Annotated in this window: 36 protein-coding genes (2 of these 36 cut by a window edge); 22 read left to right on the top strand and 14 right to left on the bottom strand. The window is 55.9% G+C overall.

The genetic code is table 11. The annotated features are described in order from the left end of the window. Positions 1–2,124 carry the 5' portion of a hypothetical protein gene (locus RIB44_18460; GenBank protein ID MEQ8618560.1) on the bottom strand. It extends 924 nt beyond the left edge of the window, so the window shows 2,124 of its 3,048 coding nt (coding positions 1–2,124); the start codon lies at positions 2,122–2,124; its stop codon lies beyond the left edge, outside the window. A 207-nt stretch (positions 2,125–2,331) separates the two neighbouring features. Between RIB44_18460 and RIB44_18465 the strand changes: the two genes are divergently transcribed. Together RIB44_18465 and RIB44_18470 are read left to right on the top strand one after the other, a co-directional pair. Further along, positions 2,332–3,552, top strand: coding sequence for a M20/M25/M40 family metallo-hydrolase (locus RIB44_18465; GenBank protein MEQ8618561.1), 1,221 nt, complete (start codon positions 2,332–2,334; stop codon positions 3,550–3,552). Positions 3,553–3,588: 36 nt separating this feature from the next. Continuing rightward, on the top strand, positions 3,589–3,870 hold the full coding sequence (locus RIB44_18470) for a (2Fe-2S)-binding protein (protein ID MEQ8618562.1): 282 nt from the start codon (positions 3,589–3,591) through the stop codon (positions 3,868–3,870). A 77-nt stretch (positions 3,871–3,947) separates the two neighbouring features. On the opposite strand, the gene RIB44_18475 is transcribed toward RIB44_18470, so the two are convergent. Then, on the bottom strand, positions 3,948–7,031 hold the full coding sequence (locus tag RIB44_18475; GenBank protein MEQ8618563.1) for an SdrD B-like domain-containing protein: 3,084 nt from the start codon (positions 7,029–7,031) through the stop codon (positions 3,948–3,950). Positions 7,032–7,326: 295 nt separating this feature from the next. After that, positions 7,327–9,252 carry a BBP7 family outer membrane beta-barrel protein gene (locus RIB44_18480; protein MEQ8618564.1) on the bottom strand — a complete coding sequence of 642 codons (1,926 nt, stop codon included), beginning with the start codon at positions 9,250–9,252 and terminating at the stop codon, positions 7,327–7,329. A 315-nt stretch (positions 9,253–9,567) separates the two neighbouring features. On the opposite strand from RIB44_18480, the gene RIB44_18485 reads away from it, so the two are divergent. Further along, positions 9,568–10,236, top strand: a complete 669-nt coding sequence (locus RIB44_18485) for a sigma-70 family RNA polymerase sigma factor (protein MEQ8618565.1) — start codon at positions 9,568–9,570, stop codon at positions 10,234–10,236. A gap of 15 nt (positions 10,237–10,251) precedes the next feature. Next, positions 10,252–11,937: a serine/threonine-protein kinase gene (locus tag RIB44_18490; GenBank protein ID MEQ8618566.1), complete on the top strand. Its 1,686-nt coding sequence runs from the start codon at positions 10,252–10,254 to the stop codon at positions 11,935–11,937. A 22-nt stretch (positions 11,938–11,959) separates the two neighbouring features. Here RIB44_18490 and RIB44_18495 read toward each other — a convergent pair whose 3' ends face one another. From RIB44_18495 to tadA, 3 genes are all read right to left on the bottom strand, one after another. Continuing rightward, the gene (locus RIB44_18495; protein MEQ8618567.1) at positions 11,960–12,244 is read right to left on the bottom strand and encodes a hypothetical protein; all 285 of its coding nucleotides are present in this window, start codon (positions 12,242–12,244) and stop codon (positions 11,960–11,962) included. A gap of 426 nt (positions 12,245–12,670) precedes the next feature. Continuing rightward, the gene (rfbB, locus tag RIB44_18500; GenBank protein ID MEQ8618568.1) at positions 12,671–13,738 is read right to left on the bottom strand and encodes a dTDP-glucose 4,6-dehydratase; all 1,068 of its coding nucleotides are present in this window, start codon (positions 13,736–13,738) and stop codon (positions 12,671–12,673) included. Between the two features lie 51 nt (positions 13,739–13,789). Next, positions 13,790–14,278: a tRNA adenosine(34) deaminase TadA gene (gene tadA, locus RIB44_18505; GenBank protein MEQ8618569.1), complete on the bottom strand. Its 489-nt coding sequence runs from the start codon at positions 14,276–14,278 to the stop codon at positions 13,790–13,792. A gap of 140 nt (positions 14,279–14,418) precedes the next feature. On the opposite strand from tadA, the gene RIB44_18510 reads away from it, so the two are divergent. Further along, positions 14,419–14,910, top strand: coding sequence for a VanZ family protein (locus RIB44_18510; protein ID MEQ8618570.1), 492 nt, complete (start codon positions 14,419–14,421; stop codon positions 14,908–14,910). A 21-nt stretch (positions 14,911–14,931) separates the two neighbouring features. On the opposite strand, the gene RIB44_18515 is transcribed toward RIB44_18510, so the two are convergent. The 3 genes from RIB44_18515 to RIB44_18525 all read right to left on the bottom strand — a co-directional run bounded on the left by RIB44_18515 (position 14,932) and on the right by RIB44_18525 (position 20,611). Next, positions 14,932–15,903, bottom strand: coding sequence for an SDR family oxidoreductase (locus RIB44_18515; protein MEQ8618571.1), 972 nt, complete (start codon positions 15,901–15,903; stop codon positions 14,932–14,934). 130 nt (positions 15,904–16,033) lie between these two features. After that, positions 16,034–19,651, bottom strand: a complete 3,618-nt coding sequence (gene dnaE, locus RIB44_18520) for a DNA polymerase III subunit alpha (GenBank protein MEQ8618572.1) — start codon at positions 19,649–19,651, stop codon at positions 16,034–16,036. A gap of 276 nt (positions 19,652–19,927) precedes the next feature. Continuing rightward, complete coding sequence (locus RIB44_18525) at positions 19,928–20,611, bottom strand: FHA domain-containing protein (GenBank protein MEQ8618573.1); 684 nt, start codon at positions 20,609–20,611, stop codon at positions 19,928–19,930. Between the two features lie 758 nt (positions 20,612–21,369). Here RIB44_18525 and RIB44_18530 point away from each other — a divergent pair. The 6 genes from RIB44_18530 to RIB44_18555 all read left to right on the top strand — a co-directional run bounded on the left by RIB44_18530 (position 21,370) and on the right by RIB44_18555 (position 26,982). Continuing rightward, the gene (locus tag RIB44_18530) at positions 21,370–22,020 is read left to right on the top strand and encodes a hypothetical protein (protein ID MEQ8618574.1); all 651 of its coding nucleotides are present in this window, start codon (positions 21,370–21,372) and stop codon (positions 22,018–22,020) included. 55 nt (positions 22,021–22,075) lie between these two features. After that, positions 22,076–23,245: a pilus assembly protein TadG-related protein gene (locus tag RIB44_18535; protein MEQ8618575.1), complete on the top strand. Its 1,170-nt coding sequence runs from the start codon at positions 22,076–22,078 to the stop codon at positions 23,243–23,245. A 65-nt stretch (positions 23,246–23,310) separates the two neighbouring features. Further along, the gene (locus RIB44_18540; GenBank protein ID MEQ8618576.1) at positions 23,311–23,775 is read left to right on the top strand and encodes a pilus assembly protein; all 465 of its coding nucleotides are present in this window, start codon (positions 23,311–23,313) and stop codon (positions 23,773–23,775) included. A 246-nt stretch (positions 23,776–24,021) separates the two neighbouring features. After that, positions 24,022–24,501, top strand: coding sequence for a pilus assembly protein (locus RIB44_18545; GenBank protein ID MEQ8618577.1), 480 nt, complete (start codon positions 24,022–24,024; stop codon positions 24,499–24,501). A gap of 189 nt (positions 24,502–24,690) precedes the next feature. Continuing rightward, positions 24,691–25,125, top strand: coding sequence for a pilus assembly protein (locus tag RIB44_18550; GenBank protein MEQ8618578.1), 435 nt, complete (start codon positions 24,691–24,693; stop codon positions 25,123–25,125). Positions 25,126–25,215: 90 nt separating this feature from the next. Further along, the gene (locus tag RIB44_18555) at positions 25,216–26,982 is read left to right on the top strand and encodes a pilus assembly protein TadG-related protein (protein ID MEQ8618579.1); all 1,767 of its coding nucleotides are present in this window, start codon (positions 25,216–25,218) and stop codon (positions 26,980–26,982) included. A 279-nt stretch (positions 26,983–27,261) separates the two neighbouring features. Here RIB44_18555 and RIB44_18560 read toward each other — a convergent pair whose 3' ends face one another. Then, positions 27,262–27,786, bottom strand: coding sequence for a hypothetical protein (locus tag RIB44_18560; GenBank protein ID MEQ8618580.1), 525 nt, complete (start codon positions 27,784–27,786; stop codon positions 27,262–27,264). Positions 27,787–27,914: 128 nt separating this feature from the next. Between RIB44_18560 and RIB44_18565 the strand changes: the two genes are divergently transcribed. Together RIB44_18565 and RIB44_18570 are read left to right on the top strand one after the other, a co-directional pair. Then, positions 27,915–30,440, top strand: a complete 2,526-nt coding sequence (locus tag RIB44_18565; GenBank protein MEQ8618581.1) for a DEAD/DEAH box helicase — start codon at positions 27,915–27,917, stop codon at positions 30,438–30,440. A 36-nt stretch (positions 30,441–30,476) separates the two neighbouring features. Continuing rightward, positions 30,477–31,364, top strand: coding sequence for a ribonuclease H-like domain-containing protein (locus RIB44_18570; GenBank protein MEQ8618582.1), 888 nt, complete (start codon positions 30,477–30,479; stop codon positions 31,362–31,364). Between the two features lie 12 nt (positions 31,365–31,376). Here the strand turns inward: RIB44_18570 and RIB44_18575 are convergent, their stop codons facing one another. Further along, positions 31,377–32,087: a hypothetical protein gene (locus tag RIB44_18575; GenBank protein MEQ8618583.1), complete on the bottom strand. Its 711-nt coding sequence runs from the start codon at positions 32,085–32,087 to the stop codon at positions 31,377–31,379. A gap of 801 nt (positions 32,088–32,888) precedes the next feature. Here RIB44_18575 and RIB44_18580 point away from each other — a divergent pair. Together RIB44_18580 and RIB44_18585 are read left to right on the top strand one after the other, a co-directional pair. After that, the gene (locus tag RIB44_18580; GenBank protein MEQ8618584.1) at positions 32,889–33,296 is read left to right on the top strand and encodes a hypothetical protein; all 408 of its coding nucleotides are present in this window, start codon (positions 32,889–32,891) and stop codon (positions 33,294–33,296) included. Positions 33,297–33,483: 187 nt separating this feature from the next. Then, on the top strand, positions 33,484–33,825 hold the full coding sequence (locus RIB44_18585) for a hypothetical protein (protein ID MEQ8618585.1): 342 nt from the start codon (positions 33,484–33,486) through the stop codon (positions 33,823–33,825). 32 nt (positions 33,826–33,857) lie between these two features. Here RIB44_18585 and RIB44_18590 read toward each other — a convergent pair whose 3' ends face one another. Next, positions 33,858–34,229: a response regulator gene (locus tag RIB44_18590; GenBank protein MEQ8618586.1), complete on the bottom strand. Its 372-nt coding sequence runs from the start codon at positions 34,227–34,229 to the stop codon at positions 33,858–33,860. A gap of 149 nt (positions 34,230–34,378) precedes the next feature. On the opposite strand from RIB44_18590, the gene RIB44_18595 reads away from it, so the two are divergent. Both RIB44_18595 and RIB44_18600 read left to right on the top strand, forming a co-directional pair. Further along, positions 34,379–35,767 carry an aspartate aminotransferase family protein gene (locus tag RIB44_18595; GenBank protein ID MEQ8618587.1) on the top strand — a complete coding sequence of 463 codons (1,389 nt, stop codon included), beginning with the start codon at positions 34,379–34,381 and terminating at the stop codon, positions 35,765–35,767. Between the two features lie 166 nt (positions 35,768–35,933). Continuing rightward, positions 35,934–36,386: a ferritin-like domain-containing protein gene (locus RIB44_18600; protein ID MEQ8618588.1), complete on the top strand. Its 453-nt coding sequence runs from the start codon at positions 35,934–35,936 to the stop codon at positions 36,384–36,386. Between the two features lie 50 nt (positions 36,387–36,436). Here the strand turns inward: RIB44_18600 and RIB44_18605 are convergent, their stop codons facing one another. Then, on the bottom strand, positions 36,437–37,609 hold the full coding sequence (locus tag RIB44_18605; protein ID MEQ8618589.1) for an N-acetyltransferase: 1,173 nt from the start codon (positions 37,607–37,609) through the stop codon (positions 36,437–36,439). Positions 37,610–37,816: 207 nt separating this feature from the next. Here RIB44_18605 and RIB44_18610 point away from each other — a divergent pair, with 207 nt between their 5' ends. Both RIB44_18610 and RIB44_18615 read left to right on the top strand, forming a co-directional pair. Next, positions 37,817–38,827 (top strand): NAD-dependent epimerase/dehydratase family protein, encoded by a 1,011-nt coding sequence (locus tag RIB44_18610; protein MEQ8618590.1) that lies wholly within the window; start codon positions 37,817–37,819, stop codon positions 38,825–38,827. Between the two features lie 93 nt (positions 38,828–38,920). Then, positions 38,921–40,225: an ATP-dependent 6-phosphofructokinase gene (locus tag RIB44_18615; GenBank protein MEQ8618591.1), complete on the top strand. Its 1,305-nt coding sequence runs from the start codon at positions 38,921–38,923 to the stop codon at positions 40,223–40,225. A 33-nt stretch (positions 40,226–40,258) separates the two neighbouring features. On the opposite strand, the gene RIB44_18620 is transcribed toward RIB44_18615, so the two are convergent. Next, a complete protein-coding gene (locus RIB44_18620) occupies positions 40,259–41,608 on the bottom strand; it encodes a PQQ-binding-like beta-propeller repeat protein (GenBank protein MEQ8618592.1) in 1,350 nt (449 codons plus the stop codon). A 716-nt stretch (positions 41,609–42,324) separates the two neighbouring features. On the opposite strand from RIB44_18620, the gene RIB44_18625 reads away from it, so the two are divergent. From RIB44_18625 to RIB44_18635, 3 genes are all read left to right on the top strand, one after another. Then, positions 42,325–48,033 carry a protein kinase gene (locus RIB44_18625; protein ID MEQ8618593.1) on the top strand — a complete coding sequence of 1,903 codons (5,709 nt, stop codon included), beginning with the start codon at positions 42,325–42,327 and terminating at the stop codon, positions 48,031–48,033. An 87-nt stretch (positions 48,034–48,120) separates the two neighbouring features. Beyond that, on the top strand, positions 48,121–56,016 hold the full coding sequence (locus RIB44_18630) for a hypothetical protein (GenBank protein ID MEQ8618594.1): 7,896 nt from the start codon (positions 48,121–48,123) through the stop codon (positions 56,014–56,016). Positions 56,017–56,151: 135 nt separating this feature from the next. Then, positions 56,152–57,671: the 5' portion of an HlyD family efflux transporter periplasmic adaptor subunit gene (locus RIB44_18635; protein MEQ8618595.1), read on the top strand. 466 nt of this gene lie beyond the right edge of the window; the window shows 1,520 of its 1,986 coding nt (coding positions 1–1,520); it begins with the start codon at positions 56,152–56,154; its stop codon lies beyond the right edge, outside the window.

The raw sequence follows: 57,671 nt of genomic DNA on the forward strand, positions 1-57,671 counted from the left end.
CGGACCTAACAGCGGCACGGGTTCAAAGCTGCTGTCGACACCCACCAGACGATTTCTGCCACTGGCAGTGGCTTCGGTGGGAGCCGTCTTCAGTCCTTCGCGAGTGATGACGATTTCCTTCTCGGCCTCGAATTTCATATTTCCGGAATTGCGAACCCGGGCCGGCCAAGTGTCAGAGTAGGTGTTGGAGCGAACCTTACCGTCAGCTTCGAGAGCGATCCGCCAAGCGTTAGGGTCAGGCATCAGCCGAACGCTAACGTTGGTGGTCGTTTTCGCACGCCCGCGAATATCAGCTCCCGCTACCCGATCGCGCACGGGAGAGACAACCGGCTCCGTCTGGGGCGTCAATCGATTCAACAAGTCGCCGGTGACAGCCATCCGCAAGTTCGGACTACGGTAAACTTGATCAAGATGCTTTGCTAGTTTGCGAAGTTCAGGCGCTCGCGACCATCGCATGCGTTGGCGGAATTCGGCGATCGCCCGGGCGTAGCGCATCGTTGGCTCGGTTTCGTAGCTCTCAATCACATCAGCCAGCCTCGATAGCCGAACCGGTCCAGCGGTCCACTTCTCCAGTTCGTTCTGTATTGCGACGAATGGTTCTTGGCTGAGAAAGCTCTTCTGCTGCGATGAAAGCCGTGTGTCCGTCATGCGGGCAAGTACGTTCTGAGCGAGTTCTCTCTGCGAGGCACGAATCGTTGGCGACTGATACCCTTCCGCATCCTGCGAGGTGGCCAGTTGCGCAACGTCGTCCATTCGCAAATACTCACGCCACTGAGCCCCAGCCTCGTTACCTGCGAGCAGCGCAGCAATCTCGTGTAGGACGGGGGTAATTTGGCCACGATCAATGGGATAGCTCTCGCGTTCAGCTTCGGCTGCTAGTGCTTCGTCGAGCATCGCCTGCCAAATAGGTAACCTACGTTGGAGACTGGCAGTCGTACGCAGCAGCGCGGTCCGAGCATCAAGTTCGGTCGTTTCTAGGCCTTGCTGGCGACCCTTCACGGCCAATTCGGAGAGTTCGCCTAGTCTTTCTTGAACGTCTGACCCCGCGGGTAGCGAAGTTAGAGGCTCAAGCCGCATGAGCGTCTGCTCTGCCCAGTCATGAGTCAGCGGAAGTTTTGAGAGCTCAGTTAGGTCTTTGATAAGCGTATTGGGTCGCGAATAGAGAGCCGGCTGAGCAGGCGTTACTTTCGTGGGAACCTCTTCGATCTCTTCTTGCGGTTCGACGTGTTCTGACTCGACCTGGTTTGGGACAAGAGCCAATCGCGGCTCCGTAATCGCTGGGCTCATCAACGGTAGGTTGTCGACAGGTCGAGGGCTAACAAGGATCGAACGCTCAGGTGGAAGCATCGCCAAACGGTCGTTCGCGCTTTCAACACGCACGAGTGGTTGCGACGGTTTCCGAGCTTCCGCTTCGACCCGCTCGCGTCGTTGTTGGGCCGTCTCCAGAAGCGACTCGTAGGCACCTTGCATTTGCAGCAAAGTATTGAGACTAAACTCCTGAAGGTGCACAGGGGCGGCAACCACTCCTTCGGAAAGGGCCGTAGTAATCGGCCTCAGGCTGAGCGGTGCTGAGCGAGTTTCGGAGAGTTCGTCGACAACCGTGTAGTCCTCGAACGATTCATCACCGTAGTCGTCATAGTCGCCATTGCTGAGAATCGGGTTCACCACCGGGGCCACGAGCGACGCGTCGGGCTGGTTATGACGGGCTCCCTGCCTAACAACCGGAGGTAGTGGCGGAGGAAGCGTTGACGCGGGTTCTTCGATGGCGTCAGTCGAGGTGACGGACTCCTCAGGCTTACTTTCGGCGCGATTTTCGGTTGCAAGTTCGGATTCTGAAGAAGCTTGCGTAAGCGCGTTTTGGCGTAGCTGTTCTCGATAGTTACGCCAAATGCGAGGTGCAGCCAGTGTAATAATCAGCAAACAGACCAACGCGATAATCGGTGGCCAGATGGTTCTTCTGCGTTTCCATTGCATCGCTGAAAACTCTCCAAAATCCTCGGGACGATATCCACGGGAACAACGCTTCGGTGACGGACTGGTGCCTGGGGCGAAGCGACCAGAGGAATCAGGCTGCCGGTACAATCGCTGCACGGCATAAGCGCACTTATCGATATGATCGGCCATTCGAGAGCGATAGCTTGCGTACTGGTTGCCGCAATCGGGATAGTCTGTGCGAAAACTCCTTCGAGACAGCAGATCGAGCCATAGACGAGCAGAATTGCTAGCACTTTCCTGCGGGATGACCCGTTGACGACTGATTGCAAGGCTGTGCTGCGAGAGTTAGGCTGCTAGCATCACCACTCCCATACCATTTCTGTATGTCTGTTCGCTATGTCCAAAGGTTCTCTGCCAACCAAAGAGTTCTCGTCCGTTTCGACGAAGGATAAATCGCTAGAGCGGCGAGCTTCGAACCTCTTGATGCGACTGCTCGCGTTGAAGGGGCCCAGTGGTGATGAACGCGCCGTTGTGAAGTTCATTAGCAAAGAGTTACAGAAGGCGGGAGTGCCTGCTGCCGCGCTGACGCTTGACGATGCGCATCATCGTTCGGCGATGGGGGGCCATACGGGAAACCTCGTGTTGAAGTTGCCAGGCACGATACGCGGACCTCGCAGGATGCTCACAGCTCACATGGATACGGTGCCGATTTGCCAAGGTGCTCGACCCGTACGCGAAGGTCGCCGGATTGACTCCGCAGATGAGCATACCGGTTTGGGTGGAGACGACCGTACTGGTTGTGGCGTCCTTCTGACAACGGCTTTGGAAATCTTCCGCCGAGGTCTGCCGCATCCTCCGCTGACTTTTCTTTGGACTGTTCAAGAGGAAGTCGGTTTGCATGGTGCACGCAATGCGAAACTCTCGTTGTTAGGACGCCCCAAGCTAGCTTTCAATTTCGATGGAAGTCACGTGAACCGCCTAATCGTCGGAGCGACTGGCGGGTATCGGATGAAGATCATTATCAAGGGCGTCGCCAGCCACGCGGGGGGACATCCTGAGCGGGGCGTGAGCGCTATCTCGATCGCTTCATTGGCGATTTCTGACCTTGTCGAGAAAGGTTGGCACGGGCTGATAGCGAAGGGCCGTAACCAAGGCACCAGTAACGTTGGCGTCATCAGCGGCGGGCAAGCCACCAACGTGGTGACCGACCATGTCGAACTCCGCGCCGAAGCTCGCAGCCACGATCCGAAATTCCGTTTGAAGATCGTTAACGAAATCGAGAAAGCCTTTCACCGAGCAGCAAAGAAAGTGAAGAACATCGATAAGCAAGCAGGCAGCGTGATGATCGACGGGCAACTCGATTACGAATCGTTTCGCTTGCAGGAGACAGAGCCCTGTGTGCAAGCCGCCCGCGAGGCGGTGGGGGCGGAGTCCTTAGAAGCTGACTTCGCAATTGCCAACGGCGGGCTTGACGCGAATTGGCTGTCAGCCCGTGGTATCCCCACTGTTTCCCTTGGCTGTGGTCAGAATGAGATCCACACCGTCGACGAGTGGGTCAACCTTGACGAATATATGCACGCGGTGCGAGTCGCCTTGCGTTTAGCGACCGCGACGTAGCCCCAGAATTCCGCTGTACGAGCTGGAGGGTCTATCATGCAACCCAGCGACGAACTCTGCCTCTGCTTTCACGTCACGCGACGGAAAGTCGAGAATTACATTCGTCTCGAGAAGCCGCGACGCGTGGGCCAACTGGCCGATTGCTACGGAGCCGGCACCGGCTGCGGTTGGTGCCGTCCGTTTTTGGAGCGACTTTTCGAGGCGGCTCAAGCAGGGAATGCTCAGGAAGTGGAACTTCCCTCGCCTGAGCAATATGCATCGGAACGAAGCGATTACGTGAGCGACGGACGCGGCACGCCTCCACCGGTAGCGGGTTAGTCTCGATTCGCTCCGCGAATCGTGCCTGCCATTTCGCTACCTCGATTCACGGAGTAAATCTGTTGGGTATTACGCGTTTACCAAGTCGAGTTGACGAGATAGTCCTGCTTGGAACCGTTGCCGTTGGCAAGCTCTCCAAAGTTATAATCAAAGCCATCCGCTCCAGCGACCAGTTGGATGCCGCCAAAGCCGCTGCTGATGACGTCGCCGTCGCTATCAAATTGATCCAAGGCGGCAAGTCCCTGTGGTGCGGATCCCGAGGGGTCGCCATTATTGCCGACCGTTTCTTGGCCATCTCTATATCGAGTCGGTTGTTGCTCGGTAATGTTGTATTGGCCCGGCTGCAAGTCAGTGAACATATACATGCCGCCGGCATCGGTGACGGTTTCGCGTCGGACTGGATTTCCTTGGAAATCGTTACCCGTGAGAATCACGGTCACTCCCGCGATGGGACGCTCGTTCGATTCGAAGATGCCGTTATCGTTGCGATCGACGTACACCTTACCACTGATGCTGGCCGGTTCGGCCACGACGACGGTCTCTTCCGTATCGACATTATTTGCGTAGGTGGTTTCCTCTTCATTGCCACTGACTTCCGCTCGGTTGAGCAAAGTGCCGACGAATGCTTGGTCCACGACCACTTGCACTTCTACGGTGCGCGATTCGCCGCTCGCTAAGTCACCGATCTGGAAGGTGACGTCGCGACCATCGCGAGAGTTTGCCACTGAGGCACCCTGGAACTCAATGCCGGTCTCAGGGAGCGTATCAACGATCGTCACGCCGGTGGCTTCAGAAGGGCCGTTGTTGCGGATTTCTAGGGTGTAGGTAAAGCCTTCCCCGGGGCTGACCGGATCTTCACTGTCGGTCTTGACGATTTGCAGATCGATGACCGGATCGACGACCGTTGGCTCGTCATCTTCGTTATTGTTGTAGTTGGATTCCTCTTCGTTGCCACTGACTTCTGCGACGTTTAGAAGCGTTCCGACGAAGCCTTCGTCAACACGGACCGTGATGTTGATCGTGCGCGAAGCTCCTGCCGCTAGGTTGCCGACGTTAAATCGGACCACACCGCCGGAGTTGCTCACCGGCGTCTGGGAAGCGGAGACGAATTGCACTTCATCAGGCAATGTGTCAACCACTTGCACGCCGGTGGCATCCGAAGGTCCGTTGTTGGTGGCCCGGAGAATGTAATCGAACTCTTGTCCAGGCTTGACCGGGTCGTCACTGTCGGTCTTCTCGATCGTGAGATCGATGATCGGATCGACCGAGTTGGTCACCTTGTCGGAGTTGTTGCTCAGGTCGATTTCGTTGGGTGCGATCACCGTAGCGGTGTTTATAATCATCCCGGTGGCATCCGAGTCGATGTCGACGGTGACCGTGATCGTCACGGTTTCACCGGGAGCAATGTCTCCCAGGTTCGAAGTCAACTCACCATTGGAATGATTGACTTGAGCTCCGTTGGAACTGCTGGCTGAAACAAACTGCGTATTCGCGGCGAGTGTATCTTCGAGACGAGCATCAAAGGCAGTTGAGGGTCCGTTGTTGAAGATGTCGATCGTGTAGACCAAACGATCCTCGGGGTTCACACGATTGCCGTCACCGGCGTCAATGTCCTTGTCGAGCTCGAGATCGAACCCGTAGAAGCCAAAGTCGACAGTAAGGTTGGTGTTCGGATCGTTGTCCCCATCGTTGGTTGGCTCTGCTTCGCCGGTGAGCATGATCGCCTTACTCACGACGCCGGCACCAACGACACGCGTACCGTTGTCGTCCTCGTTGATATTGTCGTCGGGATCGGAAGCGGGGTCGTTACCAGTGCTGCTGACAAGCCCAGCCAGCGGCAAACCTTCATTGAAGTTGTCTTCATCGACCTGAACAACGTACTTGCCCGGGAAGAGGTCGGCGAACTTGTACCGTCCCGTCACATCGGTCACATCACTGCCCAGGAAGGCATCAACGCCCGCGGTGTACTCGTTGTTGCCGTCGGTGTCCTCATAGAGGTTTACTTGAACGCCAGCGATGCCCTGCTCGCCGGGGTCGAACTGGCCGTTGTTGTTCTCATCTGCCCAAACGTGATCGCCGAGGCAAAGTTCCGGCTCGACAACGAAGTCAAGCTGCTTGGTGGTCCTTCCTACGAGACCAATCAGCGAGACTTGACCATCCACGGCCGAAACACCTTCGAAGGTGACTTCGATCGCCCCGACGTTGGTGAAGTCTGCCCCGTTTCCTGCGCGGCTGTCTGGCGTATCCTCAAAGCCGAAAACCAAGTACTGCGTTGCTCTCCCGCCCTGTGTCTCGGGGACAACCGTTGTGAACTCACTCCAGTTGTTAGCGTCGGTGTAGATCTTCATCTTCACGACCGAGTTCGGATGGTCTGCACCGACGGTCAGCGCGATGCCCGTCATGCGACTGCCGTCGCCTTCGGTCAAATCGACGCCACCAAGACCTGTGGCATTGACGCCCGAGGCACTGTTGTCGAATCCGTCCCACACAATTTTTGCGTCGCCAGTGACGGTCGTGTCACTAGCGAGTCGGATGAGCCCATCGCCGGAAGTCAGTGACACGGCAGAGAAACGATCCGTCCCCTCAGTGAGTGTCACATAGAGATCGCGTTCACCGCCAAGGACGGTGCTATCCGCCATGCGCGAGGGGTCGCTCGAAGGCAACGGCGGCGAGGCCGAGACGCGCTGTTCGGATTCGAACGAGTCGATCGCTGGTCCTTCGGCAAACTCCGCTTCCTGGTCCGTGATCACGACTTCGCGGACGTCCTCACCCTCTTGAAAGTGCATCCCTTCAGGTGGAGTGATTTTGACGAAATAACGACCGGGGCCGAGACTTTCAAAGCGGTACTGGCCGTTGCTGTCGGTCGTGATGGTGGAGCCAATGCGCGTGTCGTCGCCGCTGCCGGCACCATCGAACTGTCCGTTGCCGCCATCCCGATAGAGGGCCGCGGAAGCGCCAGAAACCACCAAGTCGTTTGTAGGGTCGTTGTCGCCCGCCAGGTTTGCGTAGAGCGTCCCGACGATGTCTGCCATATCGGCGGCTAGCAGCTCACGCGATTCTAGGGTTTCGAATCCTAGTTTCGTTGTGGCTGAAGGATCCGACTTGCGATTGCGGAAGAAGCTGGGAAAGGAAACGCTCGACTTCGATGCTTTGGGCGCCATTTACGCACCTCGCAGACAGGGAAAAGACCATGGTGATAGAACACGCCGTAGCCCTGATATCGGTTGCGAGGCCGAATGGAGTTCGGTCTGAATCGTCAGGCCGAAAGGTTTTGCCCAAATAGAAGAAGTGCTAGCACCACCGTACCACCACGCTCCGCGTGGTTTGGAACTTAGGTTTCGCTTCTTTAGCTAGCAAGGCTTGGGCTAATGAGAAGAATTGTCATAAGTTTTTACTCACTCAAGCGAGTGATAGAACGTTGGTTTGCTTTTCCAAGCGGAGCGTGGAGGTACGATGCTACCAGCGGTATTCCGCACCAAAGTCAAGTCCTTGAGCCCACATTCCTGTCTCAATCATGCGGAATTCCGGTGCGATGCCTGTTTCGTTACCGTCGAAGCGTGGGACCTTGTTGGGGTCGATCTGTAGCGTAATTTGGTCGCCCGGTCGAACAACGTTGCTCCAGTACAGGAAGGTATAGCCCGCGGAAAGGCGTAGCCGATCGGTAAACATGTAGCCCAGCTTAATCCCGAGTTCAGGCATGACGCTGAATTGATCCCGTTCGTACACGCCGATGTTACCGGGAACGTTTGGTGTCGTACTTCCAGCTGGAAGAGCAAGTAGTCCGCCGGGAACGGTCTCGGGGGCTCCGCCGTCAGGAGTGCGCGTTGTACTGCCGTTGATTCGGACAGTTTGCTCGGTGTTGCCGAGCGCAATTTTCGAGAGGAGATCAAGCGACCAACGTTGCCGTTCCCACTGCCAGCGAAAGCCGACCTCAGCGCCTGTGAACTGGTTGGTGGTGTCGAACATGTCGTTGACAATGAAAGCGTCAGGAGCAGTACCTCGCTCGATCAGATCTTCTCGAATCCAAAGTTGCTCATCAAGATCGGCCCAGCGTATGCCCCAGAGGAAATCGGTGCGGCGCACCCCTGGCAACCAACCCGCCCCGCCGCCGACGCCGCTGCCACAGCCCGTGCAACTATCGCACCCCCCCACGCAATCGCCACAGCCAATGTCGCAGGATTCTCGGCAGCAGAGTCCGTGCATAAAACGAATTCCGGCAGTCGAAAAATCACTACGGGATCGGACCGTGACGTTACCATCAAGGTCTTCTGTATCCACTTCTTGGACGGCTCGACCGATATTCAGATCTTCAGGATCAATCACCCCATCCCCATCTCGATCCAAGATGGCAACTGCGATAAAGGGACGCCCAATCACCGTATCGGGAACGACACCGTCAAGTTGACCCGCGGAGAATTGTTCCGAGATTTGCTCTAGGTCAAGATAGTCGCCTTCGATGCCCCAGTTGCCGTAGTCGTCGAACCAATATCCAAGCGTGATACGGTATCCATCGCGACCTTCTTCAAGAATTCGATTGCCGCCGTAGATAAAATCAGTTCCCGGGTCCTGAAATTCCACGTCGTCCCCAACGCCAGGATTAACGATGGGCATCGTATCTTGAATCACCAGTGGTGGCGTATTCATACCTTCAAGCCACCACTGCAGGTATTCACCGCGAGCGTAGAAGATCGGTCGCGAGCCAAACCCGCAACCAGGCTTCGAGCAGACGGGGTCGCCACAGCCCACGCAACCGCCCATCGGTAAGCCAAAGTCGAGGCCGTCCGAGGGACCATCTAAGTACAGTGCGTCCGACTGTGGTACCATTGCTTGTTCGTACTGAGCAAGTTGCAATGCGTTGTCGATCTCATCGGCACCGCTGCCGCTTTGGGGCAAAATGAGTTGACTGGCGAGCAAGGTTGTCCCTGTATCACGGCGCACGGTGACGGTTTCACCGAGATAGGGGTCAAGATCAACACTCTCGCTTGACTCCACGTAGCGTTTCACCTTGCCGTAGCGATCAAGCAATGCGTAGGGCGGGCTTCCGTCGCTTGTGTCTGGATTGTTCACAAGCTTGCCACGCCAAGGAGCGGTTCGCGCTGCGATACTCTGTTTTCCATTGAGTGTGGCCGAAGTGCGTTTTCTCTTCGAGGAAAGCGGATCGCTGGGGGCTTTATCGGCGAAGATCGAATCGATGAATTTCCCTGCGGCTTGGTCCGTTTCGCCGCTGCGAAGTGCCTCGCCACGGAGCCGACGACGGTCAGCCCGTCTTTGCATCGCATTGCGGTCGGAAGATGAGGTCTGGGCACTGACTTCAGTGACTTCAACGGCAAGGAGCAAAACTGCGAAGGCAGTTAAAAACCGACGACAAGAGAGCTTACTCATAGTGTTCATCCAATGTTTTCCGGGAAGACGCTTTGGACCCCAATCCCGCGTAAGGTCTTAGCGCTCATGGACTCATCTCATGTGCATATCGCGATCCGGTTTTTGGTGCTTTCGCGGTATGCGGCGGGACAATTAGCAAATGACGCGATGTTTGGGCAAGGTCATTTTTTCCGGATACCCGACGGAAGCACGCGGTTGGAACATTGCTATCAGACAAGAGTCAGTGGATAATGCACGCTGTTATGCTTCTCACGGCAGCATAGGGGCACGTCCAGAAAAGTAGGCAGACAATGCCGCCAAGCGACAACAAGAGCCATGTGGCCAGAATCTGACAAGACGGAAAAGCTACTGAGCAACGCCCGTGGTGGCGACGCAGTAGCTGTGAATCAATTGCTGGAGCGCCACCGCAATGCGGTGCGCAGAATGATCGACCTGCGGATGGATCAGGTCCTCAAGCGACGTGTCGATGCTAGCGATATCGTGCAAGAGGTCATGATCGACGCGAATCGTCGGCTGCAAGACTACCTTGCCAATCCGGTGATGCCCTTTCATTTATGGCTCCGCCAGATGGCGAAAGACCGACTGATCGACGCCCATCGCCGTCATCGCCAGACCGCCCGACGCAGTATGGATCGCGAGCAACCGCTTGTCTCAGCGGCAGGGAACGAATCCTCGGTCGATCTCATCGGGCAGCTCAGCGATCAGGAACTCACTCCCGCGGCTGCTGCAACTTGGCATGAGCTGCAAGCGCGTTTCGAAGATGCGTGTCGCCGACTGGATGACATGGATCAAGAGATTGTCTTCATGCGGCACTTCGAGCACATGTCCAACAGCGACGCCGCCGAAGCGCTAAAGCTTACGCCCCAGGCTACTAGCATGCGTTACTTACGTGCCATGCGACGGTTGAGAAAACTCATGGAGGGAGACGATCCAGATCGAACCGATACCAACCTTGCCGGGGACGAGGAGTCTCAAGAGTCGTAGGCGGCGTCATCTCCCATGCAAGAAACCACTGAACGCGACGAGCGCCTGGCGGCGATTCTGCAAGAAGTAACCGACGCCAATTCCGCAGATCGTCCGCATCTCGATGATCTTATTCGCGAGCACCCCGACTTAGCGGAAGACCTACGCGAGTTGTGGGGGGCCGTGATGGTGGTGGATGCGGTGGCAGCCAATAGCAGCCAAGTCGGGAAGCCGGACTTACCGGAGACCGTCAACTTGGCTTCCCTGGGTGAAGACTCAGCCAGCGGTGGCGCCCATCCCCCCAAGCGGTTAGGAGATTTCGAACTGCTCGAGGAAATCGGTCGCGGTGGCATGGGCGTGGTCTACAGGGCTCAGCAGGTGAGCCTGGACCGTGAGGTTGCGGTGAAAGTCATGTTGGGTGGAGCTTCTGCTTCAGCCGACGATCAGGCAAGATTTCGGTCTGAAGCCGAAGCTGTCGCTCGCCTTGATCATCCACGGATTGTCCCGATCTACGAAACGGGTACCGAATCGGGCTGGCGCTACTTCGGCATGAAGCTGATTACCGGAGATACGTTAGCGCAACGAATCGCGGCCGGACCGATGCCGCAACGCGAGGCAGCGCGACTGGTGATGCAGGTGGCACGTGCGATCCACTACGCCCACACGCGCGGTGTCGTGCATCGCGACCTCAAACCGGCCAACATCTTGATAAACACTGAGGGGACGCCAAATGTCTCTGACTTCGGGCTCGCCAAACGAAGTCAAACCGACCATACCTTGACAACGACCGGAGCCATCCTGGGCACACCCTCTTACATGGCTCCCGAACAAGCCGCCGGCGGTCGAGGTACGGTAGGCCCCGCCTGTGACATTTACAGTCTTGGTACCATTCTCTATGCGTTGCTGACAGGTCGCCCTCCTTTTCAGGGGTCAACACCCGTCGATACGGTCCTGATGGTTCTGGAGCAAGATCCCTTACCGCCGCGGCTTCTCAATAAGAAAGTCGATCGCGATCTGGAGATGATCGTGTTGCACTGCCTTCAGAAGCCACCCGAGTTGCGTTACGCAACGGCGCACGAGATGGCCGAGGACTTAAACGCCTACCTGGCTGGAGAACCGATCGCAGCACGAAGTGGGCAACTGACGCAGGTCGTCGCTCGACTTTTCGGCGAGACACACCATGCCACGGTGTTGGAAAATTGGGGGCTTCTGTGGATGTGGCATGCCGCGGTTTTGGTGGTGCTGTGCGCGGTGACCAACTGGCTCCACCTAAAGCGATTCGACTGGCCTCAGATGCAAACCACTTGGCCTTACGTGGCATTGTGGGGCGGAGGGTTGGCTATCTGGGCTCCGATCTTCTGGGCAGTCCGAAGTCGAGCTGGACCAGTGACTGCCGTTGAACGTCAAATCGCCCATGTCTGGGGTGGCAGTATTATTGCTGTGATTCTGTTGTTCGTGATCGAGTCGCTGCTAGAAATGCCAGTGTTGACGCTTTCACCCATCTTGGGATTGATCAGCGGCATGGTGTTTGTCATCAAGGCAGGAATTCTGGCCGGCAGCTTCTATGTCAACGGAGCAGCTTTATTTCTCTGCGCGCTAACGATGGCATGGATGCAACGAGTTGGCTGGCCCTACGGAACAACCGTCTTCGGCTTGGTGGTGGCGGCTTGCTTCCTAGTTCCCGGTTGGAAATATTTCCGCCAGAGTCGCCGGGCAACCTAAACCATAGCAAGCTAAGAGAGCTTTATCGCAGGCGGTAGTAGCCACCGTAGTTCATGAATCTACCGGAGAGATTCTGATAGGTCGCTGCGTGACCAGTCGGCATGATGTCCGAAGCACCACGCAGTTCGTAGGGTGCCCTCGCAGCCGTCGCTTGGACTTGCTGATTCCGTTGAGCAGTACGTCTCTGCTGTGCCTGTTGCTGTTGCTGCTCGAGCTGTGGCCTGACCTGCGTGTGGTAATTCGGAACGGCTCCTGTTGGTAGGCCGCCGATATTCAGGTAAGGCGAGAGATTTGAACTCTGAGTCACATTCGAAAACGGCTTCGAACGTTGACTGCCTAAGGGAGAGGTAGCGAAAATATCTCGACTCGAGTTACGTAGATTTACGGGAAGGGCATTATTGAAGATATTTTGGGTTTGGCGTCTTGTCGTGAAGCGATTCACTGAGGCCGTGTTTTTATAGAAGTCCGACGTTGGAGAACTAAAGAGATTTCTCTGGGCAGAAGCCTCAGTCTGCATAGCCCCAAGAATAAGAGCCATAGCGAGAATGGCGATTGATGTGCGTTTGATGCTCATGATCCGTGTTCCTCGTGGGAAAACCCTATGCGATCTCAATAGTTGCCATGAAAGTTACAACAACAAAGGTCAGTCTCCATTTTATCAACCCCGACCAAAAGGGCCAAAGATTTCGGTGGGCAGGCGAGGATTCCCCGCTTCGATTAACCCTCACAGCCCTCATGATCGGGTCGTAGAGGCCTTTTGTAGCGATTCCCTGGCCGTAGCGATCCACTGGGGATTATCCCCGTACCACTCGACAGTTCTTGCAATCCCCTCATCGAATGATGTCCTCGGTTCCCATTGCAACTCCTCTGCCGGTGCACCGACGGCATACCGCTGGTCATGACCGGGGCGATCTTCGATGTGCTGAATCAGGTCACGAGTTGAAGAACCCGTTGAGCGGGCTTGGTCAGTCACTTCGCAAATGGTGTTCACGACTTCGAGATTTGTTCGGCTCCGCCCGCTCCCTAGGAGATAACGTCTCCCCACGATTCCATTTCGAACGACCGCACGAATTCCTCGGCAGCAATCTTCCACGTGAAGCCAGTCGCGCTCGTGGAGACCGTTGCCATAAACCGTGAGCGGTATGCTTCGGAACGCAGAGAGAATCATCTTTGGGATGAGTTTCTCAGGTAGCTGACGAGGGCCGTAGTTGTTCGTCGAGTTAATGATATTAATTGGCAGTCCGTAGGTGCGGGCAAACGATTGGGCTAGATGTTCAGCAGCGGCCTTCGAAGCGGAGTACGGTGAACTGGGCCGGAGCGGACTTTCCGCGGTGAAATACTCTGCAGGTTGTGCGGAGCCGAATACTTCATCAGTGGAAATGAGCACAAAACGAAAATCACGACGGCGATCATTCGGAAGCGTTTGCCAGTAATTCTTGGCGGCATCCAACATCACGCATGTTCCCAACACGTTGGTCTGCGCGAACAACGGTGGCTCTACAATAGAGCGGTCAACGTGAGATTCCGCCGCGAGATGAATGATTGTGCGTGGCAGCTGCTCGTGGAGCGTTGCTGCCACCTGCTGCGGATCTGCCACATCGCCCTGAACAAACGTGTAACGAGGATCCTCCTCGAGCCCTTCCACGGAGGCTTCTAGTCCCGCATAAGTCAGCTTGTCGTAATTGACGACAAGGTCAGACTCTTCGTTTAGCCACTGACGAACAAGCTCACTGCCGATGAACCCTGCTCCACCGGTGATGAGTACGCAATCTGAGTCGTTAGTCGCAGCAATTTCTGGCATCCTTGCATGATAGTCACTGCAAGACGTTCGCGTAAGAAACTGACAGGCTCTTCAGTTCTTGCGGCGTTGACGAAAAAAACTGCTGAGGATCTCACCGCAGGGTTCCGCCATCACGCCTGAGATGATTTCAGTCTGGTGATTCAGTCGCGAATCGGAGAGTACCTCGTAGAGGCTCTCGACGGCACCCGCCTTGGGGTCGAGTGCTCCGAAGACGAGCTTCGGAATGCGTGCTTGCACGATCGCTCCAGCACACATCGGGCACGGCTCCAGCGTAACGTAGAGGGTACAGTCGGTAAGCCGCCAACTTCCCAAGGACTCAGACGCTTGGGTGATGGCGATCATCTCAGCGTGGGCCGTCGGATCGCGCAACGTTTCACGTTGGTTGTGGGCTGCTGCGATAACCTTTCCAGCGGAAACAATCACCGCCCCGACAGGCACCTCCTCATGGTTGAGGGCTTCTTCAGCCATACCATAAGCCTGCTGCATATACCGCAGGTGCTCTAGCTCGTCGGACGGCGTTTCAGTTGGGGGAGGATTCATACATTCCAAGGAAGAGTCGAGTGAACCATGAGCCTGCTGGGATCGTAGGGACAATGCTTACTCAGCCAATCTCATCATATTTACACAGCACGTGTCTTGTGCGCGGGTAGAATTGAAGACTATCGGAAGATGAACTGCCCATGCAACCACCCTCCCCCCTCACCGGCTCCTCCGCAACTACGGTTATGTCACCGTTGGATCGTTTACCTTCAGAGCGTCTTAAGCGATTGGCGCTTCGTGCGCGGACGTTGGCGGTGGTCTATTTGGTGGCGATTTTCACAGCGACGCACATCCCGTTGGATGTTAACTTGCCCTCCAACTCTCTTGGCCTGATGGACCATGCGGACAAGTTCGTCCACTTGGGGCTCTATGCGCTGCTAACGTTGGTTGTGCTTGTTGGGTGGGAACTCACTATCCGAACACCACTGCAGGCGAAGCACTATTTTGCGGTCTGGCTCGTCGGTACCGTTTATGGAATGGTCGACGAAGCGACCCAAATCCCCGTCGGTCGCACGGGGGATATGCACGACTGGCTAGCCGATGTTGTGGGGATCATTCTCGGGCTCGTTGCCTTTCGGATGTGCCGCGGGCTGATGTACCAATGGCTAAGCCGCGAGCGGCAGCGAGCCTAGATGATGTAGCCGGCAGCGAGCCTAAATAAAGTTCGGTGTTGGTGGGCGATAATCCGAAAGGTCAATCGACCGGAACCATTCGATCGTCTTCGCCAGCCCGTCTTTGAGTGCAACCTGGGGTTCCCAGTCGAGCTTTTTTTTCGCCAGCGTAATGTCGGGTCGCCGGCGTGTCGGGTCGTCCGAAGGGAGCGGCATTTCGACCAACTTTGACTTGGAGCCGGTCAACTCGATCGTAAGCTCTGCCAAGTCGCGAATCGTGAACTCGCCCGGGTTGCCAATGTTTACCGGCCCGATGAAATCGTCCGGCCCGTTCATCATGCGGACGATCCCTTCGATTAGATCGTCGCGGTAGCAGAACGAGCGCGTCTGGCTGCCATCGCCAAAAATCGTGATATCCTCGTTATTCAGAGCCTGACGAATGAAGTTTGAAACAACGCGCCCATCGTAGGGGTGCATTCGCGGTCCATACGTGTTGAAGATCCGCACGATCCGCACGTTGACGCCGTTGTGGCGATGGTAATCGCAATAAAGAGTCTCCGCCGCTCGCTTTCCTTCGTCGTAACAAGCACGTGTGCCAACGGGGTTCACGCACCCCCGGTAGCTCTCGACTTGCGGATGAACTTCGGGGTCGCCATAGACTTCGCTCGTCGAAGCTTGCAGCACCTTCGCGTTGCAACGCTTGGCGAGGCCGAGCGTGTGAATCGCGCCGAGGACCGACGTCTTCATCGTCTTAATCGGATTGTACTGATAATGCCCGGGAGCCGCTGGACAGGCGAAGTTGTAGATCTCGTCCACTTCCAAGAAAATCGGCTGCGTGATGTCGTGCCGGATCAGCTCGAAATTATGGCTATCCAGCAGATGGTCGACGTTCGACTTCTGACTCGTGAAGAAATTGTCGAGACACAACACGTCGTGCCCTTCGGCAACGAGCCGCTCGCAAAGATGCGAGCCCAAAAACCCGGCGCCGCCGGTGACAAGAATGCGTTTAATCAGTGACATAGAATTTTCAAAGAAAGTTAGCCGCCGACATTGGTCGGCGCGTGTTTTGTGTGTCAGCCGAGCGTCGACCAAGGTCGGCGACTAACAGCGGTAAAGGTTCTCCATCATAGTTGGAAGAACCTCATCAGCCACGCCCATTTTGCCGATTCTTTCGGCCACCATTGCGTTGGCTCATCTGGGGCCGGGAAGTCTGCAGGTGCAGGTTGCCCTCGCCCAGCAGATTATCAACCCGGCTGCGGCATTCGGCGGTCAGATCAACGCCGCCCCACTGGCTATCGAGCCAAACTTGGCCGCCGCCGGCCAAGTCGAGTCGCAGTTTGAGTTTCTTCCGTCCGGGATACCCGCGGAGGATCTCACGGAGCTGTTTGAGTGAATCCTGGCCGTGCTTAGCCTCTTCGACGCGAATCACCACCCCGCTGCTGTATCGCTCAGGTAACTCGGCAATCGGGATCAACTCGTCGACGATCAGGTTCACCTCTTCTGCCCCCGGGCGTCGATCGACCTTACCTTTGATCGCCAGGATCGCGTCGCCCGCGACATGCTCGCCGTATTCGGCAAATTGCTCTGGCCACATGATGCAGCGGGTAATGCCATCGAGGTCTTCGAGATCCCACATGGCGTACTTCGTGTGAACCTGACCAGGGCGGGGATTCTTCGTGTGCGACATTTTGATCGCCGCGAGCATGCCTCCCATCAAGACCTCATCCCGGTGTTGCAGCGACACAAGCGACTTGCTGGTGTGCGTGCAGAAAGCTCGAAGAGTCTGCTCGTATTCCGCCAGCGGATGACTGCTGAGATAGAACCCCAGCACTTCTTTCTCCAGCACTAACTGTTCCTTCTCTGGCCAAGCGGTGATGGCTGGAAGGTCCAGCGCGGCGTCGGAGGTGGTTTCCTCCTCTTCCACTTCGTCGAAAAGCCCCTTCTGCCCACTCTTGCGATTAGCAGCGGCTGCTTGACCGGCTTGCATCGCTCGATCAAGAGCGGCTAGGTACTGTGCCCGGTGGCCGCCCAGCTCGTCGAACGCGCCGCTTTTGACTAGCGCTTCAATCGCCGCTCGATTGCAATCGGTCGCGTCAAGTCGTTCGCAGAAATCGAAAATGCTCTTGTAGGGTCCGTTCGCCTCACGCTCCGCCTGAATCGATTCTGCCGCCGAGCCTCCACATGCTTTTACGGCACTGAGCCCGAAGTGGATCTTCTCGCCTTCGACTTTGAACTCGGGCTCTCCGTGATTGACGTTCGGCGCGACAACATCGATCTCCATCCGGCGGCAGTCTTCCAGATGCTCAACAAGTGAGTCCTTACTCTTGAAGTTCCGCCCGGGGATGTCGCAGGAAAGCAGCGCGGCCATGAACTCGACCGGAAAGTGTGCCTTCAAGTAGGCCGTTTGGTAGGCGATCAGTGCGTAGGCGGTCGAATGGCTCTTGTTGAAGCCGTAACCGGCGAACTTTTCGATCATCTCGAACAGCTCAACGGCTTTTTTCTTGTCGAGCCCCTGATCGCTTGCCCCTTGAATGAACTCCTCTCGGTACTTGGCGATCATCGGCAGCTTTTTCTTGCTGATCGCTTTGATGCACGTGTACGCGTTGGAAAGTTGGATGCCGCCCAGACGGTTGAGAATCCGCATGACCTGCTCTTGATAGACCATCACGCCGTGGGTCTCAGTGAGGACTTCCTCCATCACCGGATGAGGATACTCGGCCTCCTTACGGCCATGCTTCACTTCGATGTACTGATCGACCATGCCGCCTTCAAGCGGCCCCGGCCGGTAGAGGGCGGCGGTGGCGATGATGTCGCGGAAGTGGTCAGGCTTCATCCGTTGCAGCAAATCGCGAATACCGCCCGATTCGAGCTGGAAGATGCCTTTCGTCTCCCCACGGCAAAGGACCGCGAAGCTTTCCTTGTCGTCCAAAGGGAACTCATGCGGATCGATTCGCTTACCTTGCGACTGCTCAATCAAATCGACCGTGCGGGCGAGGATCGTCAGGTTGCGGAGGCCCAGAAAATCCATTTTCAACAGGCCCGCGTCCTCAACATCTTTCATCGCCCATTGGGTGATGATTTCTGTCTTGCCTTTAACGCGTTGGAGTGGGACGTACTCATCGACGGGCTTCTCGGAGATCACCACTGCCGCGGCGTGCGTGCCAACGTTGCGCGCGAGACCTTCAATCTTGCGAGCGAGGTCCAGTAGTTCGCGAATCTCCGGATCGGCTTCGTACGTCTTCTTCAGCTCGTCGGAGGTTTCGAGCGCCTCGTCGAGCGAGATTCCCAGTTTATCGGGCACCATGCCGACGATTTGATCGACACGGTAGATGGGGATGCTCATCGTCCGGCCCACGTCACGGATGGCCGCCCGCGCGGCAAGCGTTCCGAATGTGCCGATTTGAGCGACGTTGGCCTCGCCGTACTTGTCCTTCACGTACTGAATGACTTCGCCGCGACGTTCCTTACAGAAGTCGATATCGATATCGGGCGCTTCGAGGCGATTCTCGTCGAGGAACCGTTCGAACAGCAGGTCGTACTCCAGCGGGCAGACGTGGCTCATCTTGAGGGCGTAGCAGACGAGCGAACCCACACCGGAGCCACGGGCCGTACAGGGAATGTCTTCTTCGACGGCAAAACGCACAAAGTCCCAGACGATCAAGAAGTAGTCCGGGAAGCCGAGCTTGTTGATGACGCCCAGTTCGCGATCAAGCCGGTCGTGAACCTCCTGGGATAGCTGCTCAGTGCCCGGATCGTCATTCGTCCAACGATGTGGCACCTTGGCGTAGCGTTCTTTCAGACCTTCGAGACAAAGCTCATAGAGATACTCTTTCGAGCTTTTCTCGGTGTTGTCAGGATTGGGGGGCGGTTGGAACGTCGGGAAATGCCGTTTGCCTAGCTCTAGGTCGATGTCCACCGAATTGGCAATTTCTTGCGAGCGACCGAGGGCTTCCTCCATGTCGGGCAGCGCTTCGAACATCTGTTCCGCACTGCGAAGGAAAAACTGATCCCCCTCCATCTTCATGCGGTTCGTGTCGGTGCGGAATTTACCAGTATTGATGCAGAGCAGCACGTCCTGAGCTTCGGCATCCTCCTGATTCACGTAATGCGCATCACTGGTCGCGACCAACGGCAGGCCCATCCGATTGGCGACGATCACTGCGGCCTCTTTGGCAAGGCGTTGGATCTCGACGCCGTTGTCCTGCACTTCGATAAAGTAGCGGTCGCCGAAGACTTCATGGAACCAAGTAGCGATCTCGGTCGCATTGACGATCTGTTCTTCCAACGGCGGCTCGCTGCCATTGAGCAGCGCCCGCGAGAATTCACCGGAGACGCACCCTGAGAGGCAGATAATCCCTTCGTTGTATTGCTCCAGCAGCTCGCGATCGATCCGCGGCTTGTGATAGAACCCTTCCAGATAGGCGCTGCTGGCCATTTTCACGAGGTTGCGAAAGCCTGTGGCGTTCTTGGCGAGCAACGTGAGGTGGTAACTGGCCGCCTTGCTCGAAGCCGCACCACTGTGGTCCAGCCGGCTGCCGGGAGCAACGTAGGCCTCGTACCCGAGGACCGGATTGATCCCCGCGTCCTTGGCGGCCTGGTAAAACTGCAGCGAGCCGTAGAGATTCCCGTGGTCGGTGAGCGCCAGCGCATTCATCCCCAGCTCTTTGGCCCGGCCGACAAGCCCCTTAATCGGGCTAGCCCCATCAAGCAGGCTATAGTGGCTGTGACAGTGAAGATGAACGAATGAAGGAGCAGACGGCATAGTGGGCAGTAGGCAGTGGGCAGTGGGCAGTCACTTGTGCTGACCGTGATTGTACCGACTGCTCTGCGAGACTGTTACCGGCCTACTACATTTTGAACCGCCAAGGACGCCAAGAGCGCTAAGGAATGACCGGATAACGGGATGGGCGAGATCGACGGGATGAAGAAAACGATTTGCGATGCAAACGCGAGGATTTCAATCGAGTTTGCAGTAAGACAGAAGAAAACTTCTAAGCTTATCTCGTTGATCCTGAAAATCCTGTTATCCTGTCCAAACTTAAGCACCGCCCGGCTCGCCAATCGACCGCAGGTACTCGGCCAACTGTGATTGCATTTCCAGCAAGTCCTGCCAGTAGACCAGCGGAATTTCGACGCGGCTGGATTCCTCTTCCACAACGGCATTTTGCAAGAGCTGCCGGGCGCGGAGGTGCAGATACTCCAGCAACTCAGAAACTTGAGCTGCTTGCCCCGGGCTGAGGTTCTCCGGCAGATCGGGTGGGCCGGGGATGTGGAGCGTGCTTTGCAGGTCTTCCGAAGCGCCAAGCTTAAACTCGAAGCTGAGCGACTGCGAATCGTTCGCACGCTTAGCAATTTCGTCCGCGGCCAGCTCGTTGGTGTCGCCCAGGCCTTCACGCAGTTCCTCTAAGCGAGCGGCGATCTGTTCGCGGGTGCCGAACAGGACGACCGAACGCCCCAAGGTGATGACATCGCCATAGCGAAGGATCCTGAGATGCGTATCCTCGCCATTAACGCGGGTGCCGTTGGTGCTTTCCAGATCGGTGAGGACCAGCTTGTCGCGGTCCTCCTGAATCTTCAGATGGAAGCGGCTGATCCGCTCGTCGTGCAACTGGACGGTGTTCCCTTCTTCACGACCGATCGTGATAGGGGTTTCCAGGTCCGAGTAAACGTCGCCTCGATCCGCCCCATCGAGAACACGTAACGTGATTCCGCCGTCAGCCACTTTGTTTCGGTCGCCTCTCGCTCGCAGGAAGTCTTGCCTAACTGTCCCGAATTTGCCCTCGCCCTACAGCGCTTATAACACGCCCTGGGGCTGGGAGCAAGTAAAGTTGCGGCTTCGCGAATCCTCAGACTTCCCTTATCAACCACTGATGAGCATGGTTAGACACAGATCCCGATTTCCAGGGTCCGATCTTCCGAGGTTGATCCAAAAACCGTTACTCAGATGGCACTGTAGAAAACATTCTTCGATTGTTCCTTTTCATATCAGGCGCCCAAAAACGACGTGGAACAACCACATCGGCGTTGCACCTGTGACTCAATCGAAAGCCACGAGTTGCCAATAGACAACACAAACAATGACGGACATTGATATTCATGCCTATTTCGAGTTTCTTCGCTTGTTTTGCGACTCGTTAAGTTTTCGTGAACTATGTTTTTACTAGGAGCGAAGTCAGCGATAGGCAGGCCCGCTTCACCACTTTTCTTATGCAGCATTGCCCCTAGCTGCAACCATATAGGCGTCGATGGGCAGCCCGGCTGTCCCCCAAACTCATCTTCCAAGTTTCGTAAGAAGTAGAGCGAGTGTTCCCTGAGCGGTTCGTGCGTTCTCACAAATGAAGGCTTTCAACAAGAAAGCTGCTTCCCCAGGTCGAGCTTTGGCTCGGCTGGCGTCGGAGTGAAGGCTGCTGCGCATCGGCGAAGTGATACGTCACAACAGCCACTACTTTTCAAAGCAAACTCTTTTCTGGAGCCTCAAAAATGATACTTCAAAAATTCAAAACAATTGCCGTCGCCTGGTCAGTTGCTGTCGTAGTCTTTATTGGATTAACGGCACAGACCCAAGCCCTTGAAGTGGTCGCTATTGAAGAACACTGGGAACTCAAAGTCGGCCAGCCTGATGGCGGCGTCAGTGGTCCACAAGTGACGATGATTATGTCGCCTACGAATGACATCGATCACGACTTTTTCGTCTATACGCTGAACTATCGCAGCGACCCCGACTTTACTGCGGGTGGCATGCAGGTGCAGCGTTGGTACGGAGAAGACTTTGAGGATAGCCGCAATGGCTCTCCCAACGGAATGCTTCACTATACCGATGAGACGGTCACTTGGGTTCAGCGATTGGAACTCGATACCGCCAACAATAGCCTGACGTTTGATGTTAATAACGGAACTTCGGAATCCTGGGGTGCGTTCGGCAACCAAGGCTACATGCGATTCACGATCAATTCGACGCTCGCGAACCTCAACAACTATCGTCCCGCAGTTTCCATTACCGGCTCAGGTGTCAACTTCGGGGGCAATCGCGTCAAGTCACTCATCCTCACCAAAATTCGATGGTGGGATGCCGAGGGGAACATGTACGAGATGGAAGCTCCGATCGACGTCGATGCAGACATTGATCCTTAAGCCTGAGGAGTGTTTCACTTTCCATTAAGCAAACCTTCCATCAGTGAGTTTTCAAATGAACACTGGCAAGCCAAGCTTTCTTCGAACTAGCAGGGGGCAACGCAAGGGCGCGATTACCGTCCTCGCAGCGCTAATGACCGTTTGCATGTTGGCAATGGTCGCCTTCACGGTTGACGTGGGCTATATCCTTTCTAGCGAACAGGAATTACAACGCACCGCAGATTCTGCAGCGCTGGCCGCTTGCTGGGAGTATGCTAAGAATCGAGCGCACGACAACAATCAGTACGATTCGATCAATGCGGGACGCCTTGTAGCCGCCCAGTATGCGGGCTTGAATCGAATCGGCGGTGCTGCAACGCAGATTGATCCGAACCTCAGCAACAGTACGTCTGGAGACATCACTTACGGTCGAATCGATGATCTCTACACTGCTGATCCGACGGTCGATACGTATAGCACGAAGGACTTCAATGCAGTCACAGTAAGGATTCGGAAGAACGAGAACATCAACGGCAAAGTCCCCTTGTTCTTTGCTAAGATCTTCGGCCTCTCTGGTCAGGAGATTCGCGGTGAAGCCACAGCTGCCTATACCGCAGGCATTTCCGGGCTTTCCGTGCCTGGGCATGGCGGCAATATCGACCTGCTTCCCTTCGCGCTCGATGAAGACACCTGGAACGATTTGCTGGCCGGCTATGCTCCCGATAATTGGGCATGGGATGCCGAAACAGGTGCGATCTCCAGCGGTTCTGATGGCATTCTCGAAGTGAACCTGTATCCGCAAGGGACGGGTTCACCTGGCAATCGAGGTACCGTAGATATCGGCGGCAGTAACAACAGCACCAACGACATCGCCCGACAGATTCTCTACGGAGTTTCTCCAACCGATATGGCCCACCACAATGGTGTGCTAGAGTTTGATGCCAACGGAGAACTGGAGCTCAATGGTGACACCGGCATTAGTGCGGGTGTCAAAGACGAATTGAAGGCCATCAAAGGCCAGCCACGTATCATCCCCATTTTCTCTCGCGTTCACGGACCGGGCAACAACGCTCAGTACACCATCGTCAAGTGGGCCGGCATCCGTATCTTGGACGTCAAGCTTACCGGTCCGATGAACAAGAAAAGAGTGATTGTCCAACCTGCCCCTATGGTTGTTGAAGGAGTCATTCCTGGTAAGGACGACGAGAGCGACTACGTCTACTCGCCAGTCGTCCTCGTGAACTAGAGTGGGTCACCCACCTAGTTGAGGGCACACCGATTGAACATTACTACCGAATTGGGGTTATTGAAATGAGATTTCTCACTAATCGACGCACTCGTGACGCCTCAGGGAGGATCCAACGATCTTCGCTTCGTGGCTATCGAGCAGCGGAACGACGGGGAGCTTCCGTGGTTGAATTCGCCTTGGTCGCTCCCATCTTCTTCATGCTCGTTTTGGGCATGATCGAAGTAGGACGGGCGCTCATGGTCCAACAGGTGATTACCAATGCCTCACGCGTGGGAGCTAGGAAGGCCATCACGCTGTCAGGGACCCAGTCGAACACGATCACCAGGGTTGAAGATTATGCCACTAACACCGGCGTTCCGGGCGTCACAGTGACCGTCAGCCCAGACCCTGCCGCCACGGACCCTGGCGACGAGATTACCGTTCACGTATCGGTCGACTTTGCGAACGTCAGTTGGATGCCTTCGCCTTGGTTTATGGGAGGAGTGTCTTTACAGGCGTCTTCCGTGATGCGTAAAGAAGGCTTCTGAATGTCGTCAGAAGACTGAAGCAGAAATGTGAAAAACCGCAAGAATTATCAGACGCCTCGACATTTCATGACCTAAGTTTGAATAGAAGCTAATCACTTTCTTTTCACAAATCACTTTTCAACTCCCTAGCGATACGCTTCCCCAGCATTGAAGTGAAACGACGTATCGTAACTTTTGCACAACTCCTCTCCCTAAGGTCACTCTACAGGGGCACGACTGTAGAGCGCGCTGCAAGCGACCGTTGCCATGCTATGCTCTCGAAAAACTGATCGTTCGCCCAATCGCCGTGGAACCACGGTGGTAGAAGCAGCCTTCGTGTTGCCAGTCCTCTTCTTTTTAGTCTTTGCGATCATCGAGTTCGGTCACGCTCAGATGGTGGCCAATCTGATGCAAAGCGCTGCCCGGAGCGGAGCCCGTTTGGGTTCCACCGAAGGTATCTCTTCTGCTCAAGTGAATCAGCGTGTGATCGACACCATCGGTTCGGCTGTCGATACCTCGTCGCTGAACATTTTCGTTAACGATGCCAGCAGCATGGATAACCCAACTGCAGGTGAGCAGACCGTCGAGCAAATCGAGTCCATGCCTGCCTTAGAAGTTCAGGATGCCGAGCCACGTCAGTTGTTCGTCGTGAGGGCAACGATTCCCTACAACGACATCGCCCTGGTTCCCATGCCTTTCATGAACGGAGTGATCCTCGGTGGGCAATCGTTTATGAGGCACGAGTAAATCGTTTTTCTTAGGGAACGCCCTCCGTGACGTTCCACCGAAGCACCTAACACTTTCCGCTTACCTATCCAAACACCTAACCGCCACGTTCCCCAAAGTTGGAGAAACACCATGACGCTACTAAGAGACAGAAAGAAGAGGCACACGTGCCGACCATCGTCACGGCGGTGTCCGGCAAGGTTGGGAGCCGTGGCGGTCGAATTCGCCGTCGTTGCCCCCGTGCTGTTGGCGATCGTTGTCGGGCTGATCGAGCTCAGCCGCGTCTACAACGCCCAGAACTTATTGCAGACCGCAGCTCGCGAGGGAGCCCGTTTTGCATCGATGGATCGGGCCGGCATGCTCAGCGATGGCGAAACGGCCAACGCGAAGCTAGAGAACGACGTGAAGAACTACTTGGCTTCAACGGGAATGGATCGCGATTCGATTGATGTTCAAATCCTCGACCACGACAACCCTGATCAAACCTTCAACCTCGACGATCCAGCGAACGACCTCAAGTTGTTCGACGTGACCATCGAAGCCCCGTACTCCTCGGTGAGTTATACGCCAGTTCCGGAGAACAACGACTATACCCTAACCGCTTCGATCACCTTCCGTAATGGAAGACTGACGTATTCGGATTAGCAGAAAGTCGAGATTCGGACCGCGAATCACAATCAAAACTCCAGGACTTCGCAAAACTCAGAGTTCTCCCCCTCGCCGTTGGAGGCACTTATGAATACTCAATCGAAACTACCCCTCGTTTATGGACGCCGACCTGACGACCGTCGGGGTATCGCGGTGGTGCTGACCGGCTTCTGCCTTTGCGTGGTGTTTGCGTTTGTCGCCATGTCGGTCGATACGGGCCGTATGGTTTTGACGGAAACCAACATGCAGAATGGAGTTGACGCTGCAGCGCTGGCTGCGGCACAAGAGATCACCGCCGCGGTTCATGCCGCCGGTGCAAACAACAGCTCGGTGAATCTCGATGCGAACTCCATTGCCGCTGCTGCAGCTCGCAGCATGGCTGAACAAGTCGCCGCTGCTAACGGCGTTTACATCGATCCGGCAACCGACGTCCGCTTCGGGAAGCGTTCCTACAACGAGGCGAACGGCACCTGGCCGATCGTCTGGGACGAGTCGCCTTACAACGTCGTGCAGGTCGTCGCCCGCAGAACCAACGAAGACACCACTGCCCCCGATGGCCAACTGCCCCTGGCCTTCGGTTGGGCAGTGGGTCGCTCGAAGGTGCCCATCCAAGCCTCAGCGACGGCGTTTGTTGAAGCTCGTGACATCGTGACCGTTCTCGACTTCTCAGCTTCGATGAACGACGACAGTTCACTGAAAAGCATCAACTCGCTCGGCCAATCACAGGTCGAAGATTCGCTCGACGCAATGTGGGATTCGCTCGTGGATGCCGATCTGCATTGGCCTGATACGGGGAATCCGAAGATCTTGTCCGCCTACGGGAGAATCAATTCCTACGAAGGCGTTTACTACAGCAGCAGTGACACCAACACGATTTTTAACTACTTGAATCTGGGCGACCGCAACTCAGATGGAACCCCGAAATACCCGTTCCCTCAGTCAGGCCGCTACAGCGACGGTACGCCTCGTCCGCAACCTAGCGCCAGCTACAGCGACGCTCTCTGGAAAGATTACATCTATCACACACGCCGCATGAGCGGACCGTACCGCAAAAAGTACGGGTACCGCACAATGATGGATTACTTGCAGGAGCGACGCTACAGCCGAACTAGCAGCGAAGACATGTGGCGGATGCCTCACTATCCGTTCAATGCGATTAAGAATGGTGCTTCCTTGTTCTGCGACTTCCTCACGGACCTCGACTTCGGTGACCAGCTTGGTTTGGTGAGCTACGGTGCCTGGGCAGTCAAGGAATGGAGTCACTACGACGGGGAGGTGGACGTCGACATCAGTGAAGATCCCATCACGAATGATTACGCCACGATCGACCTTATCCAGCGTCGTCACCAGGCGGGTGACTACGATGGCTGGACGGGCATGGGTGACGGAATCCTCAAGGCGCACGAGCTATTGATCGGTAGTCCTAGCGACCCCGATGATGACGGCCACGTTCGCTATGGTGCTCGTCCCACGATGCTAATCATGACTGATGGTCAAACCAACCAAGGCCCGTCGGGGTGGAGCATGCCGCAAAGCTTCCAATGGGCTGACTGGACCGACTACGATGGCGACGGTACGGCCGACTACTCCACGAGCAACTGGAAGAAGCAGTATGCCTTCTGGGAAGCCACCGAAGCTGCCAAGCGAGGGATCACCTTGCACACCATGGCGGTGGGTGCGGGAGCGGATCGCGACCTCATGCGGGCCATCGCCTTTGCCGGTGGCGGCCAGTACATCGACGTCCCAGGCGGTACGACCGTCGCAGCGATGGAGGAGGATCTGCTAGATGCCTTCCGCCAAATCGCGGCGAAGGTTCCACCACCGAAGTTGGTATTCGAGTTAACCGCTGAATAGAGGCTGTTGGCGGCGGGGTTGAAGGTGGAATGCGTGGCAGCCCTCCCACCGTCCACTTTCATCCCCCCGCCTTCCGCCTGTTACCAAACTAAAGGAACCTACCTCTGCCCCAGATAGCTGGTGGCGTTGAAACGCGGTTGCCGTGTCCTGGGCCGCGCGGAGGCGCTACCAGCTATCGTACGGTAGAGGCTCTAGGGATTCAGGCTGTAGGCTTTAGGGCACCATTGGAGAGCGGTTTCTTATGCCAACCCTAAAGCCTAATTCCTGCAGCCTAAACGCCTAGTCTTCATACGCTGCGGAGTCGAACCGGCGACGTCGACCGTACCCACGTCGCCGACGGTGCGAACGCGTGACGTACTCGCCTTCGACAAAGTAATATCCGCCAAGCATCTTATAGAAGAACAGTATGAGCAGCGTCCCGGCGATACCCACAAGCATGCCCATCGGACTGATCGGGATGACGCGTTCACCTCCGCGGAAGTAACTGGCAACGCCGCAACCCAGGATCGTTCCGCCGACACCCATCAGCACCGTAGCAATCGCCCCGCCCGGGTCACGCCCTGGCATGATGCCCTTGGCCAATAAACCGACGACGGTTCCAAAGCCAATCCAGACTAGCACATCGTTGACGATTTGCTGAGCGGAATCATCAAGGACAATACCTTGGGAGGTGTTGAATTCTTGTAAGGCGAGTAGTGCGGAGCACATGATCAGAGCATCCTCAGGAACGCGGGTGGTTGAGCGACGGAGCGTAGTAAACACCGCCGACGAGCCATAGGGCAGCGTTAATACGGTTGCTAGCACTCTCCGATCGTTTGACAAATCGGCGCTAGAAGAACCTTGCCTTGTCGGCTCGGATGGCCGAACTCTATACTAAACACACGTCAACTACAGCTCAGGCGTTCAGTCAGGGGCCAAGGAGAGCCACAAGCATGGATGTGCAAGCACTCATTCAGCGAATCCAAACAAGGCGTGACTATGCCGGACAACTCGAACATCTCGAAGTCCTTCCCGAAAGGCCGGGGCAGTTCGCCAGCCCGGACCAGCCGCTTCCAGAAGCCATTGAGCGAGTCCTCAACAAGCGTGGGATCGAGCAACTCTATTCGCATCAGACCGCAGCCTTAGAAGCCGCCCGTGCGCGCGAAGATTGGGTCACTGTCACGGGCACGGCAAGTGGAAAAACGCTTTGCTATCAGTTGCCGATCTTTGAATCGATCCTCTCTGGTGACGCTCGCGCGTTGTGTTTGTATCCCACGAAGGCGCTCGCTCAGGATCAACTGAAAGGCATCTTGGAACTGGTGGCTGACGACGATCAATTAGCCTCTGCCGTCAGACCAGGCGTGTTCGATGGCGATACCCCGATCGCCCAGCGGAAGCGGATTCGCAATGAAGCTTCACTCGTCCTCTCCAACCCCGACATGCTGCACGCGGCCATCTTGCCCTACCATCCCAAGTGGGCGGAGTTCTTCAGCACGCTTCAGTTCGTGGTGATCGACGAAGTCCACACCTACCGTGGGATCCTTGGGGCCCATGTGTCAGCCGTTCTGCGGAGGCTTATGCGCATCTGCAAGCATTACGGCAGCGACCCGACGTTCCTGGCAACCAGCGCCACCATTGCCAATCCGGGTGAGCTAGCTGGAAAGCTCTTGGATCGCGAGGTGAAGGTCATCGACGAAGACGGCTCTCCGCGAGGACGGAAGTACTTCGCACTCTGGAATCCAGCGCCATTGGGAGAAGATTCCCTCGCACGGCGCAGCGCTGCCGACGATGCCGTTACTTGGATGACCGAGGCGATTGACGCTGAGGGACAGGCACTCGCCTTCACGCGAACGCGGCAAGCGGCAGAACTAGTCCAGCGGTACGCACGCGAGCGCCTCACCGATCAGCAATCACCCCACGCCCAGAAAGTGCGCGCTTATCGCGGCGGTTATCTTCCGAATGAACGCCGGCAGATCGAACATGATTTGTTCTCCGGCACGCTGCGCGGCGTCGCGACGACGAACGCCCTGGAACTCGGCATCGACATCGGCTCGTTAGACGTTGCGCTGATGGTCAACTATCCGGGGACGATCGCCAGTTGCTGGCAGCAAGCTGGTCGCAGCGGCAGGACCACAGAAGAGAGTCTTGCCGTATTGCTTGCAGGAAACGACCCGGTCGACCAGTACCTGTTGCGACACCCTGAGTACTTCTTCGCCCAATCACCTGAGCATGCCGTCGTTGATGCGAACAATCCCTATGTCCTGGCCCGTCACCTCCCTTGTGCGGCCTTCGAATTGCCGCTCACCGAAGAAGACTTCACCTCGTTTGGTCCCTTGTCAGAGCCGATCGTTGACGTTCTTTGCGAGGAAGAAAAACTGGCCGAAGTTCGGGGGCAGTTTTATCATCCGGGGGGCTCGAATCCGGCTGTAGCCGTGTCGCTTCGCAACATGAGCGACAACATGGTGAACATCGTTCTCATTGGCGGGAGCGACTACAAAAAGCAACCAGGCCCAACGATTGATAACCTGGGTCGTCACGAAGCAGGCATGCAGCCGCATCGCACGTCGGAGAAGCCCCACGCCGGCTTGGCCGCCACCAGGCATGGCGAAACCAGTCACGTCGTGCTTGCCAATGTCGACTCGATCAGTGCGCCCGAGTTGGTCTACCCCGAGGCCATTTACTTGCACAACGGGCAAACACATTTGGTCCGCGAACTCGACTTGCAAGGAAAAATCGCTTACGTCGAACGACGCGAGACGGACTACTACACGCAAGCCGTGCTTGAGCAGAACGTTGTGATCGTCGAAACGCGCGAACTCGTAACTGACGAGAGCCGGGTCGTCCCGACCCCGGACGAAGTCGAGCAGAAAGCCACCGTCGGCTACGGCGATGTCGACGTGACTTGGCAAACCGTTGCTTTCAAGAAGATCAAATTCGGAACGAAAGAAAACATCGGCATGGGTCCGGTCGATATTCCATCACAGCAGCTTTCGACGACCGCGTTGTGGCTCGCGCCTGACGATTCCGTGCGGGCAGAACTCAAGGCGGCTGGCCTCAAGCCGAACGAAGGCCTAGTCGGATTGCGAAACCTGGCTGTCGTGACGCTCCCGATGATCGCCATGTGCGACGCCCGCGATATCGGTGGCGTAGTCGAAAGCCAAAACCTAGGTCGCCCGACGATGATTCTCTACGATCGTTATCCAGGTGGGCTTGGCTATTGCGAACAAGGACGCCGTCACCTCGATCAGCTTCTCTCCCTATGCCAGCAGCTAGTCTCCGAGTGCCCGTGCGAGGCAGGTTGCCCCAGTTGCGTCGGGCTGGCCGACCAGGGCAGCGGCGTCCACAGCGACCCCGATCTGAAGCGTGGCCACCCCATGCCGAACAAGCAGGCGACCATGAAATTATTGGAATTGCTTTGTGCTGAACAAACGTGTGAAATGATCGGAGAAGCTGACATCCCCTCAACGATCAGCGTTTAGCCGCTGAGCTTGCTCCGCGTCTGTTAGAAGTCCTTGATGAACGATTCGTTGCGCCTTCGACTGGAAGCACTTAACCGCGGACCGCTGCCTGCTCCGAAGGTGACGGCTTCCGTGGCGAAACCGCGAGCGCCATTAAAAGCCTCATCGAAAGCCTCATCGAAAGCTTCGCCGAAAGCGAAGCGCAGATCGGCCACTCAGCGAGCGACTCGTCCAGGGCAAGTACCACCTCTTCCCGGCTTGGTCCGTCGAGGGGAAGCGGTTTCCAACGAATGCGGCGAGCATCTTCTCATTCAGATTCCTTTAGAGACACTTTGGCCCGGCGGTGAGCAACTCGTCCGTCGGCGAGCAGCCCACCTTTCTGATGGTGGAACTGAAGAGGCATTCGCTGCGGGCTTTCCCAGCAACCAGTTGCTGCTCGACCTAGAAACCTGCGGGCTTTCCGGCTGCCCACTGTTCCTGGTAGGTCTGTTACGCGAAGTAGAAGGACAGTTGGCGGTTGAACTGCTCTTGGCGCGCGACTATTCGGAAGAAGCCGCGGTGCTGAAGAGTCTCTGGCAACGGATCACTCCCGAGACAGTCCTGGCAACGTACAACGGCAAGAGTTTCGACTGGCCGATGGTGCAAGATCGGACGATTCGCCATCGCCTATTCATTGGCGAGCAACCCCCGCGGCCAGTTCACGTTGATTTCCTCCATTTGGCCCGCCGTCGCTGGCGCGGGCAGTTTGCTGATTGCAAACTTCAAACGCTAGAACGAAACGTTTGCGGACGGCTGCGGACGGATGATATTCCTGGCAGCCAAATCCCGGCGGCTTATGAGCAGTATGTCCGCACAGGATTCGAGCGCGAGATGGATTCGATCTTACTGCACAACGCCATCGACTTGGTTACGCTCTTGGACTTAGGAATGCGACTTGTCGCTTAGCCAAAAAGGCGTTTATTCCAGATTGTCCAACGCATCCGGGCCAGGAGTTCTGCTAGGCTCTTTTGAAGTCGCAGGTCGACTCTGTTGGGTAAGGCCAGAGACCTCAAGAACGATCTGCCAGCCACCTTCGATGCGGCGAAACTGAACTTGCTCAGTCGCATCCCCTGAAACGATCGTCCCTTTGGCGGTGTCTTCACTCGACTCGTCAATGGTAAGCTCACCGTCGAGAACCTGCAGCGGAGCTTTCCCGGGATTCAGCTTCGCCAATAACGACAGCATTGCCGAGGTGAAGCCGTGGATGTCATTGATCCGCTTTCCAAGTTGTCTCATTGCCACCGTGTCGGAAAGTGTCTGGGCAGTAAATGGAGGAAGGTTATTAAGCACCTTTGCGTCGATTTTGTAGCGATCGAAGATCTCGTTCATGGCGGTGATGGCCGCCTGGGTTCCTTCTCCGCGTTTGTCGCCACGAAACATCGCGTAATCAGCCGCGACCCGGTTGAGGTGCCCCCGATAAAGGAGAAGTCCACCTAGCTGTTGCTGTGTTTCCACCGTCATGCAGTCGAGAGCGGCTTCGAAGTCGTCCTGGCTAGCTGCGATGGTCATGGCATCGTAGCAATCCTGTGGTGATTCGTACCGGACAATGTCACGAGTGTTCTCATTGGCTGGCTTCACCCGCTCGATGCTAAAGCCGCAGCCGCAACAGACTGCGATCGTGATCAACACAGTCAAGTTTGTTCGTTGATAGAAATGCAGGATCATAATGTATGCAGAAGAGAAAAAGCGATCGCTGTGAGGACTGTCTTAAGTCGTCAACGAATTTCACGAATCACACGAAGTATAGATAAATAGTTGCAGAATAGGGAAGAGATGCCTACGTCGTCGAGAAACAAATAGGTGTTGCCCAGAAGCGTGCCAGGAAGACGGATTTTTTGAATCCGCAATTCGGCGAGGTTAGTGACTCAGGTTTGGCAGAATTCAAGATCGATTTTTGTGATTCGTGAATTTCGTTGACCAACAACCTCTCGATGCCCAAGAAAAAAGCCGCGTGCGAAGCTCTAGGCGACGCACGCGGCTTTTATAAACAAACCTCCGGTCTCATTGCGACAGGGAAGAGTCGCTGGAAGAAAGGCGTGCCTCGAACAGCGCTGCGCGCTGCCATATTGCCGAAGCAGGCCAATCCAATATTTAGGTCCTCCCGACGGATGTGACCAGGAAGTTTGGCTTGTGTCCTCGCAGTGCAAGCCTGCAAGGTGATGTTTGTATGGTTGTTCGACCCTCCGATACTAACCAGATCGGCACGCCGGTCAAACGGCTTCAACGTCATACCGCGAGGGAGCGAAACTTTACACCACAATTCTACCTCGCGAAATAGCTGTCGGCTGGTTTTTCTCCGATCTCAAGCGGTGGAGCAAAACGCGTGCCGCTTGTCGGTCCAAGCATTCCTCGTGAAAGTCGCCTTGCGGTAGCGTTCGGGTTTTTCCTACAACCCGCAACGGACCAGTACACGGGTAAGGAAACCAACACATGGGCATAGATTTTCGAGGAAGACATTCTGCGTTAGGACAGTGGATTTTTTTCGCGATCTTCGCCGGAATTTTTTTACTGGCTGCGACTCCCTTACTGCGTGCCCAGCAGTCTCGCGGAGTCACGATCAGTCAAGCGGGTGCCCGAGGGCAGGCAGGTCGTCAGGTAGCACTGAGAGACCAATTGCGAGTTGGACTAAAGGCTCGCACCAAGTCGGACATTCAATTCGTTGACACCGTTGTGCTAGCCGTTGCTCAAGGTCGGCTACCACGCCGCTTGGTGGACAGCACATTCCTCTGGGCACGCCAGCGTTCGAAGACCCGCCCAGGGGCTCACAAGCTGCGTCCTATGGTTTATTTTCAGCCTGCTCTGACTCTCCAGGCGCGGCGACTTGGTGTTTTGCTCTAGCCAACAGACACATCACCGAATGAAGCCTTGTCAGCAGTAGCTTCGCCTGGGTGAAGCGGTTTCCATGGCATTTAGTTGCTGCGGGCCGCCACTAGGCGTGTTCTGGCCTGTTTGTTAAGATGCGTAGCCTACGATTACTGACCTAGCCGCGTCTTCAAGCGGCTTCTTTCTCCTGGAAACGTTGTCGATGGCCAAGAAGACCGCTAAGAAAAAGACCCCCGCCAAGAAAGCCACCAAAAAGGCTCCGGCCAAGAAGAAGACGGCCAAAAAAGCGGCAACCAAGAAAAAGGCCAAGAAAAAGGCAGCCGACGACGACAAGCCCGTCAAGAAAAAGAAGAAGGCCGCCAAGCGGAAACGCACTGCCAAGGTCGTTAGGCTGAAAGCCTACTGGGGCGTGTTTAATCAGTCGCTCAAACGTGTTGAACTCTTCGAGCACAACGAGCGCAAGCAAGCCGAGAAAAAGGCTCAAGAACTGAGCAAGAAGACGCCCCACTTTGTGCAGCCGGTGAAAGAGCTGATTGACGAATAAGGTAGGTTGCTAAGAACCGGGCGACTTGTCACTTAGCCGAGAATCGGTTGCAACTTTTCAAGCGTTTCGGGCTTGTCGTATTCCAGCTTGCCGAATCCACGCTCGGCACCGAGCTTGACCGCGGCATCTTGGTGCTCTTCGTAGTTCGTGATAATCATCACTGGTACGTTAGCGATTGCAGGGTCCGCTTTAATTGCCTTCAGCGTATCGGTCCCGTCGGTATAGTCGTGATCGAGCTTGCGGTTGATCACTACTAAGTCGAAAGGCTGCTTCTTCAGCAAAGCGACCGTGTCTTCCGGGCCATGTGTCTGCGAGACCTCACAGTCGAAGTTGCTGGTGAAAAAGTGCTTGATGGCCGTGTGATCGGGCACGCAGTTGCCGACGTCGAGAACTTGCTTGGACATTCTTGATCTTCGATGTGTTGATGTTTTTTACGCTGGTCGGGCTTGAGCTGGAGTGCTTCGGCCTGTCCCTTATTCTAGCATCGTTCTCACAGGCGACGAAAGTGATAGGATGGTGTCAGCTCACCAAAAGTAACAGGGATCGCTAGCAAGTGACCGCTCAGTTGACGAAATCGCAGGATCGATTCTGCAGTCGCAGTTGGGCGACGATTGATCTGCTGAGGGTACCGCACATTCACGCAAGCGTTCCCGGCAAGCAGTCCCAGGTAATACACGAACGCTGCACGAAGCATTTCTACGGACTCTCCAGCCATACCCGCCTGTTTCCTGTTGCCTTCGAGTCTGGCGAGGGCTGTGTTCTTACTGATGCCGATGGAAATCGTTTTCTCGATTTCTCCTCAGGCATCTGTGTGGCGACCTTGGGGCATGGACATCCCAAAGTTGCCCAGGCCATTAGTCGACAGACGCGACAGCTCTCAAACTGTCATGATTTTTCGACGCGTGTCAAAGCTGAGCTGGTTGAGACACTAGCCAGATTATTGCCAAGCGAACTGAACTGCTTTCAGTTCTATGATTCTGGTGCGACGGCAATCGAAGCAGCATTGAGGTTGATGCGTGCGGTGACCGGGCGAGCCGGGTTGCTCTCGTGTCAGGATGACTATCACGGGAGAACCTTTTTAACCTCATCCCTATCTGGAACAGAACAAGAGTCGTTTCCCGCAGAAGTTGCTACGCACCTTCTACCGCGACCCAATGTCTACCGCCCCTGCTGGATGACCGACGAAGGTCAGATCGATACCAACGCGTACTTGGAGCACTATGCCACGTACTTAGACCAGCGGCCTGCTAAGAGTATCGCTGGAATTGTCCTTGAGCCCATTCAAGGTTGGGCCGGTACGATCATTCCACCTGATGACTTCTTTCCAAAGCTACGGCAATTTTGCGACGAGCGTGACTTGATCCTGATGGCTGATGAAGTGCTCACCGGCTGGGGGCGGACTGGCGAGTGGCTTTGTCTCAATCGTTGGGATACGACCCCCGATGTTGCCGTCATCGGAAAGTCACTGGGCAACGGATTCCCGGTTAGTTGCTTGGCAGTCCATGAAAAACATCGCGACGCCTTAGACGGCCTTAAAGCCTCAACCAGCACCGGGGGCAATCCCGTCGCCTGTGCCGCGGCGCTTGCTGTTTCGCGGACTATCGAGCAAGAACAACTGCTTGCTTACTCCAAGCACTTAAGCGAAGTAGCCCTCAATCGCATGGAGCAGATGAAGCAGCAACACCCGATTATCGGTGACGTTCGAGCAGTCGGTTGCCTGATGGGGATTGAGTTCGTCAAGGATCGCCAAACCAAAGAGCCATTCCTGGAAGCCGGGCGGCAAGTCTACGAGCGAATATTTTCTCGCGGCGTTGCTTTGGTGCCAGCAGGCCATATTCTGAGGCTGACTCCGCCCATCGTTATGGACGAACCTGCTTTGCTTTGCGGATTGGAGATCATCAGTGAAGCGATTGGCGAAGTTTCTCGCGAGCTAAATTGCTAATGTTTCCTCAACGCCTTAATTGAGAGTCAGGGCGTCCATTCTTAAATTGAGTCTTGCTCTCAACAAGAATCGAAGCTAGGCAATGATTGCAATGCCGTTGCCAACCTAGGCTTTTCTGCGGTTAATGAAATTCCGAACGAACGATCATTAAACATGGAGAGCTATCATGTCGAAAGAAGCAGAAATCATCAAAGAACTCTCCGTTTCCTACTGGATGGAAATGGAGACCGTCATGAACTACATCACCCAGTCAACCAACCTTGATGGTGTCCGAGCGGAAGAAATCAAGAAAGCACTTTCCGCCGATATCGCAGAGGAGCTTGGACACGCTCAAACTCTTGCCCGTCGCATCAAAACGATTGGTGGCACAGTTCCCGGGAGTATGGACTTTGCCGCAGCGCAAAAGACGCTTCAACCATTAGACGACACGACGGACGTTGTTTCCGTCATTAAGGGAGTGATCGATGCCGAAGAGGGTGCAATTGCTCAGTACAAAAAGCTAATTGCTATTTGCGATGGCGAGGATTACGTTACCCAAGACCTTTGCATTGCCGCCCTCGCTGACGAGGAGGAGCATCGCCGGGAATTCCTTGGTTTCTTGAAAGAATACGAGCAATAGTTGAACTGCCATATGCTGGCTACCCAGCAAGTGCGGTAGCCGGCACATAGCTAAGTGGCTGGCTGCTCAGGCATGAATTTCGCATTGATTGTCGTGTCAGGTGGGCCGTAGTCGAAGATGCGATACTTCTTGCTAATCTTCGCACCACTCTTGGCTAGGGTCCGATAGCTGAGGTGGTTACTCTCCAGCACCCAGGAGAACTCAGCCTGTTCTAAACCCCAAGCGAGAGCATCCGGGACAAGTCTGGAAACCAAAGCGATGCCAACGCCCCAGCTTTGGTACTCCGGCAAAACATTCGTGCTGATCAACCGAACCTTCTTGAGTGCCTTGCGGTTGGTCAGCAGCTTCAAAAAACCAAACGGGAAGAGTTTACCATCCATTTCTTTGATCCGCGGATTGTAGTCGAGCAAGCCAAACATTGTGCCAATCGGTTTGCCTTCGACTTCTGCAACGGTCGTGAGTTCCGGGATAATCATCTGTCGCATCCCGGCGGCTTGCTTGCGTACCTCGGCATCCGACATTGGGACAAATCCCCAGGTCGAGACCAATGACTTGTTGTAGATATCAAGAAACGTGTTGATCTCTTCCTTGAAATTTTTGACGTTCATCCTGCGTAGCTTCAACTCGAAGCGATCGATGACACTATGCCCCAATGAGTGCAGCTTCTTCGACACTTCTTCCAGCATATCGACATGGCCCCAAAAGGCGGCCAAGTCTTGAGACTTGCGGAAGCCATAGTCTTCAATGAGCCGTTGATAGTATGGCTTGTTGTATGTCATCATGAACCAAGGAGGCTCGTGAAAACCATCAATCAATAATCCCACCTCGTAATTGAGTGAAGGATTAATCGGCCCCCGGATTTTTTCGATGCCCTGCTCTGCGAACCAAGCTCGCGCCGCATCAAATAGCCCCCCCGCCACCTCCTGATCGTCAACACATTCGAAGAAACCAAAGAATCCCCGTTTTTCCTCGTAACGATCGTTGTGAGCATGGTTCACAATCGCTGCGACACGCCCCGCAGGTTTGCCATCCTTGAGGGCAAGAAAATGGCGGACTTCTGCGGTATCGTAAAAGGGATGCTTCTTAAAGTTCAGTAGCTCTTTCTGAACGAGACGAATCGGCGGTATCCAATTCTCGTCATCGGCATATAAATCCCAAGGGAGGTTAAAGAAGCGTTTCCGATCGCTTCTTGATTCTACAGGAATGACTTCAAGGTGAGGCATCGGCCGATTCGGGTGAGAGCTGCTGACGAGCAATTGCGGAGAGACGTTACTGTAAACCGCGCACTTGTCTGGGGTCAAGCATCAAGCAGCTGGCTCACACTTGACTTTCGAAGGTTGGCTTTTCATGCTTGGGTGGCAAGGGAATAGAGGTTTGAGGCGATTGTCTCGGACGAATCAGGTTGATCTTTAGAGAATTAGTAACTTGCTATGGCAAGCTGCTTAGTAACCGGTGCGACAGGGTTTGTGGGGAGGAACCTCGTTGAACATTTGCTTCAGCGGGGATGGGCTGTGCGCTGTTCCGTGCGACCGAGTTCGGATGTTACTCAGCTTGAAACCCTTGGTGTCGAACTTGTCACCTCCTCTTTGGAATCTGGGGAAGGGCTAAAAGAAGCAGTTGCTCAGGTCGATCATGTCTTTCATGTTGCTGGTCGAACGAATGCACTGAAAGCGAAAGAGCTTGAGGATACCAATGTCAGAGGCGTTGAGCGGCTTGTCGAGGTCTGTGCTCGACAACAGTCACCGCCGTCTTTTCTGTTAGTGAGTTCGCTTGCGGCAGGAGGACCGGGAACATTTCAGCGACCACGCAAAGAAGCGGATCCGGACGAACCCGTCTCAGAGTATGGTCGAAGTAAGTTGGCTGGGGAGCAGGCCGCTGCTCAGTTTGCTAGCGAGTTGCCTCTTTCGATTATTCGACCTCCTATCATTTTCGGACCCGGTGATCGGGCCGGACTGAGTCTCTACAACTCGATTCGCACAATGCGGATTCACCCTCGTCCTGGATTTCGAGAATTTCCGGTCTCACTGGTTCATGTGAGCGATCTTTGCGAAGCCATGATTCAAGTCGCAGAGCGGGGACAACGGGTGGGCGCGAATGGTCAGGTTGATCGTCAGGCGGGAACCTACTACGTAGCGGCTGAGCGAGCACTCTCTTACGCGGACTTCGGTAAAATGGCGGGTGCCGCTGCTGGCTGGTCGGCGTTCGTGTTGCCGTTGCCGCCCGCTGCATTTTGGATTGCGGGCGGGATCGGAGAGGTCGTCGGGCGTGCCCGTCGCAGGGCGTGCCTCTTGAATTTCGACAAGATTCGCGAGGCCCTTTCCAAAGGGTGGGTTTGTAGCGACCGAAAAATTCGTGACGAACTCGGATACCAGCAGGCCGCGCCGTTGGAAGACCGATTTGCTGAGACAGTCTTGTGGTATCGGGAACATGGTTGGTTATAGACCTCCGGTAAATAGTTTCCGCCGGTTCACGCGGAGCGCGTTCTACGGCTAAATTGGGCTGGTAAGCGTTTCACTCCGAGGGCCTTCAGCGACATGGTTCATCAGCCCAATTACGATCCTTCAGAACTAGCGATATCAACGCTAGGCAGCTGCGAGGTTTTATCCCCTTTGCCAATGTCGGCCGCACCTGGCGACGGAATAGGTAACTTCACGCCCGACGAAGCGAGATTGTTGTACGAGCCTCGTTTTCTGGAGGGAGAACAGCCTCCCGATTTGGCGTTTGAACGCGCTGGAGCTCGTCAGCACTTGTTCTTTGAACCCAAGGAGGTCAAGGCGGCGATCGTTACCTGCGGAGGCCTTTGCCCCGGACTGAATAACGTCATTCGTACGCTTACCTTTGAGCTGATTCACAATTACGGCGTCGAACAAGTACTTGGTATCCGCTACGGATATCATGGTCTCAACCCTGCGGTTGCTCGGCCTCCAATTCCTCTGACTTGTGATTTCGTCGGACCGATTCATCATCAGGGAGGAACGATTCTCGGTACTTCGCGTGGACATCAAGATCCGAAAGTCACCGTGGACTTTCTCGAAAGCGAAGGGATTAATCTGCTGTTTTGCATCGGTGGCGATGGGACGCAACGCGGTGCTCACGCGATGGCAGCCGAAATCCAGCAACGCGGACTTTCCATTGCGATTGTTTGTGTTCCCAAGACGATCGACAACGACATTAAGTTTTGCTATCGAACATTTGGCTTCTACACCGCAGTTGCCGAAGCTGAGCAAGTGATCGATCGTGCGCACGTTGAAGCAAAGTCGGTCCTCAATGGCGTCGGGCTTGTCAAACTGATGGGACGCGAAGCGGGTTATATTGCCGCCGCAGCCACGGTCGCCAGTGGTGAGGCGAACTTCTGTCTCATCCCTGAAGTGCCTGTTGAAATTGACTCCTTTCTCGAAAAACTCAAACGTCGTCTCGCGGCGCGAGAGCATGCGGTTGTCGTTATTGCTGAGGGGGCCGGACAACACTGGTTTCCTGAGTCCGACGCCTGCGACGCTTCAGGGAATCGCAAGTTCAATGATTCGGGTATTTTCCTGAAGCAGCAAATCATTGATTTTTTCGCGAAGGAGAAATTGCCAGTACGGGTGAAGTACTTCGACCCGAGCTATCACATCCGCAGTCTCCCAGCGGCACCAGTTGACAGTCTGCTGTGCGAACAATTTGCCCGCGCCGCCGTTCACGCGGGCATGGCCGGTAAGACGGACATGTTCGTTGGGTTGTGGCACAACCACCTGATCCATGTGCCACTCTCAGTCAGCGTTGGAGCCGTGAAGCAACTCTCACCCGAGGGTGAACTTTGGATCAGCGTCCAAGCGCTTACCGGGCAAGAGAAATGGTGATGAGGTCTGCTCCTTAACCCCTATTCTTTTCACTTACTCAAACAAATCAATATCGTCGAAGAGATCGCCTTGTGGTTCCGTGGCTGGCTCGTCCTCGGGTTCGTCTTCGACGGCGGGTTGGTCATCGGGTTCTTCGACGGCGTCGTCAAACAGACCGCCCCCTTCTGCTGGCTCATCATCCGCAGCATCTTCATTGACGCCGAAGATGTCTTCGTCGCCCTCATCTTTTTTCTTCGGTGCCGCGGTCTTCATCTTGCGATGTTCGATCGGCTGACTGACACCAATCTCGTGGAGGCATTGGACGAGTCCATGCTTGTTGACCAGGAAAATGCGATCCGTCTGATCGTTAACTAGCGGATAAAGCCCCTCTGCCGTCGCCAGCGTTCCTAGCGTTGCCCCCGTTTTCATGTCGAGTACCAAAAGATTGCCCATGGGATCGGCCGCATAGACACGGTTCTTTCCTTCGGAAACGAACTGGCTCGCTCCTGGGATGTCCCAGAGCTCGTTGCCGGTGCTGGTCTCGATGGCGTGGATAGCTGGTTCGATTGACGAAACAAAAGCCATGTCGCCAACCACTGCTGGCTGCGACTCGATGGGCCAACCGGCCGCAAACCGCCACTGCTCGTTGCCGGTAAGCCCGTCAATCGAATAGAGGTAACCATCCAAGGAGGCGATGAATAAGTTCCCATCGAGTTCTGCCGGCGGAGCAATGATTTCGTCATTGGTTTGAATGCGATACAGCAGGCCTGGGTCTGTGGCACTGCTGACGTAAAGCAGACCAGCATTGGTCGGCCAACTGACGACTCCTCCCGTGGTGACGGGCCGTAGGAAAGCTCGGCCCCGTGAATTGTAGTACCAAGGCTGTGCTTTCGGATCATCGAGTCGATAGCCTTCGACACGTCCGGTCATCAAGACGACGAAGGCATAGTCCTCAGTGAGCGCAGGTCCCGCGCCAGGGGCACTGCCCAGATCGCGTGAAAAGAGAATGCGTCCGTCATCGCGATCAAGGACGTAGATCTTCGAGCCGCTAACAATAGCGACCGATTTCGAGTTCGCTCCAGGGCCAAAGGCACGATAGCCCCGTTTACCAACTTGGCGAATCCAGAGCCGTTCGCCGGTCTCCGTGTCGAGCGCGAAAGCTGTGCCGGTATTCGAGACGCCAAAAATTCGATCGTGATGCAAAGTCCAAGCGGTGACTTCACTGAACGCAGGATCCGCTCCGATTTGGGCAAACCAAGCGCGCTCGAGCCCAACCTGCGCAGCCGCGGTTCGCGGGACCAAGGGGCTGGTGCCGAGTTGGGCATGGGCGGCTTGCGAGACGCAAAACCCAGCAAGGGTCAGAGCGAGATAGCGGAGGGCTAAAATGTTCTGCGAAGAGGGCATGGGATTTCTGTTCCGATTTTCAAGAGCTTCGAACGCAACACGCGGATAAATTGCCTGAGGGCGTGCGCGGTATTTTCTATTCTAATTAGCGGTTCGCTTTCGCTGAGCCTGCTTTTGCACTTTTGCACAGAAGTCGTGTTTCAGCGTGCAAAAGTCGCTCTTAGAGGTGGCGGCGGATTGATCGTAAGTCTCATTGTGGTTGGAGTTTATAGCAAATAACCAGCGATAACGAGCAGCGACTTTTGCTTTGGGAGTTATCCTCGGCACTCGATCGTTATGTCCGAATTGGGGCATTTAGCCTGTCGGATTGATGCTGTTCTGTGGCTTGGGTGGCGAAGCTCAGTGCAACGCGATCAAGCTACTGTGCCTGCTGAAAAGGGTTCATTATAGCGTGTTCAGTGGCCAAAAAGTCGCGACTCGAGTGTTCTGCTCTTGCATCCAAGACCAAGGTGAAGGCTGCCCTTACTCAGGGAACCGGGGGCTAACGCCTGCGGCTGATGGTATCTGAGGCTGGTTCGCCTAACGTGCAATGGCCTCAAAACCTGCATGAACCGTTCTTCCGGCGAGTGCGAAATGGCCGTTCTCTGTCCGATTGTTCCTTCTCACGAACTTCCCAACTATTATGCAATTTGGCGATTTGCAGGCATTTCCCGCGCATTTTTGGCTCTTTCTTTGTGGCCTGACCGAACGCCAAAGCACTGAGGACACCTTCTTTCATGTTCGTCTGCCCAAAATGTCAGTCATTGCTTACGCAGGAGGAACTGCTAGCGCAACGCTGCTCCAGTTGCAATCAGCCCTGGGAAGGCAGCCCATTGAAGGCGTCTGAGCAGAGTGACGTTGAAACCTTAGAAACCATCGATCTGTCCGAAGTTCAGCAAGGGGCCGATGCGACCGTCGATGATATCGCGGACACAGCCGAGTCGTTAGAAACGATCGACATTGATGGTTCTGTTGATCAGGAACGCGATGAGCAGGAAGTGTTGGAGCTCATTTACAACGACGATGTCGACCCAAAACTTGCCGACCCAGACGATTCTGATCCAGTGGAGCCGCTGATTCAGGATCAGCTGGGAACAACAGTCTCCTCGACGGATCCTAATGCAACGGTCAAGAGTGGTGCCGAGGAGGCCGACGAAGGTGACTTCGACTTGGAAGAAGTCCTCGCCGAGACGGTCAAGAGTGACACGGAACCTTCTGCAGAGGTGGAGAGCCTATCGGACGAAGATGCGTCCCATCGGACGGCTTCTGCTGCTGGCGATGCAACGATTGATTTCGATTCGCAAGCAGGTCAGATCGATCAGGAGAGCGAAATCGCGCGGGCACTTGGCACGCACTGGATGTCGGTGAGCGCCGAAGACACAACGCCAACCATCACGATCCAGTCGAAGTACCAAGTCGACGAGCCCAAAGTCGAATCCATCACGCCTGAGCGGACGCTCAAGTCGAAGGACAATTCCGAAGCGGAAGATCCCGACTACGAGATCATCAGCTATGCGGCTGAAGGCAGCATGGGGCAGGTGTTTCTCGCGCGTCAGAATTCTGTGCAGCGCATCGTTGCGATTAAGCAACTGAAGGATGAACTCGCGAAGAAATCGAGTTACCGTAAGAAATTCTTAGCCGAAGCGTCGGTCACGGGGGTACTCGATCATCCAAACATCGTCCCCGTACACGATCTGGGGGTCAGTCAGGACGGGCAGCTCTTCTACTCGATGAAGATGGTCCGTGGGCAAAGCTGGCAGTCGGAAATCAAGACGAACACGCGTGCCGAGAACCTCGACATCTTGCTGCGTGTTTCTGATGCTGTGGCCTATGCGCACTCGAAGCAAGTGATTCACCGCGATCTCAAGCCTGAGAACATCATGCTGGGCAGCTTCGGTGAAGTTCTCGTGGCGGATTGGGGCGTCGCGGTGCATCTTGATCGCGAACGGAACTTCGGCCTGGCGGGCACGCCGGCTTACATGGCTCCGGAGATGGCCTCGGGGCCACCCGAAGCGCTCGGGACGCATAGCGACATCTATCTGCTGGGTGCGATGCTGTTCGAAATCGTTGTCGGGAAAGCGCCGCATCATTTGTCTGACAGTACCAATCAAGTGTTGGTCCACGCAGCGGCGAATAATATCGTCGAAACCGACATTCAGGACGAGCTACTCACCATCGCCCGCCGTGCGATGGCAACGCTCCCCGCCCGGCGCTATCCAACTGTCGAGGCCTTCAAGGAGGCGGTGCGAGAGTATCAAACCCACACGGAAAGTTTGGCAATCCTTAGCCGTGCTGAAAACGAACTGGCTGAGGCACGTGAGACGGGCGAGCTGGAATCGTATGCGCGAAGTGTCTTTGGATTCCAAGACGCGATCGAACTTTGGTCAGACAACACGCGGGCCTACTCCGGCCTGCATGAAGCGAAACACGCCTACGCAGAAGCGGCTTTGAAGGCTGAGAACTTCGAGCTTGGCATCGCACAACTCGACGCAAGCGACGAGCGCAACCAGGCGCTGCTCAGCAAGTTAGAGAAAGGCAAGAAGGACCGTGCCCAGCGGGCTCGGCGTCTGAAGGTTGCGCGGCGTTCCGCCGTGGCATTGCTATCTGCTTTGCTAATCGGTGCTACCGCCGCCAGCCTGAAGTTTCGTAGCGACGCCAACACGATTGCGGAGAAACAAGGGACCATTACGACGCAGAACCAACAGCTCCAGCAAACGAATTCACAGCTCAACGAGACCAACGAGAAACTTAACGAGACGAACGAGCAGCTTGACGAAACGATCGTTGATTTGAATCAGAAGAACGTTGAGCTAGACGAAGAGCGAGAGCGGCTTGTCAAAGCGAATACAACGATCGCCGGGCAGCAGGCTGATCTGATCGACAAGAATGAAAAACTAGAAGTCGCCACCGCCAAGGCAATCAGCGAACAGCTCCGAGCCGAGCGAGGCGAGCAAGCGGCGATCCAGGGCCAGTTTATTTCTCAGGTCGCGTTGACGAAATCGCTGATCGACGAGAACGAGTTCAGCCGCCCTCGCGTGCAACTCGATAATTTGGCAAACAGCGAAATCTTAGGAAAGCTGCGTGACTGGGAATGGGAACGGCTGCATTTTCTGACGCACCCCGAAGTTGCCTCCCTTCCGTCGCCTCGCGGACTGGCCGCCGGAGAAGCTCCTGCCGAAGTGACTGCGATTGCCGCCACGCAGGACGGAAAGACGATTGCAGCGGCACGTCGTGGGGGCGTTTTGCAACTTTATCGACGATCGGACAAAGGAATCGTTGAAGTGCGAACCCTGCAAACTTCGCAGATGAAAGTCGACAGCTTGGCATTTTCGAAGGCAGGCGACCGACTTGCCGCAGGCGGTCAATCTGGTGGTGATCGCGGTCGACCCGTCTTAATGGTCTTTGACTTCAACTCAGAGAGCGACCAGCCAGAGTTTCAAATGCCGGCCAGCGAGTACTGGAAAGCAGGTGGCGACACGAGTCTGGCGAAGTCGCCTCCGGCGGTGAAGAGCGTCGACTTTCACCCCGTGAGAAACGATACCCTATTGATTGCCGGTTACGCTCCTCACGCACTTCTTTATAAGCGCTCAACTTCGGGTGAGTGGCAGGTGGTCGAGAAACTACCGCACTGGACCCGCTTGGAGGAGGCTCGGTTCAACAGCAATGGAACTGCCGTCGCTGTCGTGCCGGAGACCGATGTCGCAAAGCATCGCAAGATTTTCGTTTGGAAGTTGAAAGGCAATCAATCGGCGGGGAGTCCTGTCGAGTCGCCAAGTGGCGAGTACCATCGCGTGACTTTTCCACCAAACGACCCTGAGATCGTTGTTTTCTCGGATGAGCGTGGGGTCGTTCGCTTTTGGAATTGGAGCCACGACGAGATCGAGCCTTATCAGCTTGAGGGCCACGAGCGGGCCGTCAACGCGATCGCTTTCAGTCCTGATGGGGCGAGCCTTGTCAGTGGTTCGCGGGACAACCTCCTGAAGATTTGGCAGCGGGATTCAACTGCCGGAGAGCCAGGCAGCACATCGAAAGAAAGCGGACTAAGCTGGACTCCTCTCGAGACGACGCCTTATCTACGTGGCCACGAGGGGCCTATCGTGCAGTGCCTCTTCCTGGATGAGAAGTCGATTCTCTCCTTGGACAATAAAGGGAAGACGAAGATCTGGGACTATCAGAGCTATTTCGACCAGATCGAGATCGCGGCGACGGATAATCGTGCCCCTTGCCCGCAAGCAACCTTTGACGCCCAGGCCAACATGGTGTCGACGGCAGGACGAGACGGCAGTGTGAAGCTCTGGCATGGTCCCAGTCGCGCGGGTGTCGGCAAAGCGATGTCAGGACAGGCTTTGCGAGTTGGACATCCGGCCCTCACCGGACAAGGGATTTCCTTCCACGCCCGCGTCATGCCTTTGCCTGGTGGCGGGGGCGAGGGGCTGGTGACTTATCTGACGAAGAAACCTGTCAAAGGGGAGTCGCAACCCGCTTCACTGGCCATTTGGGAACTCGCTACGGGTCGATGTTTGCATGAACAAACCGTGAATGCCGGAGAGTACTTTGACGCGAGCTCTGATCTCCCGCTGATGGTGATCGGCCAGCGCGTCGAACCGCAGCGGGTCGATTATCTTCGTGTCGTCGGGCAGCCTGAACTCATGATCCGCAGTTTCCGCGAGTCGTCCAAAGAGAACGCCCGTACTGCTGCATTCGTTCCCGGTTCGCGAGAGTTGTTTCTCGGCATGACCAACCAACGCGGAAAGCTGGTCGCCGTTGAGGGCGAGAGTCAGATGACAGAGAAGTATCTGCCCAAGAACATGATCGGTGCGGCGTTTACCCCGCAGGGGGATCGGCTGCTGACGGTTCAAGATAAACAGGTCACCACACAGATTGAGTCGCAGCAGTTGGGTCGACTGGTGATGTCTGACCTCAAGGCGGGCCGAAGTGTCACGAAACTCGACCTGACCGACGGTGCTTCGTTTCTTTTGGACGTTGCCAAAGGAGACGATGCGAACCGCGCGATCGTGGCAGCGCACCCTAGCGGGTTGGAACCTGGGGCCGCGGGGTCTGACTTGACACTCGTTCAACTTGAGCAAGACAGTTTGGAGAGTTTGCGATCCGTTCAGGGACGCTTTCTCAGCGCGGCAATCTCCCCTAGTGGAAAAACCGTGGTAACCCTGACCAAACGGCCTGAGGGAATACGTGAGGATCTACGTGATGCTGAGCAGGAGACCTCTCTGGAGATTTGGCAAGATGACTTGGCGTTGTCCGAAGTGCACCCGCTATCGCAAACGATCGCCAGAACCAATCCGAGTGCGCTGGCGTTGCTCGACGAAGATCGTTTGCTGACCTACGGTATCAACCACAACGGGAAGTATGCTGCCCACGTCTGGGACCTTGCCAACCAACAGGAGCTCGCGCGGATGACCTCGGGCAGTGCCGTCCTGGGTACTCAGATTTTAGACGGGGGGCGTCGGGTTGTTTCGGTGGCGGAGAATGGGGTCCTTTATGTTTGGGATCGTGCTGATACTGAACGGCCGCGACTGGAGCGGCAGATGTTTGCTCCGGACATTTACAATTTGAGCGCGGCATCGATTTCTCCCAGTGGCAAGTTTGCCGTTGTCGTAGATGTGCTGGGCGAGGCTGCCATTCTGGATATCGAAGCGGGGACTTCGCAGTCGGTTCAACTCGAGGGCAGCTACGTTGTCGACGCGGATTGTTCCGTCACGAATCTGGCCGTGCTGTTTGGCGACGGGCGGGTAATGGTCGGCCAAGGTTTGGGCGGACAGCTTGAGTGGCTTCCCGGGGAACCAGTGAACGAAGAGAGGGCTGCCAAGAGCGTGAGGATGTCGCGCGACGGGCAAGCGGTGGCTTGCTATCTTCAACACAGCAAGACGGGCCGCGATATTGCCCTGTGGCGAATCGATCCGAAAGATGGAGCAACCTGGCAGAAGCCTTACTTCGCCAAGCGGAACGATTCCGAGCTAGAGCTGCCCGACGTTTCTGCGATGGCTTTCAGTGGGGCACTGTTCGGCCAGCCGAATCGTCGTCTGATTGTTGGCGATGCCTTCGGCAGCTTGAGTGTCATGCAAGTAAATTGGCCCGAGAGCGTTGAGGCCGAGCTGCAGCAGGCGGATCAGGCTTTTGGCGAGGATGCTGAGGAGGACGGTTCAGATCTGTTTAGCTTGCGCGAACTCTTTCGGTGGCGGGGCCATTCCCAAGAAGTGCTTTCGGTGGAATTCTCCGCCGACGGAAAACATTTGATGAGCACCAGCCGGCGCGGCGAGGCTAAGATTTGGCCCACGCAGCAACCTGATGGCGGTGCGGAAGCAGAACCCGGTGACTTGGACCTAACGTCGGTCTCTTCGAGGACGGGGTCTACCAAGAAGGCGTTTTCTACGGCGAGTTTCCCAGCGATTTTATTGGAACCGTTTGACCAGAAAATTGACAGATAGCCAGCGATTGCCTAGCAACACAGTAGTGGGCGTTCCCTTGAATAACACTCCGTTGAGTCCACCTTTTGCCTGAAGTTGAACTTCCCTATGTGGAACATTAGCGACAAACTCCGGAGATCGCTGAAGGCCTTTCGTCAGGCAGAAGCGGAAAGCTATGCGCGTCGGTTTCAGGCACGACCTTCGATTCGTCGACTTGAGCAACGGCGTGTTCTCAATGCCGAGTTTGCATTGGATGGCTCGACGCTGACGCTGGAGAACTTCCAGAACAACGTCAACGACTTGACGATCGCCAGCGATGGCAGTGGGGACTACACCTTTACGCTTTCCGATGGCGTCTGGAGCGAAGCTGCAGGGAGCGACGCCAATAGTTTCACTGGCGAAGGAACTGACACGCTGACGGTTGCCCCCGACGAGGTGTTGGCGATGCTGGTCAATGATGCGGGCAGTGCCGTCGATTTTGGCGTGTTGCTTGACGATCCGAATTTCGCTGGCGAGACGTTGGAGTTGCAGGGCGTCGGCCCCGTGAGTCAGACAGGGCTTGCGCCGATGGGCTTCGATACGCTCACGCTGGACGGGGACGGAGGCGATCTTGAACTTTCGTCGCTAACGCTTGTCGGCGATCTGACGGTCGAGAACGTGTTGAACCTCACCGACGCGACGGATGCGGGGATTCAGGTTACAGGCGATGCCCGTTTCTCTGCGACTGACAATGTAACGCTGGCAAATGAGAATAGCGCTGCCAACGAGTTGATCGTCGGCGGAACCGCGAGATTTGCATCAAGCAATGGCGACATTCGCGTCGGTGTTGAGGACGGCGCGGCTGATCCTTCGCAAGGTGCTTTAGCAAACGTGCAGATTGGTTCGATCGAACTGGTCACGGGCGGAAGTTTCACCGTGGTCAGCGACAACGACCTCACCGAAGTTACTGTTGACGTTGATCCCAGTGGTGGGGTTGACGAATACCACTTAAATGTTTCCGGCGACCCCAACTTTGTTTTCGATGTTTCTGACAGTGGCGATGATCTGATCGTCAATGAAATCGACGCGTCGATCAACCTGTCGATCACGACCCGATCTGGCGATTTACAGCTTGGCGAAGTGACCGTTGGCAATGAGTTGTCACTTGTGTCGCTCGACGGATCGATTCTTGAGCTGGCCAACGACGAAGCAGCTCCTGTGCAGGATTTGAGTGCGGTTCGCATTCACCTGGTCGCGAAGAATCACATTGCCGGTGCCGGGCCTGGTGGCTCTGCCGACGGAAAGATTGAACTTTCGCCCAGCGCCATCGTGACGGCATCGTCCACAGAACAGGGAGATTTGGGACTGAGGGGATTGGGTGCTCTTACCCTGGATGATTTGGAGACGGCGGATGGCTCGATTCACGTCACGGCTGCGGGTGAGATTCTCGTCAATGACTTAGGTGTGCGTGCGAGTGATTTTGCCAAGCTTGCCAGCGACGATGCGATTGCTCTTCAATCGCCTGTGAGCGGTGCCCAGGTCGGACTAATTGCTGGGACGAGTATTACCCAAGACGCAAACGGTATCGTCACCACGCCCGAGCTGCTGGTGATGGCGGATGATTCAGCCCTGCTCGACGTGGCAGATAATGCCGTGGAAAAAGTAGCGGCCAACGTGGGGACGGCCTTGAACAGCGGCACGAGTGCCTTCCGTCTACGGAGCGTCGTGACTACGACCATCGGAAGCGTCACGGTCGACGGGATGATGATCACCGGCATCTCGGCTGATTTCGATGCGAACGATGGCACTTCAACGCTCGTCGGCGAGGTGAAGCTGACGGTCGAGGGGACCGATCAAGATTTGTTAGTCGAGAACGCGATCCAGGCGAATCGAGTTGGTTTGGTTTCTGGAAGCAGTATCGCGCAGACTTCCCAAGGTATTTTGACGACGGGCACGAATCTCTTCAGTGACGGCCTCTTGGTCATGGCGGAAACTGATGTGCTGCTTGAACAGGCTGATAATGTTGTCGCGGAAGTCGCCGGTGATGTTGATGGTGCCTTGCGGTTTCGCTCGGCAACCAATCTGACCGTTGGTGACGTTGCCGTTGACGGAATGCAAGTTGCCGGGATCTCTGCGGACGCTAATGCGAACTTCGGCCCAGCGAATCGAAGTGCTGAGGTAAAGCTCATCTCGGCCGATGCCATCACTCTCAACCAAGCGATCGAAGCCGATGAAGTTTTCCTGATGGCAGGGACTTCGGTCGATCAAGTGAGTCCAGGCATCGTTATTGCTTCGACATTGCTGGTGGATTCTGGCGATTCGATTACCCTCGAACTAGCGAATCATGTTGAGAACTTTGCCGCACAGTCGACGACTGGGAACGTGCTGGTCAATTCAACAGCCGATCTGAATGTAGTGAGCGATACGATCGACGGCATGACAGTCAATGGGATCACTGCCAGTGGCTTCGCGAAAGTTATCACGGCTGGAAGCCTAGACTTACAAGCCTCCGTCACGGCTGGCCAAGTGGGGCTTGTTGCGGGAGTCGCAACAACCCACGATATCACACAGAACGCCGCGGGAGTTGTCATTACGCCTGAACTGCTCGTGATGAGCGGCGGTGACGTGATTCTGCAGCAGGACAATCAAGTTGAGGAGATCGCCGCCGACGTTGATGACAGTCTCTACTTCCGCACGATCACCGATTTGGTTGTGGGTCAAGTGACGATCGTCACTGGACCGGCGGTTGTCGACCGGATGACCGTCACGGGTGTTAGCTCCGATGGCGACACGACCGATGGCTTCGTCACGCCGGTGTTGACCCCGCCAACCGATCGCGAAGTGAAGCTGGAAGCAAATGGCCCAATGGGGGATCGCACGTTGCGGCTTGAGCAGGCGGTTGAGGGAGAACGGGTCTTCCTAGAAGCCGACGAGACGATCGACCAGGACGCGGGCATTTTGGTGCATGCGGCCGAACTTTTGCTGACTGCCGGTGGTGATGTGACGCTACCCGAAGCGAATCGTGTGCCCTTGGTAGCCGCCAATATTACCGATGGAAGCCTTGTCTTCGCAGCGGACTTGGCGTTGACGATCAGTACGCTCACGTTCAATGGCCCGAACGCACCGGCGTCCCAGGAGACCATTGCTGGAATCACTATTCTTGATCAAGGAAGTTTCGACGGACTGAACCTCGACCTCACCGCTCGTGGGACCCTCGATCAGGAGATCATCGCCGACCCGGCGATGCGGGCGAAAGTCGATGTCGATGTTGTGCAGGCGAAGTTCACGGTGCCTGCCGGGGCTTCGATTCTTCTGGCAGATATCGGGACCTCGACAGCAGAGCTTGACGACCCGAGTCATCGAGCGACGACCGACAACCGTTTCTTTAATGACAACTCAGGGCTTGAGTCGCAGCTTGTGTTCGAGACGAGTACGCTTGGACAGATTCAGGATCTGACACTCTTCGACGAAACGGCGGTCGTTTTCGAGGATACCAATGCGGTACCTGATGGAACGGCTGTTGATATTGCTCGCGATCTAGTGGTCATTGGGGGGCGCAGCCCTGACGTGACGACCAACCCAATGGGCCTGGCGATTGGGAGTACGGCAGCGGTTCGTGTTGGTCGATTCGCTCAGTTCCACGCCATTGAGGGCCAAGATGCTGCGGGTGAGCGGAGTATCCATCTGCCAGATCTCGTGATCGATACGTCAGCGAGCGGCACTGGCGATTTGGCCGTGACGACCGACGGTGGTGATGCCGTGTTAGTCAACACGGTGGGAGTCAATTTCCGCGACGATCTTCGCAGCATCGTCGTCGGCGATCTTTCGGTAACTGCTCTCACGAACGACATCACGAATGACTCGAGAGCGAACATCGACGTTCGCGACTCAAGTATGTTCATTGCAACCACCGGCAGTATTGACCTAGCGCGAAACGATACCGTTGGGACACCTAACCGGCTTGTCGTCGGTGGAAACGCCCTGTTCCAAGCGGCGGCGAGCGGAACGATCGACGTCGGGCATCGGGGTGACTCGCGCGATGCCAACGCGGAAACGCGCTTTGGCTCGCTGACATTCCGAACCGGTGACGGAATGGTCACGGGGGGGGATGTAAGAATCAGTGAAGACGACTCGTCTGACCTCGCGGGCGACAACATGGCGGGGTCGTTGATCCTCCGTTCTGCAGCAGACATCTCCGACGAGAATGACACTCAAACGCGCGTGGTCAACGATGCAGAGTTTGTCGCCGGGGTGGAGTTTTCTCGTGTCCCTAACACGAGCATCATCCTCACGGATCAAGAGAGTGCGGGCAACTTACTGGTCGTCGGTGGCAATGCTCGATTCGCTACGTCGATCGGTGGCAGGATTGATGTGGGGGTGAATACTTCGGGGACTTCCGCAGACGGGAGAGATGCGGCGTCTCAGACGGCTTTTGGGTCGCTCAACTTCAACAGCTTCTCAGGTCTGGTCCGAATCAGTGAGGATGTTGTTGCCGGTGACGACGCGGTAAGCACGGGGATGTTGCTGGAAGGAGCGAACAACGCGGGAGAACTGTTGCTGCGCTCGGGTGAGAATATCGAGGATGCCGCGGACATGGATCTGCTGGTTGCCAACGGTGCCGCCCCACTGGGGACCGCGGAGTTCCGTGCCCAGAACAATATCACCCTTGTGGATCATCACGGAGGTTCCAACACGTTTTCGAGCTTTGAGCACACGATGTTTGTTTCGAACTCGGGCGGAACGATTGATGTGGGGGTCCTCGCCGACGGGACGGCTGCCGATGGGTACCTCTACCTTGAAGGAACCAGCTTTGAAACGATCTCCGGACGTGTCCGCATCGCGGAAGATCACAACTTGACGATCGTTCTTGGAGACTTTGCTGAAGATGGTGTCGCCGATGAAGTGAATCGGGGCGGCAATGTAACGCTCAGCACGACCGAGGCGAATCGCCGAATCGAGCTGGACAGCATGAGCGTCAATCAGCTCCAAGTGAATGCCATGGCGGAAATCACCGATGCTGCGGTGAATCTGCTTGGCAGTTCTGACATCCGAGTTGAAACGACCGCACACTTCCAAGCTGGTGGGATAATTACCCTAGCTGAAGCGAATACCTCAGACAATAAACTCTTGGTCAAAGGTAACGCGAAATTCGAGTCCACCGGGAATCAAGATATTCAGGTTGGCTCAATCGGCAGTAGCGATGCGCTCGCCGAGACGGCATTTGGGACGCTCACCTTTGAAAGCGGTGACGGTGTTAGCACTGGCGGCACGGTCCGCATTAGTGAGGATGCCGTCCCTGGGCAAGACCCGGATGGCATGTTGTTAACGGCTGCCAACACAGCCGGTCGCCTGGAGTTGCGATCCGACGCTGGTATCACGGACAATCCGGCGACGACGGTTCATGTGGTAACCGATGCCAGCTTCGTTGCAGGTGCGGCTATAGGGCTGAATGAGAATGCATTTGACGAGTTGACTGTCGGTTCCCATGCCGCTTTCGACGGAAGCTCGATCTCGATCGGCAACGCCGGTCAATTTGAGGCAGGGACCTTGCAGGTTCGGGCCGCCGGGGACGTGACGATCGAAGAGGACGATAGCACGATATTCGCCAGAACCAGTCAGGCCGGTTTGTTGCACCTCTGGTCACGCGGCTCGATTACCGACGATTCGTCAGCCGCGTTGACGGTGGACTCGCTGGCGACGCTCATTCCGATCACGCCGGCGAATATCTTTCTGGGCGACCAAGGAGCCAGGCTCGACTTGAATCGGCTGGAGATCCCGAGCCTAACGACGAACGTTTCGCTCGTCGAGCAGAATGGACTCACGCTGGAGGAAGTCTTGGTTGATGCGAATCTCTACGTCGCCAGCGAAACGGGCGACATTCTGCAAGACATTCGGCAACCGGGCGACGCGACACCGATTGCGGCGAACAGCTTACTGACGGCGACTCAGGCCGCGTTTGATGCGAAGCAAGGCGCGGTGATCCTGCGCAACACTTCGTTTGTCGACCTCGCTTTGCACGCTGGGGGAACTCACGATTTGGCGACGGTTGGGCTGCCGAACATTGCCGAAGTGCTAGTAGCATTGGATGCCACCACGATTGGACGTCCCGAGGTGAGCGATCCGGAAATCGCCCTTCAACCGGCGGAGCAGAAAGCGACCGGCGAGATCGGAGATCGCGAGGTAGGCAGCCAGTACGCCCTGTTTGTTGGCAAGAACGAGCTCGAACTCAACATTGGAGATCGCCTGTTCGATCCGGCCACTAGTTCGGTACAGAGTCTACAAGGCGTGCAAACACTGGCCGGTAACGCTTACTTGGGGGGCAGTAAGGATATTTTCTTCTCGGCCGTCGGTGCGAACTCGCAAGACATTGCGGTGATGGTGCATTCTGACTCCGTGTTTACCGCGGTTTCGTCCGAAGACTTGACGATCGACCCGGGTACGAAGTTGGTGAGCGTCGATGCAGCGGGCTCCGAGGTCGGTGTCGTTAAGGATGTTCACACTCCTTTCCAAACATTCGATGGACGGCTCGAAGGGGACGATGAAAAAGCGGGACCTCGTTTCGTGATCACTGCCCCAGAGTCGGGTTTCGGAGCACCCACTTCGATGGAAGTCGGCCGCAACCCCGACGGTAGGATCCTGCAACGTGTGCAGATTGATGTGGGCACTGCCGGGGAGAAGGGACTCTTCGGCGATGTCTTGTGGGCCGACGAGGTGAATGGTTTTGTCCCAGAGCCGGGCCCGCGCAATCGGATCGATCTGGATATCGTGGGCGAGCGCGAGAATCTTTTCCTGGCGAGTCTCGAGAAGGACGCGGCAGGCAATCCTGTGCTCGACGACAGCGGCAATTTTATTGTTCGCGATTTGGAAGCAACCGAGTTCACCAGCACGGAGAACGCTGACTTTGAACACGTGTTTCAAGAGTCGTTCTTCGTCGGGGAGGCAGCGAATCCGAACTTCCCTCGATTGCCGACCGAAATCCGGTTGTTCAACGCGTCGAGCATTAATCTTTTCGAACGCGGCGGTGAACGCAATCTGAATCGGGCGATTTCCACCGAAGATGAAAGCGAGCCGGTGGATAGCAACGGTGATGGAATTCCTGATACGGCTGTCCGCCCGGCGCGAGATGACAATTTTGTTTCTCCGGTGCAGCGAATCATCGGCGTGCCTCCCGATTTCCAGCAGGTTTTCATCCCACTGACACCGCCGATCTACACGCCGGTGATCATTGTCTCTGAAGATCGGCCCTTCGCGCTTGAGAAGACAGATTTCGATCCGCCGCGTGTGGTTGATCCACAGGAGGGGCTAGTCAAGTACGGGTACTTAGGTGAAGACGAAGAGCTGGATGAGATTGATAGTGAAACTTGGCCCGACGGCGTGACGGAATCGTTCATTCAGGACATTAAGGCAACCGTCCGCGACGGCAACCTGATCGATTTCCCACTGGGCGATTACGTCATCAAGGTGCAACGCACCGAGGGTGGTGAGGTCGAAGAGATTCGGTTCAAGAAAACCGCCGACCAATCGGGCGACGGCCAGCCGGACATCGAGGATCAAGTCCCCGTGCCGGGCTTCGACCTGAACAGCTCGACCATGCGTCCAGGAGCGAATCCTAACGAAGCTCAGATGTCGCTTCCCGATGCTGCTGCAGAGGATTCGTGGACGGATGCTTGGAGTCTTTGGGGAGCGGATCGACCGAACGCGGATTCAGACGGTTCGACAAACCAGACGGATCGAAAAACGGTCGACAGCCAGGTTGCGAATGAAACAAGCCGCGAGCGACATCGTCGGGCGATTGAGCAGTTGGACAATCGCCGCGCGATGAATGAGCAAGAAAGAGTGCGAGGAGCGGTTTTGCTAGATACAGAGGCAGGTGATTCACAATCACGCGAGCGACTGGAGAACTTTTCGACGGCGGCTTCGCTCGTTGCCGGTTCATTGGTGATGGCTAAGTATCAAGGGAGCGAGCGTGGGAAACAGTGGCGGGAAGCTTGGACCCGTCAGGTGTTTAAGAGTTGGCGGCGGTAAGAACTGGCGTCGTCGAGGCGGGCTGTAGCGATGGTGCCAATGAGGAAGGCTACGCAGTGGCTTCCGCTGGGCGAATAGTACTCTGGTCGCTGCAGTTTTCTGGGGATTTTGGGCCGTCCCACTATAATCGGAAGTATGGCCACCTCGTCTTCCGATGCGCCTTCAGGTGCGAGCGAAATTCTGCACGAGATCGACATGATCGTCTCGGAATTAGCGGAACTTGCGCGCTCGGACGTCGCCCCGCAGCAGTTCTACGCGCAACTGTTGGAACGAACGCAGTTCGTTTTGCATGGCACGGGGGCCGGCATCTGGACTGTCGGTTCTGCGGACGAAATCTCGCTTGCTTATCGCCATGGTTTGTCGCAACTGACGAGTCGCCGTGCCGGAAACGTTTACGCGCGAGAGAAGGACCGGTTGCGGTCGGTGTTAGCCTCTTCTCAACCGACTTGGTTGGCGGCTGATGAGGAAGCGGGTTTGAGCCACTGGGTCATTGCCGCTCCGGTGCAAGTCGAACAGCGGACCTGGGGCTTACTGACGGTCTACTTTGATGAAGAGATGCCCGCGTCGGTGCAGGAGGGCTTCCTGCGTTTCGTGTCTGAGGTGGCTCGCATTGCGGCGGGGCACGAGCAGCGGCAGCAGATCGTTTCTTGGCAGGAAGGTCGAGATCAATGGCAAGGCTACGCTGACTATTCTCTGGCCGTGCATCGGAGTTGGTCGCTCAAGCAGGTGGCCTTTGAGGTGGCGAACGAAGGGCGGCGGTACGTTGGTTGCGATCGAGTTTCTGTGGCGACGCTCCTTGGGCGGCGTTGCAAGTTGCTGGCCGTTTCAGGCATTGATGCCGTGCATCGTCATGCGAATTTGGTTCGCAAACTGGAGAATCTTACCAAAGCCGTCATTCGATCACGGCAACCGTTGATCGTGGGTGATCAGAAGCTCGAGTACCCTCCGCAGATTGAGAAACTTCTGAAGGAGTATCTCGACGAAGGGGCGACGCGTAGTCTCGCCATTGTTCCATTGTTTCACGCTCGGGAAGAGGAGGAGCAGCCGGGAGCACCTTTCGGAGCAACCATTTGCGAGCAGTTCCGCAGTAGCGATCTGGATCTGCCCGTTGAGGTGCTGCAGGCGTTTAACCAACATGCCAGTTTAGCGTTGAGTCGAGCGACTAAGGTGCGAAGCGTTCCGCTGTTGGGTTTCTTGGCTCAACATTCACGCCTGTTCTCCTGGCTGCGACTGCAAATGTGGCCGATCTGGGCGATGGTAGCCGGGTGTCTTGGACTTGTTATCGCCCTGTTAGCGCTGATTCAGACCGACTTTGACATTCAAGTCCGTGGCGAGTTCGTTCCTGCCGTGCAGAGGCACGTTTTCGCCGCGCAAGATGGCACGGTTGAAGCCGTCCATGTTGCGGGCGACCAGACGGTTGAAGAGGGGGATGTCGTCGTCGAGATGTCCTCCACTTCGCTTGACTTGGAACTTCAGCGTGTGACCGGCGAAATGGAAGTCGCTCGAACCGAACTGGCAGCGCTGCGTACTGAGCAACTGCAAGCGACCGGATTCGATGCGAACACCGCCGACCAGCTACGCAACCTGTCTGCTCGTGAGCTGGCTTTGGGCGAACGGCTGGAGAATTTAACCGCGCAACTTGAAATCCTTGAGAA

The organism is Lacipirellulaceae bacterium, assembly GCA_040218535.1.
Lineage (GTDB): Bacteria > Planctomycetota > Planctomycetia > Pirellulales > Lacipirellulaceae > Adhaeretor.

What these genes read in the sequence shown, in the direction of transcription:
- RIB44_18615 (MEQ8618591.1), top strand. Translation starts at nt 38,921, where the DNA reads ATGGTTCATCAGCCCAATTACGATCCTTCAGAACTAGCGATATCAACG.
- RIB44_18530 (MEQ8618574.1), top strand. Translation starts at nt 21,370, where the DNA reads ATGATACTTCAAAAATTCAAAACAATTGCCGTCGCCTGGTCAGTTGCT.
- RIB44_18540 (MEQ8618576.1), top strand. Translation starts at nt 23,311, where the DNA reads ATGAGATTTCTCACTAATCGACGCACTCGTGACGCCTCAGGGAGGATC.
- RIB44_18465 (MEQ8618561.1), top strand. Translation starts at nt 2,332, where the DNA reads ATGTCCAAAGGTTCTCTGCCAACCAAAGAGTTCTCGTCCGTTTCGACG.
- RIB44_18605 (MEQ8618589.1), bottom strand. Translation starts at nt 37,609, where the DNA reads ATGCCTCACCTTGAAGTCATTCCTGTAGAATCAAGAAGCGATCGGAAA.
- rfbB (MEQ8618568.1), bottom strand. Translation starts at nt 13,738, where the DNA reads ATGCCAGAAATTGCTGCGACTAACGACTCAGATTGCGTACTCATCACC.
- RIB44_18585 (MEQ8618585.1), top strand. Translation starts at nt 33,484, where the DNA reads ATGGCCAAGAAGACCGCTAAGAAAAAGACCCCCGCCAAGAAAGCCACC.
- RIB44_18555 (MEQ8618579.1), top strand. Translation starts at nt 25,216, where the DNA reads ATGAATACTCAATCGAAACTACCCCTCGTTTATGGACGCCGACCTGAC.
- RIB44_18590 (MEQ8618586.1), bottom strand. Translation starts at nt 34,229, where the DNA reads ATGTCCAAGCAAGTTCTCGACGTCGGCAACTGCGTGCCCGATCACACG.
- RIB44_18490 (MEQ8618566.1), top strand. Translation starts at nt 10,252, where the DNA reads ATGCAAGAAACCACTGAACGCGACGAGCGCCTGGCGGCGATTCTGCAA.
- RIB44_18580 (MEQ8618584.1), top strand. Translation starts at nt 32,889, where the DNA reads ATGGGCATAGATTTTCGAGGAAGACATTCTGCGTTAGGACAGTGGATT.
- RIB44_18485 (MEQ8618565.1), top strand. Translation starts at nt 9,568, where the DNA reads ATGTGGCCAGAATCTGACAAGACGGAAAAGCTACTGAGCAACGCCCGT.
- RIB44_18535 (MEQ8618575.1), top strand. Translation starts at nt 22,076, where the DNA reads ATGAACACTGGCAAGCCAAGCTTTCTTCGAACTAGCAGGGGGCAACGC.
- RIB44_18570 (MEQ8618582.1), top strand. Translation starts at nt 30,477, where the DNA reads ATGAACGATTCGTTGCGCCTTCGACTGGAAGCACTTAACCGCGGACCG.
- RIB44_18625 (MEQ8618593.1), top strand. Translation starts at nt 42,325, where the DNA reads ATGTTCGTCTGCCCAAAATGTCAGTCATTGCTTACGCAGGAGGAACTG.
- RIB44_18565 (MEQ8618581.1), top strand. Translation starts at nt 27,915, where the DNA reads ATGGATGTGCAAGCACTCATTCAGCGAATCCAAACAAGGCGTGACTAT.
- RIB44_18610 (MEQ8618590.1), top strand. Translation starts at nt 37,817, where the DNA reads ATGGCAAGCTGCTTAGTAACCGGTGCGACAGGGTTTGTGGGGAGGAAC.
- RIB44_18545 (MEQ8618577.1), top strand. Translation starts at nt 24,022, where the DNA reads ATGCTATGCTCTCGAAAAACTGATCGTTCGCCCAATCGCCGTGGAACC.
- tadA (MEQ8618569.1), bottom strand. Translation starts at nt 14,278, where the DNA reads ATGAATCCTCCCCCAACTGAAACGCCGTCCGACGAGCTAGAGCACCTG.
- RIB44_18510 (MEQ8618570.1), top strand. Translation starts at nt 14,419, where the DNA reads ATGCAACCACCCTCCCCCCTCACCGGCTCCTCCGCAACTACGGTTATG.
- RIB44_18630 (MEQ8618594.1), top strand. Translation starts at nt 48,121, where the DNA reads ATGTGGAACATTAGCGACAAACTCCGGAGATCGCTGAAGGCCTTTCGT.
- RIB44_18475 (MEQ8618563.1), bottom strand. Translation starts at nt 7,031, where the DNA reads ATGGCGCCCAAAGCATCGAAGTCGAGCGTTTCCTTTCCCAGCTTCTTC.
- RIB44_18480 (MEQ8618564.1), bottom strand. Translation starts at nt 9,252, where the DNA reads ATGAGTAAGCTCTCTTGTCGTCGGTTTTTAACTGCCTTCGCAGTTTTG.
- RIB44_18620 (MEQ8618592.1), bottom strand. Translation starts at nt 41,608, where the DNA reads ATGCCCTCTTCGCAGAACATTTTAGCCCTCCGCTATCTCGCTCTGACC.
- RIB44_18600 (MEQ8618588.1), top strand. Translation starts at nt 35,934, where the DNA reads ATGTCGAAAGAAGCAGAAATCATCAAAGAACTCTCCGTTTCCTACTGG.
- RIB44_18470 (MEQ8618562.1), top strand. Translation starts at nt 3,589, where the DNA reads ATGCAACCCAGCGACGAACTCTGCCTCTGCTTTCACGTCACGCGACGG.
- dnaE (MEQ8618572.1), bottom strand. Translation starts at nt 19,651, where the DNA reads ATGCCGTCTGCTCCTTCATTCGTTCATCTTCACTGTCACAGCCACTAT.